Below are 47,816 nucleotides of genomic sequence, written 5' to 3' on the forward strand. Positions count from 1 at the left end.
TTTACCCCTTGTCTTTTATAAGCAGGCTCTTTTTCTATTTCATCAATACTACTATGTCCACTTTGAAATTTGTAGTTATAATCTTTTAATTTTCTTCTTCGCTCATCTGCTCTCTCTCTAAGCAATTCTTCAATAGGCTTTTCCATTGGATCCACATCATCTTGGATAGCCGATTGAGCAACTGGATTTATCGTTTTCTTTTGAAAAACTAACTCATCCTCTACAATTTTTGGCTCAAATTCTTCTGCTTTAGATTTTGCCCCAGTAAGTTTATTTTCTAATTCCATATAGTCATCTAAACTATATCTTGTTTCTCCTTCTTTACTATACTCTAATACAGGGATTACTTCTACATGATCGTTTACATTCAGATCCTTAACATCATCATCTAAACTAAAAGTGATAACATTTTCCTGTTCTTCCTTTTTAGCATTCAAGGGCATATCGAAACTCATGGCAAACATATCCTCTTCTTCTTGTGGCTTAGAAGCTACTTCTTCTGCCCCTACCACTTCAATACTTTTTAAGGCCTCTGATGAATCGACGATAATAAAATCATCTTCACTTACATTCTCCGCTATAACCTCTTCATAAAAAACATTAAAATTTCTTATGTAATTATTCGTCGGTATTAAATCTAAATCATCAACATCTCCTAAATTGTGTTTTACCACTTTTTTAACTTCACTTTCCTTTTCTTCTACAAGGTGGTGTACTATATTTCCTGGAGTTAAATCCTTTTCTGCTTTTTGACTATCCTCTAAAGTGTGGATAATTTTTTTAGATTCTGTATTTACAATATCATCTTGCTGATCTATGTTAAAACCCGTAGCAATAACGGTTACTGCTATAGATTCTCCTAATTCTTCATCTTCCCCAACACCCATAATGATATTAGCTCCGTAACCAGCTTCTATTTGAATATGGTCATTGATTTCTCCAATTTCATCAATAGTAATTTCTTGAGAACCAGAAACAATTAGTAATAGTACGTTTTTAGCTCCTGTAATTTTATTGTCATTAAGTAAAGGAGAATCTAAAGCTTTCATGATAGCTTCATTTGCTCTTGCCGATCCAGATGAAATTGCAGACCCCATAATAGCTGTTCCGCTATTAGAAAGAACTGTTTTTGCATCTCTAAGGTCAATATTCTGTGTGTAGTGATGTGTTATTACCTCTGCTATTCCACGAGCAGCAGTAGCTAACACTTCATCTGCTTTAGAGAAACCGGCTTTAAACCCTAAGTTACCGTAAACATCTCTAAGCTTATTATTATTAATTACAATTAAAGAATCTACATTAGAACGTAATTTTTCTATACCAAATTGCGCTTGTTGACATCTCATTTTACCTTCAAATTGAAAAGGCATAGTAACAATTCCAACCGTAAGAACATCTAACTCTTTTGCTAGTCTAGCGATAACAGGAGCAGCACCAGTACCTGTTCCACCACCCATACCAGCAGTAATAAAAATCATCTTGGTCGAGGTTCCCAACATGCTTTTTATATCTTCCATACTTTCTATCGCAGCCTGCTCTCCTACTTCAGGATTTGCACCAGCTCCTAAACCCTCTGTAAGGGAAACACCTAATTGAATTTTATTTGGAACCGGACTATTATCTAGAGCTTGCGAATCTGTATTACAAATTACAAAATCTACTCCGTTAATACCTGCCTGGAACATATGGTTAATGGCATTACTACCGCCACCACCGACTCCAATTACTTTAATAACATTACTTTGATTCTTAGGTAAATCAAAAGCGATACTTTCAAATTCAGTGTTATTACTCATGCTGTATAAAAATTACTGGTTAATGTGTGTGTTCTTTTATATATATTTTACTCTGCGTTATCTAAAAAGTCCTTCAACTTGTCGGACCATTTATCAAAAACAGATTTCCTAGGGATACCATCCTTGGATTGTGCCATTGTATTTTCCGAAACCGATTCCTCAACTAATACCGGCTCTTCCTTATGTTCAATAGCTTCTTCTATTTTTTTGTTTTTTGCATCATTCTGTACAGCATTCATTAATAAACCAACGGCCGTTGCATATAACGGGCTTACTACTTCTTTATCTGAATCTCCTGCCAAATGCTCATTTGGATACCCAATTCTTGTATCCATTCCTGTAATATACTCTACTAATTGCTTTAGGTGTTTTAACTGGCTACCTCCTCCGGTAAGTACAATACCCCCTATTAATTTCTTTTTTTGATCATCATGTCCGTAGTTTTTAACCTCAACATATACCTGCTCAATTATTTCTACTACCCTAGCATGAATTATTTTAGATAGATTTTTAAGTGATATTTCTTTAGGCTCTCTACCTCTTAATCCAGGTATTGAAACTATTTCATTATCCTTATTTTCTCCTGGCCACGCTGATCCGAATTTTATCTTAAGAAGTTCTGCTTGCTTTTCTATAATAGAGCAACCTTCTTTAATATCCTCTGTAATTACGCCTCCTCCAAATGGAATAACAGCTGTATGCCTAATAATACCATCTTTAAAAATGGCTAAATCGGTAGTTCCGCCTCCTATATCAATTAAAGCGACACCAGCTTCTTTTTCTTCTTGGCTTAAAACTGCATTAGAAGATGCTAAAGGTTCTAGCGTAATATTTCCTAAATCTAGACCTGCACTTTTAATACATCTACCAACATTCTTTATTGAGGTAACCTGACCAACCACTACATGAAAATTAGCTTCTAGTCTTCCTCCATACATCCCTATTGGCTGCTTTATTTCTGCTTGCCCATCTACTTTATACTCCTGTGGAAGTACATGTATAATTTCTTCTCCCGGAAGCATTATTAATTTATAAACTTGGTTACACAAAGTATCCAAATCATCCTCATTAATAACCTCTTCTGAATCTTCTCTTGTAATATAATCGCTGTGCTGTAAACTACGTATATGCTGACCCGCAATACCAACTACCACAGAGCTAATTTTTAATCCACAATTAGCTTCTGCTTCCTCCACTGCTTGTTGAATAGATTTAATAGTTTGGGTTATATTATTTACAACCCCTCTATGCACACCTAAACTCTTAGATTTACCAATACCAAGAATTTCAATTTTTCCGTACTCATTCTCCTTACCAATAATTGCAACAATTTTGGTAGTTCCGATGTCTAAACCTACTGAATAATTACCTTGTTCCATTGTTCTCTATATTTTGGTGCACACTACTTGATTATTAAACTCTAGACTAACTGTGGTAAAATTATCCAATGTTTTGTCTTTATTCGCCTTGGTATAAAAAGCTTTAAAATTATTAAACTTCTCCTCTAAATTATCTACTCCACCCAAACTCACAACAAATTGCTCCATTCTGAATTTCAATTGATACTTAGCTACATCCTCAATATGAATTCCGATTACATTCTTCCTTAGAAATTCATCGTCATTTATATATTTCAATATTTTATATACATCTTCCAAACTATCTCCAGATACTTTCCCAGTGATAATCGGCACTCTTGCGGAGTGATTTTTGGACAACGGCATGCGTTTCCCTTCATCATCCAAATAAAAATTTACGCCCCCAGCAATTCTTGCAATTGGCCTTCTTTGCACAATTCTAGACGTAAGTTCCCCATCCACAGCAAGATAGACTTGGGCTCTTTTTACCATTTCATTAGCCTCTATGGCCTTCTCCATGTTATTCAAATCTAATTTTTCTTTAGACACATTTTGAAGGTTACCATAATTTTGTATTAACAATTTATTAACCGCCCCTTGCGTTAGGTATAAATTCTCTTCTCCAACGAATTCAATATTAATATTTTCTATCTTTTTAAGCCCGCTTCTATAGCCAGAAAAAGCATATAAACCCAGCAAAACAAGGCATAACCCAAACATTTTTATGTAGTTCCAATTAATCTGCATCTTGTAACTGTTTTTTTATTTTCTGTACCTGTAACCCTATATCTCCAGCTCCCATTGTAACCAACACCTCCGGATTTTGTTGTTTAATTTCTGAAAGAAGATTTGTTTTATTAATTAATTTTTTATTTGGGTTTTTAATTTTACTTAATAACCACTCTGAGGTTACCCCTTCTATAGGGCTTTCCCTAGCCGGATAAATATCTAACAACAAAATAGCATCAAATTTTGCTAAACTATCTGCAAAATCATCTACAAAATCTTTGGTTCTTGAAAATAGATGTGGCTGAAATACCGCTACTACTTTTTTGTTAGGATGCATCTCATAAATAGCATTATGCACTGCATTAATTTCCGTAGGATGATGCGCATAGTCATCGATGTACACCAAATTTTCATTTTTAATTTGATATGAAAACCTTCTTTGCACCCCTTTAAAAGTGCCCAGTGCTTTAGCAAGGCGATTAGCTGGGGAACCTGCCTGTATCGCCATCGCAAAAGCAACTAAACCATTCAACAAATTATGTCTTCCTGGTTTGCTAAAAGTAATCCCTGTTAGAACTGTATCAGGAGTTTCCAAATCAAAAATGTAGGCACCATGTTCTATTCTTAAGTTTCGGATACAAAAATCCGAATCATCTTCTATTCCATAGGTTATACCTTTAATTGGCAAACCATTTCGCACAAACAATTTACCGTTTGGCTTTAAACGTTTTGCAAAATCATTAAATGAATTCTGCAATTCTTTTTCTGTTCCGTAAATATCCAAATGGTCTGCATCCATAGAAGTAATACAAGAAACATTTGGTGATAATTGTAAAAACGAACGATCAAACTCATCTGCTTCTACCACAGAATAATCTGTTCCTTCCAAGAGAAAGTTACTATTAAAATCTTCTGATATTCCTCCAAGGAAAGCTGTAATTGGCGTTCCTGTTTCTTTTAATAAATGGGCAAGAATACTAGAGGTTGTTGTTTTTCCATGTGTACCAGCAACCGCAAAACAAAAAGTATCTTTTGTAATGAGCCCTAATACTTCGGATCGTTTCTTTATAACAAACCCATTACTTAAAAAGTATTGATATTCCCCATGTGCTGTAGACACTGCAGGAGTATAGACCACTAATGTTTTAGATGCATCTAAATATTCTGAAGCAATACCCTCTACATCATCTTCATAATGTATAGCTATCCCTATACTCTGAAGCTCTTTTGTTAATGGTGTTTCTGTTTTATCATAGCCCACTACATTTTTATTTATGAATTTAAAATAACGCGCTAAAGCAGACATACCTATGCCTCCTATACCTATAAAATAAACGTTATGTATTTGTTTTAAATCCATCTTAATTTTGCAATAATAATTCTACCTGATCCACTATATCTTTTGTAGCATTTGGTAATGCCATCTTCTTAATATTTGCACCTAATTCTTCTTGCTTCCCCTTAGATGTTATTACCTCTGAAAAAATGACATCAAAATTAGTATCCAAATCCTTTTCCTTTATCATTATAGCAGCATTTTCACTCACCAAAGCCAATGCATTTTTAGTTTGATGATCTTCTGCTACCGTTGGCGAAGGAATAAATAGCACTGGTTTCCCCACTATACTTAATTCCGAAACCGAACTTGCTCCTGCTCTAGATATAATACAATCCGCCGCTACATATGCAAAATCCATCTTATTAATAAAAGCCATTACTTTTACAGTGTCAGAGTCGTATTTTTTATATTCTTCATAATATAATTTTCCACATTGCCATAACACCTGCACTCCCAATTGTTTAAAATAGTCTAGCTTTTGTTCTATTAATTGATTTACTCTACGAGCTCCTAAACTACCCCCTAAAACAAGTATCGTCTGCTTATCTAAAGGCAACTTAAAGAAACCCAATGCTTCTTCTTTAGAAACATTTATTTTTATTAAATCTTCTCTAACGGGGTTTCCCGTTTTTATAATTTTATCCGCAGGAAAAAACTTTTCCATACCATCATAAGCCACACAAATTTTTGCCACCGCATCTTTAAGTAATTTATTAGTTATACCAGCATACGAATTTTGCTCCTGTAACAAACAAGGCACCTTTCTTCCCGATGCAATCTTTAAAAGCGGCCCACTAGCAAAACCTCCTGTACCAATTACAGCATTGGGTTTAAATCTAGATACTATTTTACGCGCTTTTAACAAACTACTTATTAATTTAAAAGGAAACATTAAATTTTTAAAGGTTAACTTTCGTTGTAACCCCGTAATCCACAAACCTTCTATTTTGTACCCCGCTTGTGGCACTTTTTCCATTTCCATTCTATCCTTTGCTCCAACAAAAAGAAACTCCGCATTTGGGTATCTTTTCTTTAGTTCATTGGCAATAGCAATGGCCGGATAAATATGTCCGCCAGTACCTCCTCCAGAAAGAATAAATTTATAGTTGTCCACTTAGTATTTCTAAAGGGTTTGTTTCATCTATATCCACAGGCACGCCTTCTTCTATCTTGGCGTCTTTATTACTAACACTTAGTATAATACCAATAGCCAAACATATCATCCAGCTAGAGGTTCCTCCCATACTTACTAATGGCAAATTCTGCCCTGTAACAGGAAATAACTCAACCGCTACAGCCATATTAATTAAAGCTTGAAAAACAATCGGTAGGCCAACGCCCAGCACCAATAATTTACCGAATATGGTAGCACTACCATTTGCTACTACTATTATCCTAAACAATAATAATAAGTAAAAGAACATCAACACAAATCCACCAACAAGACCATATTCTTCTACTATAATAGCATAAATAAAATCTGAAGAACTTTGCGGTAAAAAATTCTTCTGTATGCTCTTACCTGCTCCTTTTCCAAATATTCCACCAGTCGCAATTGCAATTTTAGACCTTTCTATTTGATAATCTGCCTCTGTATCCTCTGGATTCGCAAAATTATCCACCCTGCTAATCCATGTATCTACCCTATTAGGAAACAAATCTGGAGCAGCCTTAGCTATCAAAATAAATATGACTAAAAACACTACACCTGTTCCAATTATGCCTAGCAAATACTTAATAGGATACCCTCCCAAAAAACAAAGCATTAAAACCATGGCAAAAATAATTCCTGCAGTAGAAAAATTCGCTGGAAGAATTAATACAATAGTTAAAAAAACAGGAACCCATAATGGTAGTATACTTTCAGAAAAAGTAACTGCCATATCTTTTATTTTAGTTAAATACCTTGCCACGTAAATCATTAAAACAACCGCTGCTAAATTCGATGGCTGAAACCCCAAACCTACTAATGGCAAACGAATCCACCTACTAGCATTAGTACCTCCACTGGAAGTGCCTTGCAGTAATGTTAACACAAGTAGTATTAAAACTATTGGCATTGCTATTAGCGACAGCCCCTTAAAAAAGTGTGTAGGGATTTTATGTACTCCGTAAATAATACCAAAACCTAAAAACAAAAGTAATGCGTGTTTTACCAAATGCCCCATAGTGGTTCCATTACCTACTACATAAACCAAATTACTACTAGAGCTGTAAACTGGCAAAAACGAAAATAGAGCCAAAAGAGCAACAACGGCCCAAATAGCTTTATCTCCACTAATAGTATTTACAAGTCTTAACATGATTATAAGTTTTTAATCGCTGCCTTAAATTGGTTTCCTCTGTCTTCGTAATTCTTAAACAAATCGAAACTAGCACATGCTGGCGAAAGCAAAACAGCTTCTCCGCGTTCTGCTATTTTATAAGCCACTTTCACAGCTTCTTCCATTGCATAAGTTTCCACCATTAAATCCACTACATTCCCAAAAGCATCTTTTATTTTAGAATTATCTTCTCCTAAACAAATAATTGCTTTTACTTTTTCTCTTACCAAAGGCATTAATTCTTTGTAATTATTGCCTTTATCGACACCACCAACTATCCAAACAGTAGCTGTTTTCATACTATCTAAAGCATAGTACGTTGCATTAACATTGGTAGCCTTAGAATCGTTAATGTATTGCACATGGTTTATCTTTAAAACCTTTTCTAATCGATGTTCTACTCCCTGAAAAGTAGCTATACTATTACGTATTGTTTCTTTTCTTATACTCACCAATTTAGCCGCTGCAGATGCAGCCATTGTGTTTTTAAGATTATGCTTCCCTTCTAAGGCCAAAGAGTCTGTATTCATTTCTATAGTGTTATTTTGTGTTCTTATTTTAATTTTTTCGTTTTCTATAAACGCTCCTTCTTCTAACTTTTTTGTTATTGAAAAAGGAATTAATTTGGATTGAACTGGGTTTTCTTGCAACCATTTTACTATTACTTCATCATCCGCATCATAAACCAGAAAATCATCTGGTCCTTGGTTTTTCGCAATCCTAAATTTAGATGCTATGTAGTTTTTAAACTTATAATCATAGCGATCCAAATGGTCTGGAGTAATATTGGTTAAAATTGCTATATGCGGTTTAAAATCTGTTATACCATCTAACTGAAAACTGCTTATCTCTAAAACATAATAATCGTAGTTTCTTTCTGCGACCATTTTAGCATAGCTATCTCCAATATTCCCTGCCATCCCTACATGTAAACCAGCATCTTTAAAAATGTGATTTACAAGCATCGTAGTTGTGGTTTTACCATTACTTCCCGTTATCCCAACAATAGTGGCATCCGTATATTTAGACGCAAATTCTATTTCAGAAATTACAGGAATATCTTGCTCTATTAATTTCTGTATTAAAGCAATTTTATCTGGTATTCCAGGGCTTTTCATTACCACATTAGCGTTTAATATTTTAGCCTCTGTATGCGTTTCTTCCTCCCAATCAATTTCAAAATGTTCAAGAACGTTTTTATACTCTTCTTTTATTTTTCCTTTATCGGATACAAAAACCTCATATCCTTTTTTCTTTCCTAAAATCGCAGTTCCTACACCGCTTTCTCCTCCTCCTAATACTACCAGCCTTTGCATTATCTAATTTTAAGAGTAACAACCGTTACAATAGCTAATAGAATTCCTATAATCCAAAAACGAGTTACTATTTTACTCTCGTGATACCCCTTCTTTTGATAGTGATGATGTAAAGGCGCCATCAAGAAAACACGTTTTCCTTCCCCCGTCTTTTTCTTAGTATACTTAAAGTAACCTACTTGTAACATCACTGAGATAGACTCTGCGAAAAAGATGCCGCATAAAATAGGTATTAACAATTCTTTTCTAATAATTATAGCTATTACTGCAATTACGCCTCCTATGGTTAAACTCCCCGTATCTCCCATAAAAACCTGTGCCGGGAAAGCGTTATACCACAAAAAGCCAATTAATCCTCCAACAAATGCCGTTACAAATACTAACAACTCACCTGCCCTTGGAATAAACATAATATCTAGATAATCCGAAAAAATATAATTACCAGAAACCCATGTAAAAACACCAAGAGTAAATACTATAATTGCGGAATTTCCCGCGGCAAGACCATCGATACCATCTGTAAGATTAGCTCCATTAGACACCGCTGTTACAATAAGAATAATCATGGGTATAAAAATTAACCATGCGTACTCCTTAGCCCCATCTCCCATCCATGAAATAAAACTACTATAGTCTAATTCATTATTCTTAAAGAATGGAACAGTTGTCATGGTGGACTTTATATCTTGCCCACGAACTTCTTCTACCGTATAATTCTCTGTTATTACCGTTTTATTATGGTCGCGCATAGTTACTTCTGGATGAAAATAGAGCGTTGCACCTACAATAAGACCTAACCCAACTTGTCCCAGTATTTTAAAACGCCCTTTTAACCCTTCTTTGTCCTTTTTAAAAATCTTTATATAATCATCTACAAAGCCAATAACACCCATCCATAAGGTGGTTACTATTAGTAATATGATGTAAATATTATCCAACTTAGCAAACAACAAAACAGGTATTAAGGTAGACATGATGATAATTAAACCTCCCATTGTGGGTGTCCCAGCTTTTTGTTTTTGGCCGTCTAAACCTAAATCGCGCACTGTTTCTCCTATTTGTTTTTTCTGAAGAAATAATATAACCCGCTTACCATACACCGTTGCAATTATTAAAGAAAACAGAATAGCCATTGCCGCACGGAATGTGGTAAACTGGAACAAACTTGCTCCAGGAAATTGGTATTGCTTCTCTAAATATTCAAATAAATAATACAGCATTGTTTTGTTATTCTTTTACTTATTTAATTTTTTTAATAGCTCTTGTACTATTTTAAAATCATCAAAATCCACTCTTTCGCCATTAGTCTCCTGGTACGTTTCATGCCCCTTACCAGCTACCAAAATTATATCGTTTGCTTCCGCAAACTGACAAGCTGTTTTTATAGCTTGCTTACGGTTTTCTATAGAAATAAATTTTTTAAAATTTTGAGGCTCCACACCTGCTTCCATCTCTTCGATTATAACACTTGCAACCTCTGTCCTAGGGTTGTCTGATGTAAAAATGACCTTATTACTCATTTCGGAAGCGATATTACCCATTACCGGACGCTTAGACTTGTCTCTATCGCCACCACACCCCACAACGGTGATGACGTTTTCATTTCCAGTCCTCAATGTATTAATTGTCTCCAATACATTTTTTAGGGCGTCCGGCGTATGGGCATAATCAACTATAGCTGTAATTTTTTCTTTGGATATAAAATACTGGAACCTACCATCCACATTATCCAACTCGCTCAACAATCGAAGTGTTTCTTGGTTTTCTAATCCTAATAATTCTGCTGTAGCAAATATGGCTAACATATTGTAGGCGTTAAAATGACCTATTAGTTTTGTCCATAATTCTTGGTCATTTACTTTAAGTAATTGCCCATCGAAACGATTTTCTAAAATCTGCGCTCTATAATCTGCGTACGACTTTAAAGCGTAGGTGTATTTCCTTGCCTTTGTGTTTTGTAACATTACTTCGCCGTTCTTATCATCTAAATTGGTAAGAGCGAACGCTTTTTTACTTAAATTATCGAACAATACTTTTTTAGTATCCCTATATTCTGCAAAGGTTTTATGGTAATCTAAATGATCATGAGAAAGGTTGGTAAAAATAGCGCCTTCAAATACTAAACCCTCTGTTCTTTTTTGATGAATACCGTGTGAACTTACTTCCATGAAGCAATACTCCACCCCAGCATCATTCATTAAACTTAAATACTTATTTATGGTTAAGGCATCTGGTGTGGTATGCGTTGTTGCATAATCCACATTGTCTACTATAATTTTTATGGTCGATATTAACCCAACTTTAAAGCCTGCTTTTTTAAACAATTGAAATAGCAAACTACTAATAGTTGTCTTACCATTAGTTCCTGTAATTCCGACAAGTTTTAAATTTTTAGAAGGCGTGCCATAATAATTAGATGCCATTATAGCCAAAGCTTTATTGCCATTATCTACTTCTACGTACGTAACTCCATTTACCAAAATTTCTGGTAACGTTTCACAAATAATAGCCTTAGCGCCAGAATTTACAGCCTTTTCAATGAATTTATGTCCATCTGTCAAAGTTCCTTTTATAGCTACAAAAACATCATCTAAACCCACTTTTCTAGAATCAAAGCATACCGCATTTACCAAACAGGTAGTGTCTCCACTAACTGCAGATAGGCTTACTCCAAATAATATGTCTTTTAACAACATCATGAAAGTACCAGTATTATTTTATTCTCCACTTTGCTTATTTGCGTTCCGTGAGATACAGATTGTTTTTTAACACTACCATTTCCCCTTACCTCTACACGTAACCCTAAATTCTCTAGAATTGCTATAGCATCCATGCCACTCATCCCTTTTACATTGGGCACTGTACTCTGTTTTTTTTGCGCTTGCACATAAAATTTTTGATACGCTTTCTCTAAATTTTCATCTTGCGCATCTTCCATATCTATTTCATCTACCATTGGCGATGTTGCATATACTTTCTGAGCTACAGACTTAAATACCGGACCAGCAACATCTGCTCCGTAATACCCTACACTTTTATCTGGCTCATGGATAACCACTATACAAGAATACTTTGGATTATCCGCTGGAAAATAACCTGCGAATGTGGATATATATTTTAATTTATCAGGATCTTTAGACACGTAATCCTTTTGACACGTCCCTGTTTTACCTGCCATAGAAAAATTCGGAGAATACAACCCATGCCCTGTACCATGTTTTTTCTCTACCGTATTTTTCAACAATTGCTTTACCTTAGAAATGGTTTCTTTAGAACATATAGAAGGATTAATTACCTCTTTATCAAAAACCCGAATGGTTCTATTCCATTCCTTCACCTCTTTAATTAACCTAGGCTTTACCAATTCGCCATCATTAGCAATTGCATTATAGAAAGCTAAGGTTTGCATTGGAGTAAGAGAAACTTCATAACCATATGCCATTTGCGCTAGAGAAAGACCAGACCAACCTTTGTCACCAGGATAACGGATAACAGGCTTTCCCTCTCCTTTTATCGGCATACCTAACTCTTTATGCAAACCCATATTCATTAACCTGTTTACATATTTTTCTGGGTCATTTTTATAACCATTATGAATCATTTTAGCAAATGCCGTATTAGAAGACACTTCAAAAGCTTTAGCCATAGATATCTTACCAAAACCACCGCGATGAGAATCTTTTACACGGTGTTTGTAAATTTTCCAAACTCCTTTTCCTGTGTCCTTTACTGTGCTTGTATCTATTATACCGTCTTCTAAAGCAGCTACAATATTCATTAACTTAAAAGTAGAACCAGGCTCATGAGACTCCCCAATAGCATAATTAAGCCGTTCGTAATATTTACCCTCCTTGGTTCTTCCTAAATTAGATATTGCTTTTACCTCCCCAGTTCTAGTTTCCATTACAATAACACAACCGTGATCCGCTTTGTAATAGTCTAATTGTTTTAATAAAGCATGATGCGCTATATCTTGTATATTTACATCTATAGTAGAAATAACATCGTAACCATCTTGTGGCTCTACAATATTATCCATGCCAATAGGTTTCCATTGCCCTTTAGCTATTTTTTGCTTTAAACGTTTTCCTTCTACTCCTCCTAAATACTGCCCAAAAGCACCTTCTAAACCTACTCTTGTATAGTATCCGTTTTCATCCACACGCTCGTAACCCACGCTACGTTCTGCAATTTTACCAAGAGGGTGCTCTCTAACCGTTTTCTGTTCTACAATTATCCCGCCTTTATAAGGCCCCATTTTCAATAATGGAAAACCCTTTACAGCCATGTAATCGGAATAATCTAGGTTTCTGGCTAATAACGTATATCTGTTTTTATTTGCTTTTGCTTTACGCAATATTTGCTGATAATAAGAAGGCGTATTTCCTAATAACTTAGCAAGGGCCTTTCCCAAAGGCTTTACATTTTCATTAAAAGTCTTATCCTTTACAGTAACCGCATCAAAACGGATAGTATACCTAGATACGGAAGTTGCTAAAAGACTACCATCATCGGAGTACAAATTTCCACGATTAGGTGCTATGGTAAACATTTTAGAAGTACGCTTATCTGCTAAATCTTTATACTTGTCTCCTTGAACCATTTGTATGCTCACCAACTTAAACAAAACAATTGCTGCAAAAACAAAAAGCGCTCCTGCAACAACATATAGTCTAGTTAATATTCCCTTATCCGTGGCTGGCATTTAGAGGTTCTTATTAGTATTCGATTTAACTCTTATTTTTTTTGGCGGTGTTTCTGATGGATACAGATTCTTTTCCGCTAGTATTTCTGTTATTTTAGACTCCAACTTTAATCGTTGTACATCGGAACGCACATCTACAAACTCGCTTCTTAACTCACGCACCTGTTCGTTCAACGCAGCGATTTTATGCACCTTAGTATCTGCACTATGAGAACTGCCTATCATTACAGTAGCTAAAAAAGAAGCAAAAATGATGAAAAGCCAATTTTTTGGAGCATCTCCACTTACTAGGAATTTCCCTTTTAAGATATCTAACACCCCCTTTTTCACTTTCATATTTTGGCAGCTATTCTAAGCTTAGCACTCCTTGCTCTGTTATTCTTTTTAATTTCTTCTCTTGACGGAACTATTAGCCCTCCTACCTTCTTAAAAGGCACATCTATATTACCGTAAAAATCCTTTTCTGGCTCCCCTTCAAATTGTCCTGCACGTATAAATCTTTTTACCAATCTATCTTCTAAAGAGTGATAACTAATAGCACTCAACCTACCTCCTTCATGCAACAAACCTGGTGTTTGTAGCAAAAATTCTTCTAAAACTTGCACTTCTTGATTTACCTCTATCCGAATTGCCTGATAAATTTGCGCTAGTATTTTATGTTCTTTATGTTTAGGCAAAAAAGACCTTAAAACCTCTTTTAATTCTTCGGTTGTTTTTATTTTGTTCTCTTCCCTACTTTCTATAATCTTATTCGCCATAGCATTTGCATTTCGCAAATCTCCATATTGAAATAAAACTCTTCGCAAATCATCAAAAGAGTACTTATTAACAACACTATACGCTGAAATGGTATTTTTGCTACTCATTCTCATATCCAAATCCGCATCAAAACGAGTAGAAAAACCCCTTTCTGCTTTATCAAATTGATGAGAAGAAACCCCAAAATCTGCTAAAATTCCATCCACCTTACGAATACCATAGAACTTTAAAAATTGCCTTATATACCTAAAATTCTCATTAATTAGCGTAAACCTTTCATCATCAATTGCATTTACTAAAGCATCCTCATCTTGATCAAAAGCATATAATTTACCTTCACTCCCTAACCTACTTAATATCTCGCGAGAATGCCCGCCACCTCCGAAGGTTACATCTACATAAATGCCATCTTCCTTTATAGCAAGACCATCTACGGACTCTTTCAACAAAACTGGATTATGATAACTCATTGCTAGATTTATCTGTATTTCTTACTTTTCTTGCGAGACTCACCTTTTCTTCTTTAGATGCCGAGATTCTAGCATCATAAAGGTCTTTATCCCAAATCTCTATTCGCTTACCAATTGGCGCCAAAACCACACTTTTTGTTATCCCTACTGCTGTTATAACATCCTTAGGGATTAACAACCTTCCATTGGCATCAATCTCTACCTGCCTTAGACTAGCTGTATATTTTCTTATAAAGTCTATATTCTCTTCTTCGTACCTACTCAATTCATTTAACTCCCGCATTACCGTGTTCCATTCATTCATAGGATACAACTCCAAACAGTCCTCATAATAAGACCGCTTAATCACAAAGCCGTTACTCAATACAGGCGCAATCTGGCTCCTTAGGCTAACAGGTAACATTACCCTGCCCTTAGCATCCGCTTTACAATTAAAAACCCCAAAGAAAAATATATCCAAAGTCCTGTATTTACCTTTTATAACTCAAATATATATATTTTATTACCACTATTTACCACAAAATACCACTTTGTTAATAAATTCCACTCATTTTTACCTTTAAGAGTATAAAAACACAAAAATTGATTCTTTTTAAAAAAATAATATCTTTAATTTTATACATTATATATGTGGCGTTTTAGTTTTAATATGCAGCAGAGCGTAATTCGCTTTTCTATATATTTGACTATATTTGCGACTTAAGACCAGAAGCATCCTTAATGGAAGAAGAAATAATTACTGAAGGAAAATACAGGTATATAGAAAAAGGAGAAGGCACTACAATTATTATACTACACGGTCTAATGGGCGGTCTAAGCAATTTTAAAGGAGTGACAGACTATTTTCCTGAAAAAGGATATAAAGTTTTAGTACCCGAATTGCCAATTTACGACATGCCTTTAGTTAATACCACTGTTAAGAATTTTGCAAAATATCTAGATAATTTCATAAAGTTTAAAGGTTTAAAAGACGTTATCCTTTTAGGAAATTCGTTAGGAGGCCACATTGGCCTCTTACACACTAAATTATACCCTGAAAACATTAAAGCTTTAGTCATCACAGGAAGCTCCGGATTATACGAGAGTGCCATGGGTGATGGTTACCCAAAGCGTGGGGATTATGAATTTATAAAGAAAAAAGCACAAGATGTTTTTTACGACCCCGATGTAGCTACAAAAGAAATTGTTGACGAAGTATTTAGCACGGTAAATAATCGTTTAAAATTGGTAAAAACACTAGCTATAGCCAAAAGTGCTATTAGACACAATATGGCTAAAGATTTACCAAAAATGAATACTCCTACTTGCATAATTTGGGGTAAAAACGACAATGTTACACCACCTAATGTAGCCAATGAATTTCATGAATTACTACCTGATTCTGATTTGTTTTGGATAGAAAAATGCGGGCACGCTCCTATGATGGAACACCCAGATGAATTCAATACTATTTTAGATTCCTGGTTAGAAAAAAGAACTTTCTAAATATTTTTTAATGAAAATAAAGTCTGCTGACTTTGTAATTAGCAATACGGACGTCTCTAGATGCCCAAAAGAATCTTTACCAGAATACGCCTTTATTGGAAGATCCAATGTTGGCAAATCTTCCTTGATTAATATGCTGACTGAGCGAAAAAGCTTAGCAAAGACCTCTGGAAGACCTGGAAAAACACAGTTAATCAATCATTTTAAAATAAACGAAAACTGGTTTTTAGTAGATTTACCCGGATACGGATATGCGAGAGTTTCCAAAAAAAGCAAAAATACTTTCCAAAAATATATCACCAATTATTTTACACAAAGGGAACAACTTGTTTGCTCCTTTGTTTTAGTTGATTTAAGACACAGCCCACAGCCAATCGATATGGAATTTATGCAATGGATGGGAGAAAATGGTATTCCTTTTTGCATCATATTTACTAAAGCAGACAAGCTAAAACCAAAAGCTATAGAAAAACAAGTAAATCAATACATAGAAGTACTATTGACAGATATGTGGGAAGAAGCACCAATGCATTTTGTAACCTCCTCTAGCAAAAGACTAGGAAGGGATGAAGTTCTTAATTTTATAGAAAACGTAAATTTAGACTACTTTAAAAACAAAAATAACAGCTTAGTTTAAAATCCTCGTATTCAAAACATCAATTAAATTTTGCGCTTCCTTTAAATTGTTTATTTCATCTGCAGTAATAAAAGACTCTAACTTTCCTTTTACACTTTTTAAAATTACAGGACACTCCACCAAAGCTACTCTAGATATATTATATTTTTTAGTAAATTCATCTTTATGCAAAAACTCCATTTTTATATTGCTACTTTCTCTAAAATTTTTCCATAATTCATTCTCCGAAAACACACCATAAGTAATATCACATAAACTACAAGCATACGTATTAGGACTAACTACCTTATGGAAACTATCGAGAACACTATTATACCATCCAGAATTAGCATTATAAACAAAAATCAATTTTTCCATATTCTATTTTTATTGACTACCACATAACATTAGTCAACCCTACCATACATAGCTTACATTGCCAGTAAACAATATTGTAACATTACTCCTGTATTTTGTTTACTAAATAGTAAAAATACAAAAACATGATAGGTGTCATGTTTTTCATCGAGGTCGGGTATTAATTTTGATGCTCAAAACAACAAACCTTATATCATGGACAAAATTTCAACTTTATTAGTGCCCTTTGATTTTTCTCCTTTAGCTGAAAAAGCTTTGGATTATGCTGTAGATTTTATTGGATTAAAAACTAATATGAAATTAGTTCTAGTACATATCACCGAAACCCCAGAATCTGATAACATAAACACAAGGTTTGAAGAAATAAAATTGAAATACTCAAAAACGCTGCGTTCTCCGATGGAATGCATACATAAGGCTGGCTCTCTCACCGATTCCGTATTAGAGGTACAAAAAAATCAACAAATAGATTTAATAATCATGGCAACTTCTGCTCCTAGTGATTCTTCTATTACAAAAAGCAATACTTCCGAACTTGTTAAAGTTGCTGATTGTCCTGTCTTAGTAGTACCTAACACCTCTGATGATTTTCAATTAAAAAACATAGCTCTTGTGCTAGGAAAAGACGAAATCAATAACAAAGAAGCACTTAGCACTCTTTTAGATGTAGCACGTAAGTTCAACGCTAAAGTTCACGTCTTAACTATAGAAAACGAACCCGGAATATACGGCTACTCTTCTACAGATGAAAAAAATGAAAACTTATTAGAGTACTATCTAGAGTCTTTTTACAAAGACCATATGTTTATTGAAAACAAAGACGTAGTAGAGGGTATTTCTCAATATGTTACTGAAAAAGAAATAGACCTTATTACTATTTTACCAAGCAATCATGACAAAAAAAATAGCCCCTCAAAAGGAAAGTTAACAGAGGCATTAACACTACAATCCAAAGTGCCTTTATTAGCCATAAACTAAAATAGATTAAAAAAATAACCGCAATAAGCGGTTATTTTTTTAAGCAAACTACCTCGAAGCAATCCCAGGAGGCTTTCATAGGAAAACAACCTTGAAATTTAGAGGCAAACCTCGGAGCATTTAAATCTCGATTATCGAGTAAAACGATTTATTTATTTTTCGGTTTTTAGCTCTAGTTTTTCTGCAAAATAGGCACAAAAATCTTTCATGGTAGCAGTCATTTTTTCATCTTGGGTAGCCTTCATAAAAGTATCTGACATAGCAATAAGAGTTTGATGAAAAAATATTTTCATTTCATCCACAGGCATATCCTTTGTCCATAAATCAATTTTTAAAGACTCTTGATTTTTACTGTCCCATACAGAAAGTAACATTGCCTTAATTTCTTCATTTTCTACTCCCCCATCTTCAGCAGACCATTGCAACTTCTCTGGAACACGATTTTCATCTAACCCAACTTTAAGAGTTATTTTCGATGTATGTAATTTTGACATTATTTCTTTGGTTTATAATTAGATTTCTTAAAAATTTCTTCCGCCGAAACAGGCATTAATTGTACCAACGTTAGTTCATTATTTTCCATAAAAGCATTTACAATTTGCCAGCCAATATAACGCCCCAACCTACCCGGAGATTCCTGGTCCAATTCTAACCCAAATTTTGAAAACGGTGCTGGTTCCAAAAAACGTTTTACCAAATCATTATCTGTACTATATAAATACTCTTGCTCTATAAAATTCCTCCAAATAGGCTCTTCATTAGCCTTTGCCCAATTTAACTCTTCTTCTTCATAGCCTATTTTAACTGCGTCTGTAGCTTTTGGCAATAATTTGTCTTTTAAATATAGTTCTTTTCCATAATAAATTACTTGAGCCAAAAAAGTTCTATCTCTTGGCTTTGGAACCGCACTATTTGCAAACGTACTAGCCACATCACTAACTATAAAACGCCTATCCATTCCTTGGGATATATACTTTTGAATGCCCCCATAAAACTTATGCTCCATCCCTAAATAGTTATCTAAACCAATAAACATTAAACTATCTGCCAAAATAATTCGATTATTATAATCCACATCATTAGTCACTGTAATGACTTTCGGCACTTTATACTTAGGAAAGTAATACTTTACATGTTTATAAAAATCTTTTAACTGGATGGCTTCTGGATCCAGATTTTGAAATTTTTGCCCCACCTCGTGCATTATTTCTATTTGCAAAGTATCTTGCATTTTTTTTACCCATACACTATCAGGAGCAGGAAATAAATAAGGATATTTCTTCCTTAATTTTTGCAAATCATTCGGTTTAGCAGAAGCAAACTCCTGATCGAATCTAGATATAGATACTTCTACATCTAATTTTGCAATTTCTTTTTCTGTTTTATCTTCCTCATTACAGCCTAAAAACAGGGTAATTAAAGATAAAATGATAAAAATCGGCTTACGCATATAAAGTTATTTAGGATAGATTTTCTTATTAAAGAACTTGGTCTTATTTTAGAGGCAAAGTTACTAGTTTTAAATCAATAATAATATTTCTATGCAAACAGAAAAAGTAATAGATCACATTGTAAACTGGCTTAAAGATTACGCCATTAAAGCCAATATAAAGGGTTTTGTAATAGGAATATCTGGGGGTATTGATTCCGCAGTAACTTCTACCCTATGTGCAAAAACAGGGCTAGATCTTTTATGTGTAGAAATGCCCATACACCAAGCTAAAAACCAAGAAGACAGAGCCTCTAGACATATCGAATGGTTAAAAAGTAATTTCAAAAAAGTAAGCCGCCAACCTGTTGACCTTACACCTGTTTTTGATAGTTTACTTAATACATTACCTTCTGTAGATAATGAAGAAGCACGTTTTATGGCCTTAGCAAATACAAGAGCTAGACTACGCATGACTACTTTATACTACTTTGCAGCACTACGTGGTTATTTAGTGGCTGGCACAGGAAATAAAGTAGAAGATTTTGGTGTAGGTTTTTACACCAAATATGGAGATGGCGGTGTAGATTTAAGCCCCATTGCAGATTTACTAAAAACAGAAGTTTATGCCATTGCAAAAGTTTTAGGTATTAATAACGATATTCTTACCGCAGCACCAACAGATGGACTTTGGGGAGATGACCGCACAGATGAAGATCAAATAGGCGCCTCTTATCCAGAGTTAGAATGGGCTATGCAAATGATTGATGAAGGCAAAGAAATTACTGATTTTTCGGGAAGAAAAAAAGAAGTGCTTTCTATCTATAAAAGACTGAACACCATTAATCAACATAAAATGGTACCAATACCAATTTGTAAGATTCCAGAATTACTAAAATAACCACTCAACTGAAATTAAGGTTAATAAAACGAATATTCTTACAAATATTACGTTAGTAAACTAAAATAATCGCATATTGCCTTCATAATTAAATTTTTATACCTTACATTGCATAGCAGTCTTTGTAGTCAGATTATGACTAAAATAAGGTTAATTTAGAAAAGAAAGAAATGATTAAAGTACTTATCGCGGACAACCACCCCATTATCCGCATGGGCGTTAAAAATGTATTGGATTCTACTTCAGATTTTGAAGTTATTGCCGATGCATCTACTACAGCTGAGCTTTTTCAAAAATTAGAAAAGGTTAAGCCCGATGTAATTATGTTGGAAATGGACATACCAGAGATTAATGGTATTGCCACTCTAAGAAAAATTAAAAAGGAATATCCAGAAATTAAAGTCTTAATGTACAGTGGACAATCGGAAGATGTCTATGCACTTAGCTCTATTAGAGCAGGAGCATTTGGTTATTTATCTAAATCTTCTGATGTAGATTATATAGTTACTGCAGTACGTAAAGTAAGTGAAGGTAGTATGTTTATTACTAATGAACTTGCACAACGTTTAGCTTTTGATGAAGGAACGCAGAAACCAAGAAGATTCTTTAGAAAATTATCTACTAGAGAGATAGAAGTTCTTAAACTTTTAGCTAGTGGTAAAAGAAATAAAGATGTAGCTATTGGCTTAAATCTTAATGAAAAAACGGTTAGCACGTATAAAGCTCGTTTAATGAAAAAATTAAATGTAGATAATATGGTAGATTTATTACAACAAGCAAAAGCGCTTGAATTGTACTAAACAATAACCACAAATAAAAAAAGCCTAATGCAATGCATTAGGCTTTTTTTATGCCAATACTCTATTGAGTTTTGTATTTAAAAGTTTATTTAAGTGAATATAATTCATTATTTCCTCTAGAGTTTCTTTGTTATTTTCTGAACTATCGATGGTCTTATTTTGTAAAGTTTCCATCCTTTTCTTTATTAAATAACAACGAAGAGTTAAAATAGTTTCGCTCACCAATTGTGCTATAACGCTATTTTTCTCTTTTGGAAAAATATCTTTACTTCCCCAATTGTGCAAAACATACTTCTCTTCTTCCATTAAAATAGAAGAGATTTCTGAGACGGTTTCTTGTTCTAAATTTGCTAAAAAAATATTTATTGCAAAATCTTCCTTTTCATTGAGCTCCTCTATTAATTTAAAATAAATAACCCTAAACTTCTCATTTGCTAGTTCTATTTCATCATCCTGGAGGTCTAAATAAATTTTCTCATACACTTTAACCTCTAAAGTTTCTGGTTCCAAAATTAAATCTCCCTCTTCATTCTCCTTAAGTACTAAATCTTCAAACGTATGCACGTCTTTTCCATATAGCAACAGTTGTTCTATTATTTTACGTTCTAACACATACTGAACATCTACCTTCTCCTGGATCTCCTGATTTTTAACAACTTCAAATGCTTTTTGCTCTTGTTTTTGTTGTTTCGCAGCTTCTTTATCGCCTTTACTTCCTATTTGTGCAAGCGTATTAAAAAGAACGGCTTCAGAAATATTCATAATCTGAGCACATTCTTGGATATAAATCTCTTTCTGTATACGATCTGGTATTTTAGATATACTCTGTACAATATCCCTAACTGTATCCGCTCTCTTTATAGGATCATTTTCCGCTTCTTTCATTAATAAAGAAGCTTTAAACTGAATGAAATCCTTTCCGTTTTCTTTTAAATAATTTACTACAGCATCAAACTCATTATTTTTTGCAAAACTATCTGGGTCTTCTCCTTCTGGAAATGTGCAAATTTTTACATTCATTCCCTGTTCCAAAATTAAATCTATACCACGTAAAGATGCGCGTAACCCTGCAGCATCACCATCAAACAAAACTGTAATATTTTTGGTTAATCTGTTTATAAGACGAATCTGCTCTGAAGTAAGTGCTGTTCCACTAGATGCTACTACATTATGAATACCACGCTGATGTAACTGAATAACATCGGTATAGCCTTCTACCAAATAACAATTATCTTCTTTTGCTATAGCTTGCTTCGCATGATAAATTCCATACAGCACTTTACTCTTATGGTAAATATCACTCTCCGGAGAGTTTAAATATTTAGCTGCTTTTTTATCATTGGTAAGTATACGACCTCCAAAACCTAAAACACGCCCACTCATAGAGTGTATGGGAAACATAACCCTACCTTTAAATCTATCGAACTTTCTGGAATTCTGGGGATTCGCGGTATCTTCTTTTACAATGGTTAACCCTGTTTTTTCTAAATAACTAAGTTTATACCCTTTATCTAAAGCCGCAAGGGTGAAACCATCCCATTTGTCTAAACAATAGCCAAGCTTAAACTTCTTTATAGTTTCGTCCGTAAAACCTCTTTCCTTAAAATAGGATAGTCCTATTGCCTTACCGAGCTCACTCTCCCATGCCATTTCTGCAAAATGCTCTTGTGCAAACTCGGACACCAGATACATACTTTCTCGCTCATTAGCTTCTTCCTTCTGCTCGTCCGTACGCTCGGTCTCTTCTATTTCTATATTATACTTTTTAGCCAAATACTTTATAGCCTCTGGATATGTAAAATGCTCATGCTCCATTAAAAAAGCAACCACATTACCTCCCTTACCGCTACTAAAGTCTTTCCAAATTTGCTTTACAGGAGATACCATAAAGCTTGGAGATTTTTCATCACTAAAAGGACTTAACCCCTTAAAGTTCGTGCCAGCCTTCTTTAATTGTACAAAATCACCAATAACCTCCTCTAAACGGGAAGTCTCATAGACCTTATCAATGGTTGTTTTAGAAATCAATCTTTAAAAAAGTATTTATGGTGTAATTCTGTAAAGATAATTGAAATAATAAATTAGGCAAGCTATCCCCATTTTCAGGGAGTTTATTTTCATTGTTACAAGGGTGAAAAAAAGATACCAATCAACGCATCTTTGTAGTATAAAAATACAAACATTTTAATAACCTTAAAAACTAAAAAATTATGATCTGGGGAATTACACTTATTTTATTAAGCATTATTGCAGTACCGTCTTTAATTCTTGCAAAAAAACCAAATGCAAAAGAGCTACTCGAAAAAGTTGAGCCTTACCAAGGGTGGATAGGCCTTGTTTTTTGTTTTTGGGGTGTATGGGGTATAATTACAGCCTTGTTAAATTTAGGATGGCTAACAAGTGCTCCTATATGGTGGATTACTTTACTTGCTGGCAATATAGTTTCTGCTGCATTAGGGTTTATGTTAGGATCTGGACTAATTAACAAACTATTCTTAGGAAAAAATGAAGCTGCACAAGCAAAAGCAGAAGAATTAAGAGCCAAAATTGCTCCCAAACAAGGCAAATTAGGGATTTTAGGACTTATTGTTGGCGCCTGGATGATAGTTGCTTCCTTTATGTTCGCTGTAGTATAACAACACACTAAAAGAATACCATGAAAAAAATTATACTCTTAACGCTTATTCTTATGACAGGTCTAAAAGGCTTTTCACAAGAGAACAAAAATCGCATTAATGTAACAGGCGTACATACCGTTGAAATTAGCCCAAGCTACATTGCAAAAATGATGGTCAGTTTAAATAATGTGTATTACGATTCGCAAACTATGTCTTTAGAAGAAATTAAATCTGGATATCTAGACAAATTAGCAAAAGAAGGAATACCAAATACCTCCATAAAAAAGAATCAATTACAATATGATTTAATGGGGTACGAAAAAGATGGAATTATTGTTGAATTTCAAGGAAAATCTTTAGAAGAAATGCAAAAATTCTTAAAAATACGCTCCATTGGTGTAAGTAAGTTAGACCACAATTACAAGGTTGAATTTACAGAAACTCAAATGGCTGAATATGCCAAAGGCGCTTTTGATAACGCCAAGAAAAAGGCGGAGACAATTGCAAAGAAACTAGGAAAACAAGTTGGTTCTATAATTTCTTTTACAGATAACAATGCTAATAAAATAAACCATTCTTGGTATTACGGAACTCCGACTGATTCCATGGATTACCATATTAGCGTTTCTTTTGAACTTTTATAAATACAGTTACTTTGGTTGGTTAATTGTAAGAACGTCTTGTATTCTTGGTAATAGTGTTCATGTTTCTAGGTAAAAAACAAGACGTTTCTTTTTTTAAGATGAGCCCCAGAATATATTCTGGGGCTTATCTTCTATAAATCAAATCGCAGACCTAGCGATATATTGTTTTGTTTTACTACTGCATTTTTAAAAATAGGATTTAAATCGTACTTCACATATAATAAAGCACCATCGAAACCTGCATAAGCACTTAAACCATAAACAAAATCATTGGTATTATAATTTCGCTTAAACTTCTCTTTTATATTCTCTCCGTTACGTTTATATTTTAATTTTTGACGTGTTGCTAGATTAAAACCACCATAAATCCCAACACCAAGTCTAAACTTATTGTGTATAGAATAACGAACCGTTTTATCTGATTTTTTATACTTCGATGGTCCAAACTCTAAATGCACAGGAAATACTAAATTGTCCATTCTAAATTTTGACTTATCCAAATCCACATCAAACTCTTCTAAAACAGCTTGATTATTAGAGTCTAACACAAAATATTGATCGTTTTTAGGCTTCAATCCATTAAACTGAAAAGAGACTCCATAATTTAATCGCATAAAATTTGAGTTCTTAAAAACCCGTGTTCTCCATTGCCAACCAAGTTCAAAAAAACGACTTCCACCTACTTTATACGGAGTATCTTGAATAGATTGACCTTCCATAATAACATTGTTTAAACCAATAGCAATTACAAAATCTGAATAGGTACGCCTGTCATACTTTAATTCCTTTTTCCATCCTTGCTTTTTCTCCCATTGAAGCGTAGAACCATCTCCTCTTGTTAAATCAATACTAATACCCAAACCTTTATTTGCAGAGCTATCTATAGGCTTAAGCACCAAAACATCTCCAGAATTACGCTCTATTAATGAAATCTCATTAGTAACAATTCCTATTCTTTCTTCAATATTTAAAGCTCTTCTTTTTGCTGCATTTTCTTTTAATTTCTGAGCTTCTTCTGATGAAATTTCATTTGCATTTAGACGTTGACTTATAGATTCTACCTCGACCTTAAGAGCTTCTTTCTCTTGCTCTACAATGAGACTCTTTTTTTGTTGTAGATTCCTAACTCTATCTTCATTATTTTCTTGTGATAATAACATGGCACTAAAAAATAAGGCCAAACATAAAATACGAAAAGTAATAGTGGTCATAAATTTTTGATTTAGTATTCCTTGCCTTTCTCACCTTATTAGGATGAGAAAAGAACAAAGAATTATGATTATTGATTGATGAATATTTTAATTATTACGATCGGCAACTGCGGTCTTTACTTTTAAAAATCTATCTTTTAAAGATTTAAAAATTTGCTCTCGAAAAGATGTATCTAACTCGCCCTCTACCTCATTAAGCAAGGCCAAGGCATCTACTTTGTTATTATTTAAAAATAATTTATTTGTTAAAATTTCTAACTGCGCTTCTCTCAAAAGCGAATCTATTTCAGCATCGGTAACCTCATAATCTACTGTCTTAAAAAACTCTGTTTTCTCTACAATAGAAGCCACTTTACTATCTAACACCGAATCTGATATTACGAAAGAATCTATCTTATCTAATAAAGGCTCATTATGAGCAATAGTTTCTTTTTCTTTCTTTTTGATAGGATAAACAATAGTCTTTGTTTTTGCATCTTCCTTTGTAATACCCTCTAAATTTTCACTTGGAACAACTACCAAAGCTGGAGAATTATTTTCAATTATAATTTTATTGGTAGCCTGATTCTCCTCCTTAATTTCTTTATCTATCTGCTCAATTACAATCTCATTTGTAGAATCTATATCTTTTGTGGTATAGAAAAACAATGAAAAAGAAACCACAATTAGAATACTAGCAGCAATAGCATACCAATAAAATCCTTTATTATTCGGCTTTTTATCCACATCTAGTTCTTGAGAAATAGATTCCCATACAGAATCCGAAGGAGATATTTTTCTCTCCTTAAAAACTTTTTGCATGTGTTTTTCTATTTTATTTGGTTCCATATCCTATGATATTTTGTTCCTTTAATTTTTTCTGCAATAATACCCTTGCTTTAAATAATTGCGACTTAGAAGTGCTCTCCGTTATCTCTAACATTTCAGCGATTTCTTTATGCTTGTACCCTTCTATAGCATACAACACAAATACCATTTTATACCCTTGTGGCAAAGCGTCTATTATTTTCTGAATATACTCTACTTCTAAAGCAGATGTGTTTTCATAATCTCCGACAGCATTCTTTTCAAAAATTTCATCATCATAAACTACAAACTGTTTTTTTCGAAGATAACTTATGCTTTCACGAATCATTATTCTTCTAATCCAACCTTCAAAACTTCCTTGATGCTTAAAACTATCTAGTTTAGAAAAAACTTTTAAAAACCCGCCTACCATAACATCTTCTGCAAACTGCATATCTTTAATATACTGCCTGCATACCCCCAACATTTTGGGAGCGTAGGTATCATAAATAAAGCGTTGTGCTTCTCTATTGCCAGAGACTGCTTTTTTTATGAGTTTAGTCTCGTTTTTATAAAATGAAATGATTTTCAAAGTCTTTTAAAATTGTCTTCTATAAAGATAGACGAGTTATACTTTGAAATAGTTGCCTGAAGTATAAAATTATTTTTAATCGCAGAGCGATAACCAAATTGGGTTTAATCCCCGAAGCTTATTACGCATACATAAAAATGGAATCCGTAGTTTTTTTGGGCTAAAGTCGCTTACCCTTATTTTTTTCTATCCACTACATAATTAACCATGAGCTGTAGTGCTCTTTTATATTCGGACTCTGGATAATTCTCTAACATTTGCAAAGCTTCTTCTTTAAAAGCTAGCATTTTAGTGACCGCATATTCTAGCCCTCCTTTTTCTTTTACAAATGCTATTACTTCCTTTACCCTTTGTTTGTCTTTATTATGATTTTTAACCGAGTTTATCACCCATTTTTTTTCGGATTTAGAACAATTATTTAAGGCATAAATTAACGGTAATGTCATTTTTTGCTCTTTAATATCTATTCCTGTAGGTTTCCCTATTTTTTTTCCTCCGTAATCGAACAAATCATCTTTTATCTGAAAAGCCATTCCACATAGCTCTCCAAATTTTCTAAAAATTTCTACATGCTCTGAATTTGGCTGCACTGCACATGCTCCAAGACTACAACATGCTGCAATAAGTGTCGCTGTTTTTTTCCTAATTATTTCGTAATAAATATCCTCCGTAATATCTAATCGTCTTGCTTTTTCTATCTGCAGCAATTCGCCTTCGCTCATTTCGCGAACGGCTACGGAAATAATTTTAAGCAAATCGAAATCATCATTATCTATGGATAACAATAGCCCTTTAGAAAGTAAATAATCCCCAACTAGTACCGCTATCTTATTTTTCCATAGTGCATTTATAGAAAAAAAACCTCGTCTTTTATCGCTTTCATCTACAACATCATCATGAACTAAAGTCGCGGTATGAATAAGCTCTATTACAGATGCTCCACGATACGTTCGTTCGTTAACCACACCTTCATTTAACAATTTAGCGGTTAAAAATACAAACATTGGGCGCATTTGCTTACCCTTACGATTTACTATATAATAGGTTATTCTATTTAATAACGCCACTTTAGAAGTCATAGAATCCCGGAACTTTTCTTCAAAGAGTTCCATTTCTTTATTAACAGGTTCCTTTATTTGCGCTACAATTTTCAAGTAATAGGGATTTCTAAAAATTAATACTTCAAAATTAGGAAAAAATATAAGTCTAATAACGTGATAATCAGAATTACAACGAGAGAAATTTATATTCGTAAGATACAGACTACAAATATGCGCGAGATTTGCTTCTCTTCTTTTATTTATATCTAAAATAGTATCTATCAACAAACTAGCTCTACCCTGAATATAGGGGTGCTATTATAGCTAACTAAAGGGTGCTTTATAGTCATATATACATCTATATTTGCTGAAATTAATAACCCTTAAGATTAAATTTAAGTAGAATGAAAACAAAAAATTTATTAGCATTAGCAATTGTATTATTAGGTAGTGTAGCATCCGTTAATGCTCAGAAATTAAAAAAATTCGGAAGTTCTGTCGAGAAAAAAATTGGCCCAAAAACGATTAAGGTTCCTTATACGGATGTTATTTCCTATTTAGGTTATGCTCAACCAGGAAGTGAAGATGAAGTTAAAGACAATAAAAAATTCTATTACATTTATGTATGGGTTCCTTTAGCCGCTCCAGAATTAGGTGTACGTATGATATCTCCTGCAAACAGCAAAGTGAAAGGTGCAATTGCATCTAAAAACTATACAGAAAACTCTGGTTCTTCTGAATATTTTGACACGTACATAACTTTAGAGCGTTCTGATATTATTTCTAAAGATGGTATTACCGCTGAAAATGCAAAAACTGCGAAATGGGTAACTCTAGAAAAAAATGATGATAGTTCTGAAATGCCAAAACAACCAAGTGGTAGCAGCTACAATTCTCTTTTAAGATATAAGAGTGAAGTTAGCAACCCTACTAAAGCAATAGTTGCTGGGTTATATAGAGTAGGCTTTACTACGTATAAAACAGGTGAAGTAAAAGGAACATTCTTAGCACAAGTTGCTGCTCCAATAAAATTACCAGGAGTAGTAATGGCAAAAACAATTGAAGAACTTAATGCTAAATTAGCAGAGTAATAATTTGTTTTAAGTTATTTGTAAAATGTAGAAGTTATTTATACTTAAATAGCTTCTGCATTTTTTTATTAGCTTTTATTTGCTAACTGACCACAAGCGGCATCAATATCTTTTCCTCTAGACCTTCTAACAGTTACAACAATACCATTTTGCTCTAAGACAGACACATACATTTCTACTGCTTTATTTGTTGCTTGCTGAAAAATGCCATCGTCAATAGGGTTATATTCTATTAAATTCACTTTAGAGGGCGCAAATTTGCAAAAGGCAACCAAAGCGTCTACATCTTTCTTTGTATCATTAATCCCATCCCAAACCACATATTCGTAGGTAATTCTACTATTTGTTTTGGCATACCAATATTGTAATGATTCTCGTAAATCTGCAAGAGTAAAAGTGGCATTAAAAGGCATTATAGAAGTCCTAATCTCATCAATAGCAGAGTGTAAGGATACTGCTAATTTAAACTTAACCTCTTGATCGGCCATTTTCCGTATCATCTTTGGCACTCCAGATGTGGAAACGGTAATTCTTCTTGGAGACATACCTAACCCTTCGGGCGCGGTAATCTTATCTATTGCCTTTAAAACATTATTATAATTCATTAAAGGCTCTCCCATACCCATAAAAACAATATTACTCAGAGGCTTATCAAAATACAATCGACTTTCATTATCAATAGCCACTACTTGGTCGTAAATCTCATCCGGATTTAAATTCCGCATACGCTTTAACCTAGAAGTTGCGCAAAATTTACAATCTAAGCTACAACCAACTTGGCTAGAAACACAAGCGGTAGTTCTTGTTTTAGTAGGAATTAAAACGGACTCTACAATTAAATCATCGTGCAAGCGAACGGCATTTTTTATAGTACCGTCGCTACTCCGTTGCATTTGATCCACTTTAATATGGTTAATGACAAAATTTGCCTCTAACATATCTCTAGTTTCCTTAGAAACGTTGGTCATAACATCAAAAGAATGTGCTGCTTTTTGCCAAAGCCATTCATAGACTTGATTGCCCCTAAAAGCCTTATCTCCGTTTTTTACAAAGAATTCTCTTAACTGCTCTTTTGTTAATGCTCGTATGTCCTTTTTTTTCTCCAAGTTTTATAAGATAAAAAATCCTGTTAACCTAAGCTATATTGCAATGGATAACAGGATTTTAATATTATTTATGATGCTATTATATTATTAACATGGCATCCCCATAAGAATAAAATTTATATCCTTCTAAAATTGCTTCTTTATACGCTTTCTTCATTAAATCGTGTCCTGCAAAAGCAGAAACCATCATCATTAAAGTAGATTTTGGTAAGTGAAAATTTGTAATCATACAGTTCGCAATACTAAATTCATATGGAGGGAAAATAAATTTATTAGTCCATCCTTCATAGGTATTTAATGTATGGTTAGAAGATACTGCACTCTCTAAACCACGCATTGCTGTTGTACCAACGGCACAAATTCTTCTTTTCTCAATTTGCGCTGAATTTACAATCTCAGTAGCTTTTTCGTCGATAATTAACTCTTCGCTATCCATTTTATGTTTAGACAAATCTTCTACCTCTACTGGGTTAAATGTACCTAAACCAACATGTAAAGTAAGTTCCGCAAAATCTATTCCTTTAATTTCTAAACGTTTTAACAAATGTTTAGAAAAGTGTAAACCTGCTGTAGGAGCCGCAACAGCACCTTCGTGCTTAGCATAAATGGTTTGGTATCTTTCCTCATCATCTGGCTGTACTTCTCTTTTAATATACTTAGGTAATGGTGTTTCTCCTAACTCTTTTAATTTTCTTCTAAAATCTATATAAGAACCATCGTAAAGAAAACGTAGTGTTCTTCCTCTTGATGTAGTGTTATCTATAACCTCAGCAACTAAAGTATCGTCATCTCCAAAATAAAGTTTATTACCAATACGGATTTTACGTGCTGGATCCACTAAAACATCCCAAAGACGTTGTTCCTCATTAAGTTCGCGCAATAAGAATACTTCAATTCTTGCTCCTGTTTTTTCTTTATTACCATATAATCTAGCAGGAAAAACTTTGGTATTATTAAGTACCATTACATCGCCCTCATCAAAATAATTAATAAGGTCTTTGAACATTTTGTGCTCAATTTTACCGGTTTCTCTATGAACTACCATTAGTTTAGATTCATCTCTATGTTCCGCAGGGTGTTCTGCTAGTAAATCCTCTGGTAATTCAAAATTGAAGTGTGATAATTTCATTTATACAATTTTTATTAGCGTTTTTCGCGGTGGCAAATATACAACCTGGAAGGAGGGGTTGTCAAGTAAAACCGCAATTAAATAGAAATTAAGCTTGTTTAACGATTATTCCAAGGTTTTCAAAATCGGTCCAATAGTCTGGATAAGATTTAGAAACCACCTCTGCATCGTTTATAAATAATGCTGTTTTTAAGGCTAAAGGGCCAAAGGCCATTGCCATTCTATGGTCATTATACGTATCTATTGCAACGCCCGACTTTATCGTCTGTGTTGGTTCTAAGGTTAGCGTTTTATCTGTTACCTCAATATTAGCACCTAACTTAGATAATTCTGTATACAATGCTTCTAAGCGGTCTGTTTCCTTAATTTTTAAGGTATGTAAGCCTGTTAAATAGCAACCCATACTTAATCCTAAGCATGTAACTGCAATAGTTTGAGCTATATCTGGAGCATTGGACAAATCTATAGTAACCTTTGACAATGGGTTGATCATTGTCTTTTTTAATATAATTTGATGTTCTTGAAAAACGGTTTCTACACCAAAATCTTTATATATTTTTGCTAAAACACTATCTCCTTGTAAACTATCTTGTTTGTATGCAGATAATGTAATTTGCGAACCTACATCGCTTAAAGCAATTAAACTATAGAAATACGATGCGGAACTCCAATCCGATTCCACAACCAATTTCGTAGGTTTTACCTCCTTTTTAGGAGCTATAGTGATGGTGTTTTCTTCAAAAGTACTTTCTACTCCTATCTCCCTTAAAAGTGCTAAAGTCATTTTAATATAAGGAACCGATGTTATTTTACCCACTAACTCTACCTCTAAACCATTTTCTAGACTCGGAGCTGTTAATAACAACGAAGAAATATATTGACTACTAATATTCGCAGGTAGGCTTACCTTATTATTCGTTAATTTTTTTCCTTTTATAAGTAAAGGAGGATATCCTTCATTTTTTACATACGTAATATCTGCCCCTAAACTTTGTAATGCTTCTACCAAGACTTTTATTGGTCGCTCTGTCATCCGTTGCGACCCTGTTAAAGTAACCTCTTTTCCTTCTTGACTAGCAAAATAACTAGTTAAAAATCGCATCGCTGTTCCTGCATGATGTATATCTACAACACCTGTAGATATTTGCAATCCTTTTTCCATAACAATGGCATCATCCGAATTGGACACATTGCTTATAGAAATGTTAGAATACAATGCTTTTAATAATAAGGAACGATTAGACTCACTTTTAGAGCCTGTTATTTTTACCGTAGCATTAATTAAATTGTTGGATGGACCAGAGATGTGTAATTTCAAAACTAAAGTGGATTAAAAACGAACGCCAAATATAATACTATTTCAACTTTTTATTATTCTGGTGACGATCATGATCGCGCTTTGTTTTTAATTCTAACTTTTTATCAAAAGCTTGTTGTAAATCTACTCCTGTTTGGTTTGCTAAACAAAGTACAACAAACATAACATCTGCTAATTCTTCGCCTAAATCTTTATTTTTATCGGATTCTTTTTCACTTTGTTCCCCATATCTACGGGCTATAATACGAGCTACCTCACCCACTTCCTCTGTAAGCTGTACCATATTAGTGAGCTCATTAAAATAACGAACACCATGCTCTTTAATCCAAGTATCTACTTCTTGTTGTAATGCAGTTATACTCATGTGTCTTATATTTTAGACAAAACTACTTTTTCTGTTTGTTTTTCTACTATTGCTTTAAAAAATTCTTTTAAGCCTTTATAATCTTGAGAACTAATTATCCCTTGATTAATACTTAAATCCGATTTTACCTGAAAACCACTTTCGTTTTTTGCTATGTGAAATATAAAATGTCCTATTCCATCTCCTATCGTAATATTAGCCGATGTTGGCATGGATTCAATTTTATATCCATCTGGAATTTTAATTGCTACAATGTACTTATCTAGCCACGGGTATGCATAATCAATTGGATATTCTCTTTCCTCTGTCTTAAACGGATTCTCTTCCTGAGCAAACCAAAACAATGGAGATACGTACATTTTGTCATCAATTATTTCTGCTGCATTCTCCTTATTAAAACTAAAACTTTCAATTACTGGCTTCCCTAGCTCTTTCTTATTCTTTATCTGGTACTCTGAAATTTCTAGTCCATTATAGGTCTCTTCTAGTTTTTCAAGATAAGTGTCTTCTGTCAATTCAGAATTACTTACCCTAAAATTATATGCAATATAATCTGTACAGGTTCTTCTAGCTTTTCCTTTCCCATTACCTTCTTCTGAAATTGAAATTTCCATCATCATACTTTCTAATGATTTATTATCTGGTAATAAAGAAACAGATGACGACACCCCTCCCTTTTCGACAATCCTACCTGCCCAATTAAGAGCTCTAACAGGCAACATATTTGGCTTATTATACTTACTTGTAGCATCTAGAAAAATATTTTTACCGTCTATCTTAACTACAGCAACCACATAATTAAAACCATACCTTGTTGGGAACAATGGCACCCCGTTACTTCTTGTACTTACTAATACTGGGTTTGCATTTAACCCCGCTGCACGTAACATACTAACCAATATTAAATTAATATCTGCTACATTACCTGTCTTTAATCCATACGCTTTTTTAACCCCTTCATCTGTAGAATAACCGAAAATATCATTCCAATGCATTCTAGATTGAATATGACTAAACACAGCATTCATTTTTTCATTTTCTGATGTTTTTCCTAATAAAATATGGGCCAAATCTTCCTTGTAATATTTTTTAAAATCTAATTGGTTACCAAATTCATCATTCTCATAAATCTTCTTAACCACGCTTTCCCATGTACTACTATAATTTTCAATTGACGAGTTAGGAAACTTTGTATATTGTAATTCATATTTTATAGCTGACCTATAATTATTCATACTATTAACATATACTTCTTTTTTTAGAGCAGGGACATCCTTCATTACTACAGACGAAATATTTATTATATAATCTAATTTAGAGGTAGAATACTCCGTTGACATCATTCTACCATTAACCTTTCTTGTCTTATTTGTAAAAGTTATATTACCCGGTTTACGACTCTCATTAATAGTATAACGTAAGTAACCTTTGGTCATATTTTTAAATGTAAAATACTCTGGAATAGCTACTTCTATTTCTTGTTCCACAATAGGAATATCATATTGCAATATAATCTCATTGAAGGAAGAATAAAATGGAGAATTTACCGTGTATTTATATTCAATTACACTTCCTTCTTTTAAATTAGGCATGGTAAACTTTTCTTTCGTGTAATATTTAGATGATTCTTCAGAAAAAGTATCCGATTTTTTAAGTTTTGTCTTTTCTATTTCTTTGCCATTTAAATTATAGGTGTACGCTTTAAGTCCTACAAGGCTCTCTTTAGATTTTGCCCCTTGATATAAGCTCTCTACAACTGTCCCATATTTAAATCCTCCTTTATTGTTAATTTTAATACGCTCATGAACCCCTTTCTCAATTATAAAACCTTGGGATTCTATATATTTAAAGGAAACATTTACTTTTCTAAATAGTACAACCGCATCTGCAGTAGAGTCTTTAGCATAAAATTCTTCCTTTAATTCTTCTTTCGACACTTTACCAAACTTAACCTCTTGAGCAAAAGAAACCTGTGTAAACACACAGAACAGAACTGCCATTTTTACGAAATTATTCATAATATTAATTTTATAATATTTGTGATTTTATTACTTTTTTATTAAAACAACTTGTGCTTTATCATTTTTAGAAACTTTTTTTCTGAAATTTCTATATTCGCCATATTTTTCTTTAGGATACGCGCCGGATTTTAACAAAAATAGACGCTCATACTTTAAAGTCCCATCTTCCTGTTCTAATACAGAAGCTTTGTATTCACCAAACTCTGACACAATCTCTATAGGCTCTGGTAAGGCTTCTATACCGTAATCTTCTGGAATAGATATAATATAGCTATCCACATCTAAATAACCTCTCTGAACTTGAAAAGGCAATTTTCTGGAACGATAGCGCTTAGGCACATAACTGTTCTTATTTAAAGCATTGGGACTAAACAACATTCGCTCCCCAGAGGGCCTTGCGTAGCTTTTTGCATTGATGTTTATGTCCTCTATAAATTTTACTTCTCTTTTATTATTATCAAAGGCATAATCTTCTAAGACCAAATTATTTATATTGGGCCATGTATCTTGGTAATACTCTAGAATTTTATCTCTGTCTAAATCCTCCATATAGAATCTATTGTCATACTGCACCCCTCTAGTTTCTATTAAAACTGAAGCTTTAATTGCGCCGTCTAGCAGCAAATTTATTTTAGCTTCTATTTTCTGAAGATTTTGCTTTTCTAAATAAGCAGATGTTTTAATAATTCTCCCTCCATCTTTATCTACAACAAAAACATTTCGGTTATCAGTAAAATCTCCAACAAATCCAAAAGGTATTTTTTGACTTGTACACTCTAACCATATATCCTCTTTATTCTCTCTAGGGATATTCAAAATCACATGATTTGTTTGACCTAAAAAAGAAGGAAAATCTTCATCTACATCTATTTGTTTATCTCTCGAAGCATAAACACGTGAGTAATTTGATTTAACTCCTACAACATCTAACAAAGCTTTTGTATAATTTGTAAGCCCTTTACAATCTCCATACTTTACTCTATCTACCTCTGCTGCAGAAATTGGCTGTATACCTCCAATACCTTCTTGAACACTTATATACCTAGTATTTTCTTGCACATAATTATACACTATTCTTGCCTTCTCAGAATCTGTAATTGCATCCTTAACCATTCTTCTAATAGTTGTTTTCGTACTCTCAGGTAAATTCAATCTTTCTTTTATAAGATTACGATACATCCATTTTCCCATTTCATTCCAATTGGATAATGTAGCATTATACCCCTCGTAATGAAATTTTGTCATTGCAACCTGTAACCTAGGGAATATATATCTAAAATCAGGACTGTGATTTTCAAATTTTATTGCTTTTATATTATTCAAAGAATAAGTCTTTGAATTAGACTTTTCGTCCAATTCAACACGATACTCTTCTTCATTTTTTTTTGCTATTCTTGGCTTTAAATCTTCATTAGGGAAATTAACGGTGTAAATGCTCTTTTCTACACTTACTAAATAACCATCTAAAAAATACCAACTAGGTATAGTTACTGTGTTTTTGGTCTGTATTTCTTTTTCAAAAACTACCGTATAGGGGTAACCAATAGGAGTATAATCTATATATTTAACTCTATAATCGGAATATAATGTGCCTCCAGAGACGGCACTAACATCTACAAAATCTTTTTCCTTGATTTTTTTTATTTCATTCCCTAAGGCATCATAAATAACCGCTTTAATAAACTTAACTTTTGTAGAATTACTATAACCTGCATACGCATTTACATGCTTACCTCCTTTTTTGTTAAAAACAGTAACCACTCTTTTAGACTTTATAATCATATTATCCTGTGCAAGGATATCTACAACCATTTCGTCTAAACGAACTACGGCATTTGCATTGTCTTTTAATTCTTTATTTATTAAAAGGGAAGAGTATTGAAAATCTTGAGAAAAAGAAAATGTGCTGCATAAAAACAACACTAAGTAGCAAGAAAAGCGCATTTGGTTGGTATAATTAGTTTGGCTCTCTAATTAACGAAAAAATACTAATTTTCTTACTTATTTATGCGAAAAAAATTAAAATTATTCTTTATTTTTTGTATCTATAGCTATAGTTACAGGCCCATCATTAAGTAAGTCGACTTTCATATCAGCCCCAAAAATTCCTGTTTCTATTTTTTTCCCCAACTCTGTTTCCAATTTACGTACAAATTCTTCGTACAAAGGAATAGCTACTTCTGGCCTAGAAGCTTTTATATACGATGGCCTATTTCCTTTTTTTGTACCTGCGTATAATGTAAACTGGCTTACTACAAGTGCATCGCCATTTATATCTATTAGCGATGTATTCATTATACCATCTTCATCATTAAAAATTCGAAGATTTGCGATTTTTCTACAAAGCCAATCAATATCTTCTTGGGTATCTAAATCTTCTATTCCTAAAAGTACTAACACCCCTTGTTGTATCGATGAAATTATTTTTTCATCGACAGTAACACTTGCTCTAGAAACCCTTTGTATTACTACTCTCATTTTTTTTCGGAATGAATATCTACTCTATAATGCTCATCTTCTCCAGAAACCATTTGCACGTAACTTTTATACCTACTCCATGCAATTTTATCTGTTTCTAAAGCCTTTTTAACAGCACAATGAGGTTCGTCTATATGCAAACAATTATTAAACTTACATTCCCCTTTTAGTTCGAAAATTTCTGGAAAATAGTTGCCAATTTCTTCTTTTTCCATGTCAACAATACCAAAACCTTTTATTCCCGGAGTATCTATTATCCTAGAATTAAAACTTAGATCAAACATCTCTGCGAAAGTAGTAGTGTGTTGTCCTTGCAAATGCTGTTTAGAAATTTCTTTGGTTTTTATACTTAAGCCTGGCTCTATACTATTTACTAAAGTAGATTTACCAACACCAGAATGCCCAGAGAACATAGAAGTTTTTCCTTCCATTAGTGCTTTAACTTTATCTACATTTTTTAGTGTTTTTGCCGAAACACCAATACAAGTGTACCCAATTTTTCTGTATAAAGCTGCTAAGTATTTTACCTCTAATAACTCCTCATCATTATAAGTATCAATTTTATTAAATAAGATTATTGCAGGAATATGATACGCATCTGCGGTAACTAAGAAACGGTCTATAAAAGCAGTATGTGTAGGCGGATTATTTAAAGTTACCATTAAAAAAACCTGATCCAAATTTGTAGCAATAATATGGGTTTGCTTCGATAAATTAACCGATTTTCTTATGATATAATTCTTTCTCTCATCAATAGATGCGATTATACCTATTGTTTCATCTCCGATTTTCTCTACTTCAAAATGTACTACATCCCCAACAGCAACTGGGTTTGTGCTTTTAATCCCCTTTATTCTAAATTTACCCTTTATTCTACAGTTATAAAAACTACCATCTTCCGCCTTTACGGTGTACCAGCTTCCAGTAGATTTATATACAGTTCCTATCATTTACATAGATTATACTACAAAGAAACAAATTTAGTTTAGAAAACGTCTAATAATTAAGTCTTTAAAGGTTCTATAGACAGCATTTCTTTTTTTGAACAAAAAACATATACAAATGCAACCTTTAAATAATCGAATTGTCTATTATTTATATAAATCATAAAAAATAACTGTCATGCGAAAAATTATTTTTATTGCAAGCTTACTCTTGTCCACACATACAATTTGTACTGCACAAGAATTTAAAGTAATTACAAGTGTAGAATCTATTGTTCCCAGTGGCATGGGGCGATCTAGAATTATAGATACGAAAGAAGAAAAAGATTATGAAGCATATACCTCCACCCAAACCGAAGAAAATAATACTAGAAATAAAGCAAAAAGAGGAGACATTAGAGTAAAAAACTTTGAAGAAACCAAACTTTTAAATTTCTATAACATCGCTGGCATACGTTTTCAAAACATTGCAGCCAATGATGCAGTGATATCTTCTAAACTAAACAAAATGTCTAAGGAAGGTTGGGAGTTAATACATGTGATTAGCGCCGTAGAAAGTGACGCTGGTGATAAAGATGGGCAAGGCATCTTTATAACTCGCTATTTTTTTAAAAAATAAACTATTTTCTATAAAACAATAAGCCGGCTTAAAGCCGGCTTAAAAAAATTTCTAATTATTTAGAATTTTCTCTTGATGATTAATCGACTCTTGGTGTATTGCTTTAAACATTTTTAAAACAAACTCCTCACTAAGTCCTTTAGACTCTCCTTCTAAAATCATAGCTCCAAGAATCTGATTCCAACGATTGCTTTGTAATACTGCAACGTTTTTCTCTTTCTTTAGCTTACCAATACCATCAGATATTTTCATACGTTTTCCTAAAGCTTCTATTAACTGACCATCGATAACATCTATCTGTGCTCGTAAATTAGATAGTTCCTTAGTATAACCCGCTTCAGGATCATCTTCTTTTCTGATTTTTAAATCCTTCATGATTTGCACCAATTTTGGAGGCGTTACCTGTTGTGCCGCATCACTCCATGCGTTTTCTGGATCGAAATGGGTTTCTATCATTAGACCATCAAAATTAAGATCTAATGCTGTTTGACAAACGTCAAAAATCATGTCTCTATTTCCTGTAATATGAGACGGATCATTAATTAATGGTAAATCTGGAAACCTAGTTTGGAATTCAATAGCCAATTGCCATTCCGGAGTGTTTCTATATTTTGTTTTTTCATACGTAGAAAAACCTCTATGAATTGCTCCCAATTTTTTAATACCTGCTGTATGTAAACGCTCAATACCACCTAACCATAAGGCTAAATCTGGATTTACAGGGTTTTTTACCAATACTATTTTATCTGTACCTGCTAAAGCATCTGCAATTTCTTGCATAATAAATGGGCTCACGGTAGATCGTGCTCCTATCCACAATAAATCCACATCATGTTCTAATGCTAGTTTTACATGGGCAGCATTGGCAACTTCTGTACAGGTCTTCATTCCTGTTTCTTCTTTTACTTTCTGTAGCCACTTTAAACCTAAGGCTCCAACACCTTCAAACATTCCAGGGCGGGTTCTTGGCTTCCATATTCCTGCTCTAAAATAGCTTACATCTGTATCTTTTAATTCATGAGCAATTTTTAACACTTGCTCTTCTGTTTCAGCACTACATGGCCCTGCTATTACTAGTGGGTGATTTAGCTGCATATCATCCAACCATGTTCTCATTTCTTTTGAATTTTCCATTTTCTACTTATTCTTATTTAGTGGTATTCCGTTTAATATTTCTTTAATTTTATTGGTATTATTCATTTCATTATAAATGCCTTCATAATCATCAGCAAGAAGCATTTTTTTAAATTCTGTTAGGTTATTAATATAACCATCTAAAGTCTCCACCACATTTTCTTTATTTTGTTTAAAAATGGGTGTCCACATGGCTGGCGAGCTTTTTGCTAAACGCACGGTACTTTCAAACCCACTCCCCGCCATGTCAAAAATATCACGTTCATTCTTTTCTTTCTCAATAACGGTCTTTCCTAACATAAAGGAACTTATGTGTGACAAATGTGATACGTAAGCTATATGTTTATCATGTGCTTCTGGGTTCATATAGCGAATACGCATACCCAAAATTTTGAAAAGTTCTAATGCTCTTTCTTGTAATTTAAAGGCTGTTTTTTCTACCTCACAAATTATATTCGTTTTACCTTCATACAACCCATTAATTGCTGCCGATGGCCCTGAGAATTCGGTTCCCGAAATAGGGTGACATGCCAAAAAATTTCTTCTTTTAGGATGATTTCCTAGCTCTTTACATATTTTCACTTTCGTAGAACCAGCATCAAAAACCACACAATCGTCATTAATAACATCTAGTATTTTAGGCAACTCGGTTATCATAGCATCTACAGGGATACTCACAACAACAACATCTGCAATAGACAATTGTGTGTAATCTGCTTTCTCATCTATAATTCCCAAAGATAGAGCCTCCTCTATATGCACCTCACTAGCATCTATACCATAAATCGTTGTGTTAGGAATAAGACGTTTTACATCTTTTACTATAGACCCCCCGATTAAACCAATACCTATTACAAATACATTCATTTTTTTTAAAATCTAGCTATTGCTTCTTTAATTTTATCTTCTTTTACACAAAGTGAAAAACGTATATATCCTTCTCCATTACTTCCAAATACGGTTCCCGGAGCTATAAATATATTTTTATCATACAACACTTCATCGACAAACTCTTCGGATGATTTATCGTCATTGGGTAGCTTTGCCCAAACGAACATACCGACTGCATTTTTATCATATACACAATTTAATTTATCGGCCAATTGAAACATTAAATTTCTTCTAGAAGTATACACTTCATCTAACGAATTAAACCAATCATCTCCACTATTTAATGCTGCAATTGCTCCTTTTTGGATGCCATAAAACATACCAGAATCCATATTACTTTTCACCTTTAAAATGGCATTTATATGCGTATCGCTACCTAAAACCATTCCTACACGCCAACCAGCCATATTAAAGGTCTTGCTTAAAGAATTAAGTTCTAAAACTACATCCTTAGCATTATTTAAAGATAAAATACTCGTTGGGTTTTTACTTAATACAAAACTATATGGGTTATCATTAACCAATAATATATCGTTGGCTTTTGCAAAAGCTATAAGTTCTTGCAATTTTTCCTTAGTTGCTGTTGCCCCAGTTGGCATATGCGGATAACTTACCCACATTATTTTAACTTTAGATAAATCTTGTTTCGCCAAATCTTCTAAATCTGGAAACCAATCATTTTCGGCTGTTAGATTATATTCTTTTGCTACTGCCCCTACTAATTTAGTTACCGAAGTATAGGTTGGGTATCCTGGGTTTGGAATCAATGCTTCATCACCAGGATTTAAAAAAGCCATACTAATATGCATTATACCTTCTTTAGACCCCATCAATGGTAATACTTCATTTGTAGGATTTAGAGAAACGCAAAACTTGTTTTTATAAAACTCCGTTATAGCTTCTCGTAATTCTGGCAACCCCTGATAACTTTGGTACTGATGCGCGCCTGGATCACTTAAAGATTTTGTAACCGCTTGTATAACTTCTTTAGAAGGTGCCAAATCTGGGCTACCTATACCCATATTAATAATAGGCCTACCATCTGAAATTAACCCTCGTACTTCTCGTAATTTCTTAGAGAAATAGTATTCCTCTACTGTTTTTAATCTATCTGCAGTGGTAATCATACTCTTGCATTTTTATATTCTCCTAATACTTTAAAATCTTCAGACATAATTTCTAAAAGTGCTTTTGACTTTACAAAATCATCATACGCATTAAAGGTTACATCTACAAAAAAAGCATATTTCCAAGGAGTTTCTATAATGGGTAAAGACTGTATTTTAGTTAAGCTTAAATTACAATCACTCATTACATTTAATACTGCCGCTAGACTTCCTCTTTTATGATCCGTTACAAAACGAATCGATGCTTTATCGATTTCTTCTTTAGGTAATTCTTTATTTGTTGTTTTTACAATTATAAATCTGGTAGAATTATTTTTTATTGTCTGTATTTCTGGTGTAATAATTTCCAAATTATATAATTCTGCTGCTACCTTTGGTGCTATGGCTGCGACATTCTTTAAAGAATGTTCTTGAATTTGCTTTGCTGTTTCTGCAGTATCTACATCTTCTACTAATTTAATATGAGGGTACGCTTTAAAATAATCTTTACACTGTAATAAAGCCATTGGATGAGAACGCACCTCATCTATTTGATCTATAGTTTGCCCTTTATTCACCATAAGATTGTGGTGTATATTTAAATAATACTCCCCTATTATATGCAAATTATTATGGTAAACTAAAGCGTAATTCGGAATTATAGAGCCTGCAATAGAATTCTCTATTGCCATAATTCCTTTATCTGCCTTTCCTGTAAGTAATTGATCTACTAAAAAATCAAAAGACATACATTCTAATAAGTTAACGGAATCTCCAAAATAGTCTTTTGCTACTTGGTGATGGTTAGATCCTTTTATTCCTTGTATTGCTATATTTAATTTCATTTGCCCCAAATTACTACTCTCTTAAGTAGCTTATTATTCACTTTTTTTCAAAAAAAAAGTTCCGATTTTATCGGAACTTTACTCTATCTATATTTTAATAAATATCTAGAACAGCTCCGCACTTCTCTTAAAAAAGAAGTAAAAGGTAAAACCATTCCAGAAATATTGCTTTGTCATTTTTTATTGTAATACGATGGCTAAAGTAATAATTAAATTCAATAATTAAAGCTTTACATCGAATTTTTACTTATTTGTAAATATTTAAGTGAATAAGCTACAATATTTAAGCACTTAACTACTATTATTGCGAATAACCTAAAAATGAAAAATACCCCCAAAGAATAGGTTCTTTATATTAAAAATATAATTTTACTTTATTTTTTATCGAATACGTTATTATGACAAAGGAATAGCTAACCTTTCTATTATGAGACTTATCACCTCGTCTAACTCTTCTTGAATATTGGGGTTGGTACAATTTGTTAAAATAGAAAATACCAATTGCTCTTTTGGATACACATAAAAATTAGAATATCCGCCAACGCCATTTCCTACGTGCCCAAAATACTTTCTTCCCTTTTTATCTTGGCTTACTTGCCAACCTAACCCGTAATATGTTGGCTTACCATTGATAGATTCTGATGTTAAAAACTGTGTTAGCATATCTTTTTGCAAGACTTGTTTCGCTAAAAAAGCTTGACCAAAATTTGCTATATCTACCGCTGTAGAAAGAAAACCTCCTCCCGCCAACTTATAATAATTATTTACAGGAATCGACAATCTAAACCCTAATCGATTTTTGGAATAAAAAGAAGTAGCATTTGGATAGCTATTCCCGGGAATTTCTGCTTCCGTATTACACATCCCTAATGGTTGCAATACTTTTTCTTGTACATAATTCTCAAAAGGAATTCCACTAGCTTCTTGCATCGCAAGTGAAACCAAAACCCAATCGAAGCTAGTATATAAATAATCTGTTCCTGGCTTAAAAAGCAAAGGATCCTCTTTAAAAATCGAAATACTATCCTTTATCGAATACTCTTTATTTAGTCCATACTCTATTCCTTTATAACTTCTAATTCCTGCAGTGTGGCTAGCTAATTGGCGCATGGTAAAATCCCATTTTTTCTTTGGATAATACGGAACATAATCATAGAAAGATGCATCTAAATCTATAATCCCATCTGCTACCATATATGCTAAAGCTGTAGCCGCAATAGGTTTAGATACACTGGCTATTCTAAATTGTGTTTTTTTAGGATCTATTATTATTTTCTCCTCTATATCTGCATAACCATAGCTTTTTTGGAATATCGTTTTTCCTTTCTCCAGAACCGTTATTGCTACCCCTGGTATTTGCTTTTCTGCAATTAACCTTTGTAATAGAACATCTGCCTTTACTAATCCTTGTAACTGGGTATCCTCTCCAATTATTTTATTAGATAAAAATATTTTTTTTAAATAAGCCGTAATAGGGTTTTTCATGTATGCCTATTCCTTTTTAATCTTCAAAAATTAGCTTGCCAGTATATAAGGTTTCTACAGAAACGCTAGGAGGCTTATTAAAACTCCTGACATCTCCTGTTCCTCTTAGTACACCTGTTAGTGTTTCTTCTGGATGTATCAACAAATCATTAGAGCCTCTATGGTTAAAAATAATGCTCTTTGCCATTAGGTTTTCTGTTTCTATCCTAGAATCTCCAGCAGCTATCATTACATTCAAATTTTTAGTACTGCCACTTAGTTTAAAATAAGAATTACCATTTACTACCACAGAAATACTATTGGCATTTAAAGTTAAAATAAACTCGCCATCTGTTGTTTCCGCCTCTGGTTCGCCATAGCTTTCGGAAAGCAACGTTAAACTATTGTAAGATAATATGCCTTCACTGCGAATTGGCCAACTTGTACTACTTCTTATTTCTTTAATATTAGGAGCGGTCACATAAATTTTGGTTACACCGTAATCTCTAACAAAATTGCAATCGTTTTCATCTCTTAGAACTAACCTACCATCTTCTACAACAGCAGTTACTTCTTCTCTTAAAAATTCACCTGTTTCTATCTCTACCTTCTGCTCTCCTTCTTTTAGAATAAGTTCTATATTTTCAAAAACTGTAATTTTATTAAAATCTGCAAGTGTAACTTCTTCTCTGCTAATATCACCAGCTGCTTGGAAACAATCTGGAGCACTTGTACTAGTACATGCCAGGTTTAAAACCAACAATAAAAAGAATATGTGTTTTATTTTTTTCACTTCTATATTTTAAAACCGAATTCCAACTCCAAACTCAATAGCTTCTGCGTTAGCTGCATGAGATTTTAAAGCAACCTCAGCAAAAAATTTATCTCCTAAATATCTTTTTAACCCCAATCTATTATACATTCTGCCTTCAAAATCGAAAGGATAATACACATAATATCCTAATTGGGTAGTGATAGATAGTTTATTAATAAATAATTCGTGCCCTAGAAACAAACCTATACGCTTGTAATCTGTATCTGCGGCTACATTATTTTCAGGAAATGAAATACTTTGAAAACGTATTAACTCTTTTAAAAATCTGGAAAAGAAAATATCCGTTCCAAAATGTAAAGCGCTTTTTCTTCCAATACGTTTATCTGCATAAGCTGATAGTATATAAAAAGGGTATTGGCCCATTCCCTCTACATCGCTACTATTAATTCCTGTTCTTAGAGCCACATTATATTTTACAGGTTCTGTGTATTTTACTTTTTCTACATCTACCACGTAAGTCCTTTCTTTACCACCATCTAAAGCGTAAACTAATCCTACATTAAAGGCTAGCGTATTGGTAGATGTGTTTGGCGACTTAAAACTACCATTAGAATAATGTATTAGTGAAAGCCCTGCTTTAAAACCCAAACCCTTATAAATATTCTCTTTATGATAGTTTAGCATAAAATAAACAGATGCCATAACAGAAGTTCCATAAGCATTGTTTCTAAAATTAGTCTCCTTATCATAAGGATTGGTATTATAGGACACCCCTTGACCAAACCTCAGTTGTAAATTTCGCTTTAAATAATAAAAATTATAGTGTAGAAAAACACCATAATGCTCCCCCAGAGTACTCTTATTCATATTCTGATAGATGAAAGAATACCCCACATCTGGGTAACCATAAGCTTGTTCCCAAGCCTCTTCCCCAAATGTTTTTTTATTTAAGCTTAAAATAAATCCTTCTGGATAGTCCGTTATTAAATGCGAAATGCTTGGATTATGCTTAAGCACGGAGCCATAAAATTGACTAGCATCCATGGTATACATTTTTGCAGATTTACCTTCTTGCGACAAACAAGAAGAAAAAGATAATACTGCTACTAAAAAGAAAATTAGTCTCATAAACTACAAAAATAGGGATTTGAAACCAGTCTCCTTTCCTTTGTATTTAACATAAAAATATTTATTAAAATAATTCTTTTGCAATAGAATATACGTTATCCGATTTGCCCATAGAATAATAATGCAATACAGGAACACCAGCTTCTTTTAACTCTTTAGACTGTTGTATTGCCCACTCTATACCAACCTGTCTAACAGCCTTATTATTCTCGCAGCAATCTACTGCATCAATTAAATTTTGCGGTAAATCTATCTTAAATACTTGTGGCAATATCTGTAGATGTCTTTTAACTGCAAGAGGTTTAATTCCTGGTATAATTGGCACATTAATTCCTATGGCCTTAGCAGCTTCTACAAACTGAAAATACTTCTGATTATCAAAAAACATTTGTGTAACCACATAATCTGCACCAGCATCTACCTTTTCTTTTAATCGTTTTAAATCCGATTTTAAAGATGGTGCCTCCAAGTGTTTTTCTGGATACCCAGCCACACCAATACAGAAATTAGCATTATTCTCCATAGGAGTATCATCATGTAAATACTTACCTGTATTTAAATCTTGTATCTGAGAAACTAAACTAGCTGCATAGGTATGTCCTCCCTTTGCAGGCGTAAAATATTGCTCCTCTCGCATAGCATCACCACGCAACGCCATAACATTATCTATTCCTAAATATTGACAATCTACAAGAACATATTCTGTTTCTTCCTTAGTAAACCCACCACAAAGAACATGAGGTACCGTATCTACATTATACTTATGTTTTATAGATGCGCAAATACCTACCGTTCCTGGACGCATACGTGTAATTTGTTTATCTAACAAACCAGACTTATTAATATAAACATATTCTTCCCTAGACGTAGTAACATCAATAAAAGGAGGTTTAAACTCCATTAATGGATCTATATTATTGTATAACTCCTGAATGTTTTTCCCTTTAACTGGCGGAACAATCTCAAAAGAAAATAAGGTCTTTCCCTTAGCATTTACTATATGATCTGTTACTTTCATGTCCTTATCTAATTTTTTATTTTTTCTTTATTGGGGCGTATTACGGGCTATACGTTATATCTTTTTTTTATAATTTCTATTGTTCAAAAAAAAAAAAAAGGATACCACTAC

46 protein-coding genes are annotated in these 47,816 nt (G+C 33.3%); 9 read left to right on the top strand and 37 right to left on the bottom strand.

Annotated features, from left to right (window positions below):
• The 13 genes from ftsZ to QZZ51_RS03585 form a co-directional block, all read right to left on the bottom strand.
• On the bottom strand, nucleotides 1-1,796 hold a 1,796-nt coding region (gene ftsZ / locus QZZ51_RS03525; protein WP_291865955.1), incomplete at its 3' end, for a cell division protein FtsZ.
• Between the two features lie 47 nt (nucleotides 1,797-1,843).
• Complete coding sequence (gene ftsA / locus QZZ51_RS03530; RefSeq protein WP_291865957.1) at nucleotides 1,844-3,175, bottom strand: cell division protein FtsA; 1,332 nt, start codon at nucleotides 3,173-3,175, stop codon at nucleotides 1,844-1,846.
• Between the two features lie 6 nt (nucleotides 3,176-3,181).
• Nucleotides 3,182-3,901 (bottom strand): cell division protein FtsQ/DivIB, encoded by a 720-nt coding sequence (locus QZZ51_RS03535; RefSeq protein ID WP_291865959.1) that lies wholly within the window; start codon nucleotides 3,899-3,901, stop codon nucleotides 3,182-3,184.
• Nucleotides 3,891-5,243 (bottom strand): UDP-N-acetylmuramate--L-alanine ligase, encoded by a 1,353-nt coding sequence (gene murC, locus QZZ51_RS03540; protein WP_291865961.1) that lies wholly within the window; start codon nucleotides 5,241-5,243, stop codon nucleotides 3,891-3,893. The genes QZZ51_RS03535 and murC overlap by 11 nt, the downstream gene beginning before the upstream one ends.
• 1 nt (nucleotide 5,244) lies before the next feature.
• Complete coding sequence (murG, locus tag QZZ51_RS03545; protein WP_291865963.1) at nucleotides 5,245-6,336, bottom strand: undecaprenyldiphospho-muramoylpentapeptide beta-N-acetylglucosaminyltransferase; 1,092 nt, start codon at nucleotides 6,334-6,336, stop codon at nucleotides 5,245-5,247.
• Complete coding sequence (locus tag QZZ51_RS03550) at nucleotides 6,323-7,525, bottom strand: FtsW/RodA/SpoVE family cell cycle protein (protein ID WP_291865965.1); 1,203 nt, start codon at nucleotides 7,523-7,525, stop codon at nucleotides 6,323-6,325. Before QZZ51_RS03550 ends, murG begins: the two co-directional genes overlap by 14 nt.
• A gap of 2 nt (nucleotides 7,526-7,527) precedes the next feature.
• Nucleotides 7,528-8,862, bottom strand: coding sequence for a UDP-N-acetylmuramoyl-L-alanine--D-glutamate ligase (gene murD / locus QZZ51_RS03555; RefSeq protein WP_291865968.1), 1,335 nt, complete (start codon nucleotides 8,860-8,862; stop codon nucleotides 7,528-7,530).
• Nucleotides 8,862-10,082, bottom strand: a complete 1,221-nt coding sequence (gene mraY, locus QZZ51_RS03560; protein ID WP_291865971.1) for a phospho-N-acetylmuramoyl-pentapeptide-transferase — start codon at nucleotides 10,080-10,082, stop codon at nucleotides 8,862-8,864. The genes murD and mraY overlap by 1 nt, the downstream gene beginning before the upstream one ends.
• A 15-nt stretch (nucleotides 10,083-10,097) precedes the next feature.
• Nucleotides 10,098-11,561, bottom strand: coding sequence for a UDP-N-acetylmuramoyl-L-alanyl-D-glutamate--2,6-diaminopimelate ligase (locus tag QZZ51_RS03565; RefSeq protein ID WP_291865974.1), 1,464 nt, complete (start codon nucleotides 11,559-11,561; stop codon nucleotides 10,098-10,100).
• Nucleotides 11,558-13,567, bottom strand: a complete 2,010-nt coding sequence (locus tag QZZ51_RS03570) for a penicillin-binding protein (protein ID WP_291865976.1) — start codon at nucleotides 13,565-13,567, stop codon at nucleotides 11,558-11,560. Before QZZ51_RS03570 ends, QZZ51_RS03565 begins: the two co-directional genes overlap by 4 nt.
• Entirely contained in the window at nucleotides 13,568-13,897 is a 330-nt protein-coding gene (locus QZZ51_RS03575; protein WP_291866063.1) for an FtsL-like putative cell division protein, read from the bottom strand.
• A 2-nt stretch (nucleotides 13,898-13,899) separates the two neighbouring features.
• Entirely contained in the window at nucleotides 13,900-14,796 is an 897-nt protein-coding gene (gene rsmH, locus QZZ51_RS03580; protein ID WP_291865979.1) for a 16S rRNA (cytosine(1402)-N(4))-methyltransferase RsmH, read from the bottom strand.
• Complete coding sequence (locus tag QZZ51_RS03585; RefSeq protein WP_291865982.1) at nucleotides 14,783-15,256, bottom strand: division/cell wall cluster transcriptional repressor MraZ; 474 nt, start codon at nucleotides 15,254-15,256, stop codon at nucleotides 14,783-14,785. The genes rsmH and QZZ51_RS03585 overlap by 14 nt, the downstream gene beginning before the upstream one ends.
• Nucleotides 15,257-15,516: 260 nt before the next feature.
• On the opposite strand from QZZ51_RS03585, the gene QZZ51_RS03590 reads away from it, so the two are divergent.
• Both QZZ51_RS03590 and yihA read left to right on the top strand, forming a co-directional pair.
• Nucleotides 15,517-16,281, top strand: a complete 765-nt coding sequence (locus QZZ51_RS03590) for an alpha/beta hydrolase (protein WP_291865984.1) — start codon at nucleotides 15,517-15,519, stop codon at nucleotides 16,279-16,281.
• Nucleotides 16,282-16,291: 10 nt separating this feature from the next.
• On the top strand, nucleotides 16,292-16,918 hold the full coding sequence (gene yihA, locus QZZ51_RS03595; protein WP_291865987.1) for a ribosome biogenesis GTP-binding protein YihA/YsxC: 627 nt from the start codon (nucleotides 16,292-16,294) through the stop codon (nucleotides 16,916-16,918).
• Here yihA and QZZ51_RS03600 read toward each other — a convergent pair.
• On the bottom strand, nucleotides 16,910-17,275 hold the full coding sequence (locus tag QZZ51_RS03600; RefSeq protein ID WP_291865989.1) for a GTPase: 366 nt from the start codon (nucleotides 17,273-17,275) through the stop codon (nucleotides 16,910-16,912). The two genes, yihA and QZZ51_RS03600, sit on opposite strands and share 9 nt — an antisense overlap.
• A 195-nt stretch (nucleotides 17,276-17,470) precedes the next feature.
• Between QZZ51_RS03600 and QZZ51_RS03605 the strand changes: the two genes are divergently transcribed.
• Nucleotides 17,471-18,253: a universal stress protein gene (locus QZZ51_RS03605; RefSeq protein WP_291865991.1), complete on the top strand. Its 783-nt coding sequence runs from the start codon at nucleotides 17,471-17,473 to the stop codon at nucleotides 18,251-18,253.
• 152 nt (nucleotides 18,254-18,405) lie between these two features.
• On the opposite strand, the gene gldC is transcribed toward QZZ51_RS03605, so the two are convergent.
• Both gldC and gldB read right to left on the bottom strand, forming a co-directional pair.
• Complete coding sequence (gene gldC / locus QZZ51_RS03610) at nucleotides 18,406-18,747, bottom strand: gliding motility protein GldC (RefSeq protein WP_291865994.1); 342 nt, start codon at nucleotides 18,745-18,747, stop codon at nucleotides 18,406-18,408.
• Entirely contained in the window at nucleotides 18,747-19,703 is a 957-nt protein-coding gene (gldB, locus tag QZZ51_RS03615; protein ID WP_291865997.1) for a gliding motility lipoprotein GldB, read from the bottom strand. Before gldB ends, gldC begins: the two co-directional genes overlap by 1 nt.
• A gap of 91 nt (nucleotides 19,704-19,794) precedes the next feature.
• Here gldB and nadE point away from each other — a divergent pair, with 91 nt between their 5' ends.
• Both nadE and QZZ51_RS03625 read left to right on the top strand, forming a co-directional pair.
• Complete coding sequence (gene nadE / locus QZZ51_RS03620; protein ID WP_291866000.1) at nucleotides 19,795-20,583, top strand: NAD(+) synthase; 789 nt, start codon at nucleotides 19,795-19,797, stop codon at nucleotides 20,581-20,583.
• Nucleotides 20,584-20,753: 170 nt separating this feature from the next.
• Nucleotides 20,754-21,383, top strand: a complete 630-nt coding sequence (locus QZZ51_RS03625) for a response regulator transcription factor (RefSeq protein WP_291866003.1) — start codon at nucleotides 20,754-20,756, stop codon at nucleotides 21,381-21,383.
• 48 nt (nucleotides 21,384-21,431) lie between these two features.
• Here QZZ51_RS03625 and dnaG read toward each other — a convergent pair whose 3' ends face one another.
• On the bottom strand, nucleotides 21,432-23,411 hold the full coding sequence (gene dnaG, locus QZZ51_RS03630; protein WP_291866006.1) for a DNA primase: 1,980 nt from the start codon (nucleotides 23,409-23,411) through the stop codon (nucleotides 21,432-21,434).
• Between the two features lie 182 nt (nucleotides 23,412-23,593).
• Here dnaG and QZZ51_RS03635 point away from each other — a divergent pair, with 182 nt between their 5' ends.
• Both QZZ51_RS03635 and QZZ51_RS03640 read left to right on the top strand, forming a co-directional pair.
• Nucleotides 23,594-24,019, top strand: a complete 426-nt coding sequence (locus QZZ51_RS03635; RefSeq protein ID WP_291866009.1) for a hypothetical protein — start codon at nucleotides 23,594-23,596, stop codon at nucleotides 24,017-24,019.
• A gap of 20 nt (nucleotides 24,020-24,039) precedes the next feature.
• Complete coding sequence (locus QZZ51_RS03640) at nucleotides 24,040-24,645, top strand: SIMPL domain-containing protein (RefSeq protein ID WP_291866012.1); 606 nt, start codon at nucleotides 24,040-24,042, stop codon at nucleotides 24,643-24,645.
• Between the two features lie 131 nt (nucleotides 24,646-24,776).
• Here QZZ51_RS03640 and QZZ51_RS03645 read toward each other — a convergent pair whose 3' ends face one another.
• The 4 genes from QZZ51_RS03645 to QZZ51_RS03660 form a co-directional block, all read right to left on the bottom strand.
• Nucleotides 24,777-25,856: a hypothetical protein gene (locus QZZ51_RS03645; protein WP_291866015.1), complete on the bottom strand. Its 1,080-nt coding sequence runs from the start codon at nucleotides 25,854-25,856 to the stop codon at nucleotides 24,777-24,779.
• 87 nt (nucleotides 25,857-25,943) lie between these two features.
• Entirely contained in the window at nucleotides 25,944-26,684 is a 741-nt protein-coding gene (locus QZZ51_RS03650; RefSeq protein ID WP_291866017.1) for a hypothetical protein, read from the bottom strand.
• Nucleotides 26,671-27,234 carry an RNA polymerase sigma factor gene (locus QZZ51_RS03655; protein WP_291866019.1) on the bottom strand — a complete coding sequence of 188 codons (564 nt, stop codon included), beginning with the start codon at nucleotides 27,232-27,234 and terminating at the stop codon, nucleotides 26,671-26,673. Before QZZ51_RS03655 ends, QZZ51_RS03650 begins: the two co-directional genes overlap by 14 nt.
• A 176-nt stretch (nucleotides 27,235-27,410) precedes the next feature.
• Nucleotides 27,411-28,388, bottom strand: coding sequence for a polyprenyl synthetase family protein (locus QZZ51_RS03660; RefSeq protein ID WP_291866021.1), 978 nt, complete (start codon nucleotides 28,386-28,388; stop codon nucleotides 27,411-27,413).
• Between the two features lie 290 nt (nucleotides 28,389-28,678).
• On the opposite strand from QZZ51_RS03660, the gene QZZ51_RS03665 reads away from it, so the two are divergent.
• A complete protein-coding gene (locus tag QZZ51_RS03665) occupies nucleotides 28,679-29,365 on the top strand; it encodes a Lipl32 family lipoprotein (protein WP_291866023.1) in 687 nt (228 codons plus the stop codon).
• Between the two features lie 68 nt (nucleotides 29,366-29,433).
• Here the strand turns inward: QZZ51_RS03665 and rlmN are convergent, their stop codons facing one another.
• From rlmN to rsgA, 8 genes are all read right to left on the bottom strand, one after another.
• Complete coding sequence (gene rlmN, locus QZZ51_RS03670; protein ID WP_291866026.1) at nucleotides 29,434-30,471, bottom strand: 23S rRNA (adenine(2503)-C(2))-methyltransferase RlmN; 1,038 nt, start codon at nucleotides 30,469-30,471, stop codon at nucleotides 29,434-29,436.
• 79 nt (nucleotides 30,472-30,550) lie between these two features.
• Nucleotides 30,551-31,600 (bottom strand): tRNA preQ1(34) S-adenosylmethionine ribosyltransferase-isomerase QueA, encoded by a 1,050-nt coding sequence (gene queA, locus QZZ51_RS03675; RefSeq protein WP_291866028.1) that lies wholly within the window; start codon nucleotides 31,598-31,600, stop codon nucleotides 30,551-30,553.
• Nucleotides 31,601-31,688: 88 nt separating this feature from the next.
• Nucleotides 31,689-32,918, bottom strand: a complete 1,230-nt coding sequence (aroA, locus tag QZZ51_RS03680; RefSeq protein WP_291866030.1) for a 3-phosphoshikimate 1-carboxyvinyltransferase — start codon at nucleotides 32,916-32,918, stop codon at nucleotides 31,689-31,691.
• Between the two features lie 37 nt (nucleotides 32,919-32,955).
• Nucleotides 32,956-33,282 (bottom strand): nucleotide pyrophosphohydrolase, encoded by a 327-nt coding sequence (locus tag QZZ51_RS03685; RefSeq protein WP_291866032.1) that lies wholly within the window; start codon nucleotides 33,280-33,282, stop codon nucleotides 32,956-32,958.
• Nucleotides 33,283-33,287: 5 nt separating this feature from the next.
• Nucleotides 33,288-35,300 (bottom strand): DUF3857 domain-containing protein, encoded by a 2,013-nt coding sequence (locus tag QZZ51_RS03690; RefSeq protein WP_291866035.1) that lies wholly within the window; start codon nucleotides 35,298-35,300, stop codon nucleotides 33,288-33,290.
• Between the two features lie 30 nt (nucleotides 35,301-35,330).
• Nucleotides 35,331-37,247, bottom strand: coding sequence for a DUF3857 domain-containing protein (locus tag QZZ51_RS03695; RefSeq protein WP_291866038.1), 1,917 nt, complete (start codon nucleotides 37,245-37,247; stop codon nucleotides 35,331-35,333).
• A gap of 81 nt (nucleotides 37,248-37,328) precedes the next feature.
• Nucleotides 37,329-37,781 carry a D-aminoacyl-tRNA deacylase gene (gene dtd / locus QZZ51_RS03700; protein ID WP_291866041.1) on the bottom strand — a complete coding sequence of 151 codons (453 nt, stop codon included), beginning with the start codon at nucleotides 37,779-37,781 and terminating at the stop codon, nucleotides 37,329-37,331.
• Nucleotides 37,778-38,731 carry a ribosome small subunit-dependent GTPase A gene (gene rsgA / locus QZZ51_RS03705; protein ID WP_291866043.1) on the bottom strand — a complete coding sequence of 318 codons (954 nt, stop codon included), beginning with the start codon at nucleotides 38,729-38,731 and terminating at the stop codon, nucleotides 37,778-37,780. The genes dtd and rsgA overlap by 4 nt, the downstream gene beginning before the upstream one ends.
• A 172-nt stretch (nucleotides 38,732-38,903) precedes the next feature.
• Between rsgA and QZZ51_RS03710 the strand changes: the two genes are divergently transcribed.
• On the top strand, nucleotides 38,904-39,344 hold the full coding sequence (locus tag QZZ51_RS03710) for a hypothetical protein (RefSeq protein WP_291866046.1): 441 nt from the start codon (nucleotides 38,904-38,906) through the stop codon (nucleotides 39,342-39,344).
• A 51-nt stretch (nucleotides 39,345-39,395) separates the two neighbouring features.
• On the opposite strand, the gene QZZ51_RS03715 is transcribed toward QZZ51_RS03710, so the two are convergent.
• The 8 genes from QZZ51_RS03715 to metF form a co-directional block, all read right to left on the bottom strand.
• Nucleotides 39,396-40,478, bottom strand: a complete 1,083-nt coding sequence (locus tag QZZ51_RS03715; protein ID WP_291866049.1) for a bifunctional 3-deoxy-7-phosphoheptulonate synthase/chorismate mutase type II — start codon at nucleotides 40,476-40,478, stop codon at nucleotides 39,396-39,398.
• A 3-nt stretch (nucleotides 40,479-40,481) separates the two neighbouring features.
• Nucleotides 40,482-41,345 (bottom strand): prephenate dehydrogenase, encoded by an 864-nt coding sequence (locus QZZ51_RS03720; RefSeq protein WP_291866051.1) that lies wholly within the window; start codon nucleotides 41,343-41,345, stop codon nucleotides 40,482-40,484.
• Nucleotides 41,346-41,350: 5 nt separating this feature from the next.
• Nucleotides 41,351-42,496, bottom strand: a complete 1,146-nt coding sequence (locus QZZ51_RS03725; protein WP_291866053.1) for an aminotransferase class I/II-fold pyridoxal phosphate-dependent enzyme — start codon at nucleotides 42,494-42,496, stop codon at nucleotides 41,351-41,353.
• Nucleotides 42,493-43,320, bottom strand: coding sequence for a prephenate dehydratase (locus QZZ51_RS03730; protein ID WP_291866054.1), 828 nt, complete (start codon nucleotides 43,318-43,320; stop codon nucleotides 42,493-42,495). Before QZZ51_RS03730 ends, QZZ51_RS03725 begins: the two co-directional genes overlap by 4 nt.
• A 396-nt stretch (nucleotides 43,321-43,716) precedes the next feature.
• Nucleotides 43,717-44,805, bottom strand: a complete 1,089-nt coding sequence (locus QZZ51_RS03735) for a serine hydrolase domain-containing protein (RefSeq protein WP_291866056.1) — start codon at nucleotides 44,803-44,805, stop codon at nucleotides 43,717-43,719.
• A 16-nt stretch (nucleotides 44,806-44,821) separates the two neighbouring features.
• Complete coding sequence (locus QZZ51_RS03740) at nucleotides 44,822-45,577, bottom strand: head GIN domain-containing protein (protein ID WP_291866058.1); 756 nt, start codon at nucleotides 45,575-45,577, stop codon at nucleotides 44,822-44,824.
• Between the two features lie 9 nt (nucleotides 45,578-45,586).
• On the bottom strand, nucleotides 45,587-46,687 hold the full coding sequence (locus QZZ51_RS03745; protein WP_291866059.1) for an acyloxyacyl hydrolase: 1,101 nt from the start codon (nucleotides 46,685-46,687) through the stop codon (nucleotides 45,587-45,589).
• Nucleotides 46,688-46,751: 64 nt separating this feature from the next.
• On the bottom strand, nucleotides 46,752-47,705 hold the full coding sequence (metF, locus tag QZZ51_RS03750; protein WP_291866061.1) for a methylenetetrahydrofolate reductase [NAD(P)H]: 954 nt from the start codon (nucleotides 47,703-47,705) through the stop codon (nucleotides 46,752-46,754).
• Nucleotides 47,706-47,816: the final 111 nt, after the last annotated feature.

The sequence above is a fragment of the Maribacter sp. genome, assembly GCF_016744255.1.
In the GTDB taxonomy this organism is placed as follows: domain Bacteria; phylum Bacteroidota; class Bacteroidia; order Flavobacteriales; family Flavobacteriaceae; genus Maribacter_B.

Excerpts from the sequence above, each read along its gene's own strand:
- ftsA (WP_291865957.1), bottom strand. The coding sequence starts at position 3,175 with ATGGAACAAGGTAATTATTCAGTAGGTTTAGACATCGGAACTACCAAA.
- QZZ51_RS03535 (WP_291865959.1), bottom strand. The coding sequence starts at position 3,901 with ATGCAGATTAATTGGAACTACATAAAAATGTTTGGGTTATGCCTTGTT.
- murC (WP_291865961.1), bottom strand. The coding sequence starts at position 5,243 with ATGGATTTAAAACAAATACATAACGTTTATTTTATAGGTATAGGAGGC.
- QZZ51_RS03550 (WP_291865965.1), bottom strand. The coding sequence starts at position 7,525 with ATGTTAAGACTTGTAAATACTATTAGTGGAGATAAAGCTATTTGGGCC.
- murD (WP_291865968.1), bottom strand. The coding sequence starts at position 8,862 with ATGCAAAGGCTGGTAGTATTAGGAGGAGGAGAAAGCGGTGTAGGAACT.
- mraY (WP_291865971.1), bottom strand. The coding sequence starts at position 10,082 with ATGCTGTATTATTTATTTGAATATTTAGAGAAGCAATACCAATTTCCT.
- QZZ51_RS03565 (WP_291865974.1), bottom strand. The coding sequence starts at position 11,561 with ATGATGTTGTTAAAAGACATATTATTTGGAGTAAGCCTATCTGCAGTT.
- QZZ51_RS03570 (WP_291865976.1), bottom strand. The coding sequence starts at position 13,567 with ATGCCAGCCACGGATAAGGGAATATTAACTAGACTATATGTTGTTGCA.
- rsmH (WP_291865979.1), bottom strand. The coding sequence starts at position 14,796 with ATGAGTTATCATAATCCAGTTTTGTTGAAAGAGTCCGTAGATGGTCTT.
- QZZ51_RS03590 (WP_291865984.1), top strand. The coding sequence starts at position 15,517 with ATGGAAGAAGAAATAATTACTGAAGGAAAATACAGGTATATAGAAAAA.
- yihA (WP_291865987.1), top strand. The coding sequence starts at position 16,292 with ATGAAAATAAAGTCTGCTGACTTTGTAATTAGCAATACGGACGTCTCT.
- QZZ51_RS03600 (WP_291865989.1), bottom strand. The coding sequence starts at position 17,275 with ATGGAAAAATTGATTTTTGTTTATAATGCTAATTCTGGATGGTATAAT.
- QZZ51_RS03605 (WP_291865991.1), top strand. The coding sequence starts at position 17,471 with ATGGACAAAATTTCAACTTTATTAGTGCCCTTTGATTTTTCTCCTTTA.
- gldC (WP_291865994.1), bottom strand. The coding sequence starts at position 18,747 with ATGTCAAAATTACATACATCGAAAATAACTCTTAAAGTTGGGTTAGAT.
- gldB (WP_291865997.1), bottom strand. The coding sequence starts at position 19,703 with ATGCGTAAGCCGATTTTTATCATTTTATCTTTAATTACCCTGTTTTTA.
- nadE (WP_291866000.1), top strand. The coding sequence starts at position 19,795 with ATGCAAACAGAAAAAGTAATAGATCACATTGTAAACTGGCTTAAAGAT.
- QZZ51_RS03625 (WP_291866003.1), top strand. The coding sequence starts at position 20,754 with ATGATTAAAGTACTTATCGCGGACAACCACCCCATTATCCGCATGGGC.
- QZZ51_RS03635 (WP_291866009.1), top strand. The coding sequence starts at position 23,594 with ATGATCTGGGGAATTACACTTATTTTATTAAGCATTATTGCAGTACCG.
- QZZ51_RS03640 (WP_291866012.1), top strand. The coding sequence starts at position 24,040 with ATGAAAAAAATTATACTCTTAACGCTTATTCTTATGACAGGTCTAAAA.
- QZZ51_RS03645 (WP_291866015.1), bottom strand. The coding sequence starts at position 25,856 with ATGACCACTATTACTTTTCGTATTTTATGTTTGGCCTTATTTTTTAGT.
- QZZ51_RS03650 (WP_291866017.1), bottom strand. The coding sequence starts at position 26,684 with ATGGAACCAAATAAAATAGAAAAACACATGCAAAAAGTTTTTAAGGAG.
- QZZ51_RS03665 (WP_291866023.1), top strand. The coding sequence starts at position 28,679 with ATGAAAACAAAAAATTTATTAGCATTAGCAATTGTATTATTAGGTAGT.
- queA (WP_291866028.1), bottom strand. The coding sequence starts at position 31,600 with ATGAAATTATCACACTTCAATTTTGAATTACCAGAGGATTTACTAGCA.
- QZZ51_RS03685 (WP_291866032.1), bottom strand. The coding sequence starts at position 33,282 with ATGAGTATAACTGCATTACAACAAGAAGTAGATACTTGGATTAAAGAG.
- QZZ51_RS03690 (WP_291866035.1), bottom strand. The coding sequence starts at position 35,300 with ATGAATAATTTCGTAAAAATGGCAGTTCTGTTCTGTGTGTTTACACAG.
- QZZ51_RS03695 (WP_291866038.1), bottom strand. The coding sequence starts at position 37,247 with ATGCGCTTTTCTTGCTACTTAGTGTTGTTTTTATGCAGCACATTTTCT.
- dtd (WP_291866041.1), bottom strand. The coding sequence starts at position 37,781 with ATGAGAGTAGTAATACAAAGGGTTTCTAGAGCAAGTGTTACTGTCGAT.
- rsgA (WP_291866043.1), bottom strand. The coding sequence starts at position 38,731 with ATGATAGGAACTGTATATAAATCTACTGGAAGCTGGTACACCGTAAAG.
- QZZ51_RS03710 (WP_291866046.1), top strand. The coding sequence starts at position 38,904 with ATGCGAAAAATTATTTTTATTGCAAGCTTACTCTTGTCCACACATACA.
- QZZ51_RS03715 (WP_291866049.1), bottom strand. The coding sequence starts at position 40,478 with ATGGAAAATTCAAAAGAAATGAGAACATGGTTGGATGATATGCAGCTA.
- QZZ51_RS03720 (WP_291866051.1), bottom strand. The coding sequence starts at position 41,345 with ATGAATGTATTTGTAATAGGTATTGGTTTAATCGGGGGGTCTATAGTA.
- QZZ51_RS03725 (WP_291866053.1), bottom strand. The coding sequence starts at position 42,496 with ATGATTACCACTGCAGATAGATTAAAAACAGTAGAGGAATACTATTTC.
- QZZ51_RS03730 (WP_291866054.1), bottom strand. The coding sequence starts at position 43,320 with ATGAAATTAAATATAGCAATACAAGGAATAAAAGGATCTAACCATCAC.
- QZZ51_RS03735 (WP_291866056.1), bottom strand. The coding sequence starts at position 44,805 with ATGAAAAACCCTATTACGGCTTATTTAAAAAAAATATTTTTATCTAAT.
- QZZ51_RS03745 (WP_291866059.1), bottom strand. The coding sequence starts at position 46,687 with ATGAGACTAATTTTCTTTTTAGTAGCAGTATTATCTTTTTCTTCTTGT.
- metF (WP_291866061.1), bottom strand. The coding sequence starts at position 47,705 with ATGAAAGTAACAGATCATATAGTAAATGCTAAGGGAAAGACCTTATTT.